General features: G+C 67.6%; 44 protein-coding genes and 1 tRNA gene (1 of these 45 running past the window's edge). 25 read left to right on the top strand and 20 right to left on the bottom strand.

What is annotated here, in order from left to right; translation table 11 throughout:
- Positions 1–51: 51 nt before the first annotated feature.
- Together AC1DEY_RS12045 and AC1DEY_RS12040 are read right to left on the bottom strand one after the other, a co-directional pair.
- Positions 52–198 carry a hypothetical protein gene (locus tag AC1DEY_RS12045; RefSeq protein ID WP_155855732.1) on the bottom strand — a complete coding sequence of 49 codons (147 nt, stop codon included), beginning with the start codon at positions 196–198 and terminating at the stop codon, positions 52–54.
- 1 nt (position 199) lies between these two features.
- Positions 200–658, bottom strand: a complete 459-nt coding sequence (locus tag AC1DEY_RS12040) for a DUF6325 family protein (RefSeq protein WP_476868125.1) — start codon at positions 656–658, stop codon at positions 200–202.
- Between the two features lie 299 nt (positions 659–957).
- On the opposite strand from AC1DEY_RS12040, the gene AC1DEY_RS12035 reads away from it, so the two are divergent.
- Both AC1DEY_RS12035 and AC1DEY_RS12030 read left to right on the top strand, forming a co-directional pair.
- Positions 958–1,215: a type B 50S ribosomal protein L31 gene (locus AC1DEY_RS12035; protein WP_028267311.1), complete on the top strand. Its 258-nt coding sequence runs from the start codon at positions 958–960 to the stop codon at positions 1,213–1,215.
- A gap of 184 nt (positions 1,216–1,399) precedes the next feature.
- Positions 1,400–2,503 (top strand): lipoate--protein ligase family protein, encoded by a 1,104-nt coding sequence (locus AC1DEY_RS12030; RefSeq protein ID WP_476868124.1) that lies wholly within the window; start codon positions 1,400–1,402, stop codon positions 2,501–2,503.
- A gap of 103 nt (positions 2,504–2,606) precedes the next feature.
- Here the strand turns inward: AC1DEY_RS12030 and pepN are convergent, their stop codons facing one another.
- Entirely contained in the window at positions 2,607–5,249 is a 2,643-nt protein-coding gene (gene pepN / locus AC1DEY_RS12025) for an aminopeptidase N (protein ID WP_476868123.1), read from the bottom strand.
- A gap of 34 nt (positions 5,250–5,283) precedes the next feature.
- Complete coding sequence (locus tag AC1DEY_RS12020) at positions 5,284–6,294, bottom strand: YeiH family protein (RefSeq protein WP_476868122.1); 1,011 nt, start codon at positions 6,292–6,294, stop codon at positions 5,284–5,286.
- 170 nt (positions 6,295–6,464) lie between these two features.
- Between AC1DEY_RS12020 and AC1DEY_RS12015 the strand changes: the two genes are divergently transcribed.
- Genes AC1DEY_RS12015 through AC1DEY_RS12005 form a run of 3 tightly spaced genes read left to right on the top strand, consistent with a single transcriptional unit; the run spans position 6,465 to position 9,827 of the window.
- The gene (locus AC1DEY_RS12015) at positions 6,465–8,060 is read left to right on the top strand and encodes a circularly permuted type 2 ATP-grasp protein (RefSeq protein WP_441408625.1); all 1,596 of its coding nucleotides are present in this window, start codon (positions 6,465–6,467) and stop codon (positions 8,058–8,060) included.
- Entirely contained in the window at positions 8,053–8,979 is a 927-nt protein-coding gene (locus AC1DEY_RS12010; RefSeq protein ID WP_476868121.1) for an alpha-E domain-containing protein, read from the top strand. The genes AC1DEY_RS12015 and AC1DEY_RS12010 overlap by 8 nt, the downstream gene beginning before the upstream one ends.
- Positions 8,976–9,827, top strand: a complete 852-nt coding sequence (locus tag AC1DEY_RS12005; RefSeq protein ID WP_441408626.1) for a transglutaminase family protein — start codon at positions 8,976–8,978, stop codon at positions 9,825–9,827. Before AC1DEY_RS12010 ends, AC1DEY_RS12005 begins: the two co-directional genes overlap by 4 nt.
- Positions 9,828–9,909: 82 nt before the next feature.
- On the opposite strand, the gene AC1DEY_RS12000 is transcribed toward AC1DEY_RS12005, so the two are convergent.
- Together AC1DEY_RS12000 and AC1DEY_RS11995 are read right to left on the bottom strand one after the other, a co-directional pair.
- Positions 9,910–11,094, bottom strand: coding sequence for an IS30 family transposase (locus AC1DEY_RS12000; RefSeq protein ID WP_476868120.1), 1,185 nt, complete (start codon positions 11,092–11,094; stop codon positions 9,910–9,912).
- A gap of 92 nt (positions 11,095–11,186) precedes the next feature.
- Positions 11,187–11,684 carry a pyridoxamine 5'-phosphate oxidase family protein gene (locus AC1DEY_RS11995; RefSeq protein WP_476868119.1) on the bottom strand — a complete coding sequence of 166 codons (498 nt, stop codon included), beginning with the start codon at positions 11,682–11,684 and terminating at the stop codon, positions 11,187–11,189.
- Positions 11,685–11,957: 273 nt separating this feature from the next.
- Between AC1DEY_RS11995 and AC1DEY_RS11990 the strand changes: the two genes are divergently transcribed.
- On the top strand, positions 11,958–13,541 hold the full coding sequence (locus AC1DEY_RS11990; protein WP_476868118.1) for a GAF domain-containing sensor histidine kinase: 1,584 nt from the start codon (positions 11,958–11,960) through the stop codon (positions 13,539–13,541).
- A gap of 49 nt (positions 13,542–13,590) precedes the next feature.
- Here the strand turns inward: AC1DEY_RS11990 and AC1DEY_RS11985 are convergent, their stop codons facing one another.
- Complete coding sequence (locus tag AC1DEY_RS11985; RefSeq protein ID WP_441408688.1) at positions 13,591–14,322, bottom strand: response regulator; 732 nt, start codon at positions 14,320–14,322, stop codon at positions 13,591–13,593.
- 292 nt (positions 14,323–14,614) lie between these two features.
- Here AC1DEY_RS11985 and AC1DEY_RS11980 point away from each other — a divergent pair, with 292 nt between their 5' ends.
- The gene (locus AC1DEY_RS11980) at positions 14,615–15,058 is read left to right on the top strand and encodes a universal stress protein (RefSeq protein ID WP_476868117.1); all 444 of its coding nucleotides are present in this window, start codon (positions 14,615–14,617) and stop codon (positions 15,056–15,058) included.
- 33 nt (positions 15,059–15,091) lie between these two features.
- Here the strand turns inward: AC1DEY_RS11980 and AC1DEY_RS11975 are convergent, their stop codons facing one another.
- From AC1DEY_RS11975 to glgC, 3 genes are all read right to left on the bottom strand, one after another.
- Entirely contained in the window at positions 15,092–15,559 is a 468-nt protein-coding gene (locus AC1DEY_RS11975) for a pyridoxamine 5'-phosphate oxidase family protein (protein ID WP_476868116.1), read from the bottom strand.
- A 92-nt stretch (positions 15,560–15,651) separates the two neighbouring features.
- Positions 15,652–17,160 carry an SDR family NAD(P)-dependent oxidoreductase gene (locus AC1DEY_RS11970; protein ID WP_476868115.1) on the bottom strand — a complete coding sequence of 503 codons (1,509 nt, stop codon included), beginning with the start codon at positions 17,158–17,160 and terminating at the stop codon, positions 15,652–15,654.
- 63 nt (positions 17,161–17,223) lie between these two features.
- Complete coding sequence (gene glgC, locus AC1DEY_RS11965; RefSeq protein WP_441408632.1) at positions 17,224–18,639, bottom strand: glucose-1-phosphate adenylyltransferase; 1,416 nt, start codon at positions 18,637–18,639, stop codon at positions 17,224–17,226.
- Positions 18,640–18,741: 102 nt separating this feature from the next.
- On the opposite strand from glgC, the gene glgA reads away from it, so the two are divergent.
- Positions 18,742–19,992, top strand: a complete 1,251-nt coding sequence (glgA, locus tag AC1DEY_RS11960; RefSeq protein WP_476868114.1) for a glycogen synthase — start codon at positions 18,742–18,744, stop codon at positions 19,990–19,992.
- A 95-nt stretch (positions 19,993–20,087) separates the two neighbouring features.
- Here glgA and AC1DEY_RS11955 read toward each other — a convergent pair whose 3' ends face one another.
- Entirely contained in the window at positions 20,088–22,259 is a 2,172-nt protein-coding gene (locus AC1DEY_RS11955) for an acyl-CoA dehydrogenase family protein (protein WP_476868113.1), read from the bottom strand.
- Positions 22,260–22,303: 44 nt separating this feature from the next.
- Positions 22,304–23,077: a TetR family transcriptional regulator gene (locus AC1DEY_RS11950; RefSeq protein WP_476868112.1), complete on the bottom strand. Its 774-nt coding sequence runs from the start codon at positions 23,075–23,077 to the stop codon at positions 22,304–22,306.
- Between the two features lie 61 nt (positions 23,078–23,138).
- On the opposite strand from AC1DEY_RS11950, the gene AC1DEY_RS11945 reads away from it, so the two are divergent.
- Genes AC1DEY_RS11945 through AC1DEY_RS11935 form a run of 3 tightly spaced genes read left to right on the top strand, consistent with a single transcriptional unit; the run spans position 23,139 to position 26,792 of the window.
- Positions 23,139–24,530, top strand: a complete 1,392-nt coding sequence (locus AC1DEY_RS11945) for an acetyl-CoA C-acetyltransferase (RefSeq protein WP_476868111.1) — start codon at positions 23,139–23,141, stop codon at positions 24,528–24,530.
- 10 nt (positions 24,531–24,540) lie between these two features.
- Positions 24,541–25,881 (top strand): 3-oxoacyl-ACP reductase, encoded by a 1,341-nt coding sequence (locus AC1DEY_RS11940; RefSeq protein ID WP_476868110.1) that lies wholly within the window; start codon positions 24,541–24,543, stop codon positions 25,879–25,881.
- Positions 25,878–26,792: a MaoC family dehydratase gene (locus tag AC1DEY_RS11935; protein WP_476868109.1), complete on the top strand. Its 915-nt coding sequence runs from the start codon at positions 25,878–25,880 to the stop codon at positions 26,790–26,792. Before AC1DEY_RS11940 ends, AC1DEY_RS11935 begins: the two co-directional genes overlap by 4 nt.
- A 93-nt stretch (positions 26,793–26,885) precedes the next feature.
- On the opposite strand, the gene AC1DEY_RS11930 is transcribed toward AC1DEY_RS11935, so the two are convergent.
- From AC1DEY_RS11930 to AC1DEY_RS11915, 4 genes are all read right to left on the bottom strand, one after another.
- Positions 26,886–27,947 (bottom strand): FUSC family protein, encoded by a 1,062-nt coding sequence (locus tag AC1DEY_RS11930; protein ID WP_476868131.1) that lies wholly within the window; start codon positions 27,945–27,947, stop codon positions 26,886–26,888.
- A gap of 184 nt (positions 27,948–28,131) precedes the next feature.
- Positions 28,132–29,199, bottom strand: a complete 1,068-nt coding sequence (locus AC1DEY_RS11925) for a glutathione S-transferase family protein (protein ID WP_476868108.1) — start codon at positions 29,197–29,199, stop codon at positions 28,132–28,134.
- A gap of 44 nt (positions 29,200–29,243) precedes the next feature.
- Complete coding sequence (locus AC1DEY_RS11920; RefSeq protein ID WP_476868107.1) at positions 29,244–30,008, bottom strand: M50 family metallopeptidase; 765 nt, start codon at positions 30,006–30,008, stop codon at positions 29,244–29,246.
- Positions 30,005–30,163, bottom strand: a complete 159-nt coding sequence (locus tag AC1DEY_RS11915; protein WP_476868106.1) for a hypothetical protein — start codon at positions 30,161–30,163, stop codon at positions 30,005–30,007. The genes AC1DEY_RS11920 and AC1DEY_RS11915 overlap by 4 nt, the downstream gene beginning before the upstream one ends.
- 167 nt (positions 30,164–30,330) lie before the next feature.
- Between AC1DEY_RS11915 and malQ the strand changes: the two genes are divergently transcribed.
- The 4 genes from malQ (at position 30,331) to AC1DEY_RS11895 (ending at position 36,693) form a co-directional block, all read left to right on the top strand.
- Positions 30,331–32,559 (top strand): 4-alpha-glucanotransferase, encoded by a 2,229-nt coding sequence (gene malQ, locus AC1DEY_RS11910; protein ID WP_476868105.1) that lies wholly within the window; start codon positions 30,331–30,333, stop codon positions 32,557–32,559.
- Positions 32,560–32,671: 112 nt separating this feature from the next.
- Positions 32,672–33,775, top strand: a complete 1,104-nt coding sequence (locus tag AC1DEY_RS11905; protein ID WP_476868104.1) for an alkaline phosphatase family protein — start codon at positions 32,672–32,674, stop codon at positions 33,773–33,775.
- A 247-nt stretch (positions 33,776–34,022) separates the two neighbouring features.
- Positions 34,023–35,543 carry a CYTH and CHAD domain-containing protein gene (locus AC1DEY_RS11900; protein ID WP_476868103.1) on the top strand — a complete coding sequence of 507 codons (1,521 nt, stop codon included), beginning with the start codon at positions 34,023–34,025 and terminating at the stop codon, positions 35,541–35,543.
- A gap of 34 nt (positions 35,544–35,577) precedes the next feature.
- A complete protein-coding gene (locus tag AC1DEY_RS11895; RefSeq protein ID WP_476868102.1) occupies positions 35,578–36,693 on the top strand; it encodes an AI-2E family transporter in 1,116 nt (371 codons plus the stop codon).
- 156 nt (positions 36,694–36,849) lie between these two features.
- Here the strand turns inward: AC1DEY_RS11895 and AC1DEY_RS11890 are convergent.
- Positions 36,850–36,932: transfer RNA gene (locus AC1DEY_RS11890), tRNA-Leu, on the bottom strand.
- Between the two features lie 164 nt (positions 36,933–37,096).
- On the opposite strand from AC1DEY_RS11890, the gene AC1DEY_RS11885 reads away from it, so the two are divergent.
- Together AC1DEY_RS11885 and AC1DEY_RS11880 are read left to right on the top strand one after the other, a co-directional pair.
- A complete protein-coding gene (locus tag AC1DEY_RS11885; RefSeq protein ID WP_441408647.1) occupies positions 37,097–38,413 on the top strand; it encodes a M20/M25/M40 family metallo-hydrolase in 1,317 nt (438 codons plus the stop codon).
- Positions 38,414–38,428: 15 nt separating this feature from the next.
- Positions 38,429–39,589: an acyl-CoA dehydrogenase family protein gene (locus tag AC1DEY_RS11880; protein WP_476868101.1), complete on the top strand. Its 1,161-nt coding sequence runs from the start codon at positions 38,429–38,431 to the stop codon at positions 39,587–39,589.
- 26 nt (positions 39,590–39,615) lie between these two features.
- Here AC1DEY_RS11880 and AC1DEY_RS11875 read toward each other — a convergent pair whose 3' ends face one another.
- Entirely contained in the window at positions 39,616–39,849 is a 234-nt protein-coding gene (locus AC1DEY_RS11875) for a DUF5703 family protein (RefSeq protein ID WP_018772920.1), read from the bottom strand.
- Between the two features lie 39 nt (positions 39,850–39,888).
- On the opposite strand from AC1DEY_RS11875, the gene AC1DEY_RS11870 reads away from it, so the two are divergent.
- Positions 39,889–40,164 carry a hypothetical protein gene (locus tag AC1DEY_RS11870; protein WP_476868100.1) on the top strand — a complete coding sequence of 92 codons (276 nt, stop codon included), beginning with the start codon at positions 39,889–39,891 and terminating at the stop codon, positions 40,162–40,164.
- A 74-nt stretch (positions 40,165–40,238) separates the two neighbouring features.
- On the opposite strand, the gene AC1DEY_RS11865 is transcribed toward AC1DEY_RS11870, so the two are convergent.
- The gene (locus tag AC1DEY_RS11865; RefSeq protein ID WP_476868099.1) at positions 40,239–41,174 is read right to left on the bottom strand and encodes an aldo/keto reductase; all 936 of its coding nucleotides are present in this window, start codon (positions 41,172–41,174) and stop codon (positions 40,239–40,241) included.
- A 51-nt stretch (positions 41,175–41,225) separates the two neighbouring features.
- Here AC1DEY_RS11865 and AC1DEY_RS11860 point away from each other — a divergent pair, with 51 nt between their 5' ends.
- The gene (locus AC1DEY_RS11860; RefSeq protein ID WP_476868098.1) at positions 41,226–42,059 is read left to right on the top strand and encodes an undecaprenyl-diphosphate phosphatase; all 834 of its coding nucleotides are present in this window, start codon (positions 41,226–41,228) and stop codon (positions 42,057–42,059) included.
- Positions 42,060–42,074: 15 nt separating this feature from the next.
- Positions 42,075–43,355 carry a cysteine--1-D-myo-inosityl 2-amino-2-deoxy-alpha-D-glucopyranoside ligase gene (gene mshC, locus AC1DEY_RS11855; RefSeq protein WP_476868097.1) on the top strand — a complete coding sequence of 427 codons (1,281 nt, stop codon included), beginning with the start codon at positions 42,075–42,077 and terminating at the stop codon, positions 43,353–43,355.
- Positions 43,356–43,386: 31 nt separating this feature from the next.
- Here mshC and AC1DEY_RS11850 read toward each other — a convergent pair whose 3' ends face one another.
- Positions 43,387–44,292, bottom strand: a complete 906-nt coding sequence (locus AC1DEY_RS11850; protein ID WP_476868096.1) for a PAC2 family protein — start codon at positions 44,290–44,292, stop codon at positions 43,387–43,389.
- 153 nt (positions 44,293–44,445) lie between these two features.
- On the opposite strand from AC1DEY_RS11850, the gene AC1DEY_RS11845 reads away from it, so the two are divergent.
- The 5 genes from AC1DEY_RS11845 to dop form a co-directional block, all read left to right on the top strand.
- Positions 44,446–45,219, top strand: coding sequence for an HAD family hydrolase (locus AC1DEY_RS11845; RefSeq protein WP_476868095.1), 774 nt, complete (start codon positions 44,446–44,448; stop codon positions 45,217–45,219).
- A complete protein-coding gene (locus tag AC1DEY_RS11840; protein WP_476868094.1) occupies positions 45,212–46,399 on the top strand; it encodes a site-2 protease family protein in 1,188 nt (395 codons plus the stop codon). Before AC1DEY_RS11845 ends, AC1DEY_RS11840 begins: the two co-directional genes overlap by 8 nt.
- Positions 46,400–46,500: 101 nt before the next feature.
- Positions 46,501–47,577, top strand: a complete 1,077-nt coding sequence (locus AC1DEY_RS11835) for a tRNA (adenine-N1)-methyltransferase (protein ID WP_476868093.1) — start codon at positions 46,501–46,503, stop codon at positions 47,575–47,577.
- An 84-nt stretch (positions 47,578–47,661) separates the two neighbouring features.
- Positions 47,662–49,473 carry a proteasome ATPase gene (gene arc, locus AC1DEY_RS11830; RefSeq protein WP_476868092.1) on the top strand — a complete coding sequence of 604 codons (1,812 nt, stop codon included), beginning with the start codon at positions 47,662–47,664 and terminating at the stop codon, positions 49,471–49,473.
- Positions 49,474–49,529: 56 nt separating this feature from the next.
- A protein-coding gene (gene dop, locus AC1DEY_RS11825; RefSeq protein ID WP_476868130.1) for a depupylase/deamidase Dop crosses the window boundary here: on the top strand, positions 49,530–49,975 show its beginning. Its footprint extends 1,165 nt past the window's final position; only the first 446 of its 1,611 coding nucleotides appear in the window; the start codon lies at positions 49,530–49,532; the stop codon falls past the right edge of the window.

Below are 49,975 nucleotides of genomic sequence, written 5' to 3'. Positions count from 1 at the left end.
ACCCAGAAGGGTCATGCGCACCCGCGTGTGCCGGGASCCGGCAYTAGGGTKTCAGTCGCGGCGGTCCTCACGGCGGTCGCCGCGGTCGTCCCGCCGGTCCTCACGGCGGTCGCCGCGACGGTTTATYCCGTGGGCGACAACAACGGCCCCGCCAACTGCGGCGGCGGTCCTGCGTCTGCGTCGTGCTGCCAGTGGCATGTCAGGCTCCTTCCTTGGCTTCTTCGGCGTCGGCCTCGAAGGCGGCGATGACGGCCTGGGTCGGGATCCGGCCGCTGGCCACGAGTTGGCCGCCGGCCTTGCGGACGGCCGCGCCGAACGGAGCCGCCCACTGGTTTTCCCAGACCAGCACCGCGGCGGAGTGGCCGGGCGCGATCGTCTCGGCCAGGTCCATGACGTCCTGCTCAGAGAGCACCATGGCCAGGTCGGCCTCGGCCATGCGCACCTCGCCGAGCTCGCTCGGGTCGAGGTCCGAGATTTCGGCCGTCTCRAGCGTGCCATCGKCGGTTTTTCTCAGGAASACCATGTCAAGCACCCTGATGAGGTCACGCTTGACCAGGTCCTCCAGGAACGGGGCGATCTGGCCCTTACCGAAGTCGGGCCCGGGGAACTCCACGACGAGCCAGTCCACCGGCCCTAGTTCATCCAGTGACTCAGCCATACTGATGACCTCCGTTTCTCAKTGGGTACAGGCAATCCGACGGACAGCCACAGTTCCATCCTGTGCCCGGGTGAGGTGCGTCGCCTCACCCTCACCGGGTGAGCTCACGRAAAWCTAMCSGGCAACAATATGAGGACCRGGGCGAAGCCCGGTTKCGCCGCGCTGACGTGCGCCAATGGTGTTCGTCAGTGCACCGGCAATCGGCTATGATTGATAGCTGGCCGTSCGGTACATTCCGTGGCCATCCCATTCATACCTGGCAACTGGCAAAATCCAGTTGTGCGAACAAAGGTCCAATTATGAAGTCTGATATTCACCCGAAGTACGAAGCTGTTGTTTTCAACGACCTGGCTTCCGGCGTCAAGTTCCTGACCAAGTCCACCGTGTCTTCGAAGAAGACCATCGAGTGGGAAGACGGAAACACCTACCCGGTTATCGACGTCGAAATCTCCTCCGAGTCCCACCCGTTCTACACGGGCAAGCAGCGCATCATGGACTCCGCAGGCCGCGTCGAGCGCTTCAACGCTCGCTTCAAGGGCTTCGGCGGCAAGAAGTAACTTTCTTCTTCCCCAAGGTCTTGCAGGAAGCCCGCACCGGCAACGGTGCGGGCTTCCTGCGTCTGCGGGCTGTTGTTGCGTCTGGGCTGATTCACCACTCGGCGGCCTTCCGGYGTCGCGGGTTCCCTKTGTCGCGGCTTCCCTGTGTCGCGGCTTGGCGGAAGCATGCGGCAGGATGGATGCCATGACATCTCATCCCGTGGCCACCGCTTCCAGTACTGACGACGACGGCGCCCGTCACCATGGCGAGTACAAGGTCCCGGGCGGCAAACTCGTCGTCGCCGACTTCGACGTCATGAACGGTGTCCTGGCGCGCGTCTCGCTGAGCGGGGATTTCTTCCTGGAACCGGACGAGGCGCTGCCGGAGATCAACCGGGCACTCACGGGGCTGCCCGTCGAGACAGGCGCCGCCGACATCGCGGCCGCCGTGACAGCTGCCCTGCCGGAGGATGCCGTGCTGTTTGGGTTTTCCGCCGACGCCGTCGCGATCACCGTCCGCCGCGCCCTCGCGAAGGCCACCGGCTGGGCGGACCACCACTGGAACATCATTGCCCCGTCCGTCCTTCCCACCCACGTCAACGTCGCCTTGGACGAGGTCCTGACCGAGGAAGTCGGCGCCGGGCGGCGCAATCCCACCCTGCGCTTTTGGGACTGGGAGGAGCCCTCCGTGGTGATCGGCAGCTTCCAGTCGGTCCGCAACGAGCTCCACCCCGACGGCGTCGCCCGGCACGGCGTCAGCGTGGTCCGGCGGATCAGCGGCGGGGGAGCGATGTTCATGGAGGCCGGCAACTGCATCACCTACTCGCTCTACCTCCCGCAGACCCTCGTCGACGGCATCAGCTTCGCCGACTCCTACCCGTTCCTCGACGCCTGGGTGATGGCGGCTTTGGAGAAGGTCGGCATCAGCGCCTTCTATGTGCCGCTCAATGACATCGCCACGGAACACGGGAAGATCGGCGGGGCCGCGCAGAAGCGGCTCGCCAACGGCGGGATGCTCCACCACGTCACCATGAGCTACGACATCGACGCCGAGAAGATGGTGGACGTGCTGCGGATCGGCAAGGAGAAGTTGTCCGACAAGGGCACCCGGAGCGCCAAGAAGCGGGTGGACCCGCTGCGCCGCCAGACCGGCCTGGCCCGAGCCGAGATCGTCGCCGCCATGATGGACGTCTTCGCCGAACGCTACGGCGCGACGCCGTCCGTGCTCACCGACGCCGAGCTTGAGGCCGCCCGCCGCCGCGTGGAAACCAAGTTCGGAACCGCGGAGTGGCTGCACCGGGTTCCTTAATAGCCTTCATTCCATCGATTGCTCCGCACCTGCCCTTTTGAACCGTCAAAAGGGCCGGTGGGTGGGGAGCAACCGATGATGTCAGGACCTACTCCGCCCGGTTCTAGGCGTTGGGGGCCTGTGCTTTTAGGGCCTGCGCCTTGAGGGCACGGTGCAACTGGCTGCGCTGTTCGATGATGATCCGGCGCAGGGCACGCGGCGCGTGGGGATGGGAGCTCAGCCAGCCGTCGGTGCGGACGATGACGGCGTGGGTGTCGGGTGTCCCGCCGTGGCCGTCCAGGTCCTGGCCGGCGGGATAGAACCCGCGGACAATCCGGCCGGCGATCTCGATGCTTCGGTCCGCCCAGATCTGTTCCAGCGACTCGAAGTACGGGTCGATGAAAGGGCTGAGCAGCGCGGCCTCACCGGTGTTGAACCCGGCGATGGTGGCGCTCAGGAGTTGGTTGGACAGCGCGGTGCCGTGGACCGCGGCGTCCCAGGCGGCGGCCTTGACGGAGGCTTCGGGGCGGGCGGCCAGGGCCGTGGCGTGCCCGGACTTGCCGGCCGCCGTGTTGTCCCGGGCGAGCTCCTGGTCGAGCTGGTCCTGTGTTGCCTGGCCGTTGGCCGCCAGCCCGTGCCAGAGGTTCCAGCGCAGTTCGGCGTCCACCGCGAGGCCATCGATCACGGTGCTGCCGTCCAGGATGCCGCGGAGCAGGTCTAGCCGGGCGGCGTCGTACCGGCTGGTCGCGGCCAGGGTCCGGGCCCAGGCCAGTTGCTGGTCGGAGCCCGGCGCCGCCGCCTGCAGCTGTTCGGCGGCGGTGGCGAGGAAGCCGCGGCGGACGGCGTCCCGCTGGCCGCGGGGCACGTAGTGTTCGACCGCCGTCGACGCGTTGCCGAGCACGTTGAGGAGGACGCCGATTCCCGGTTCGGCGGGCCCGAACCGTTCCACGGCGTCGACGTAGAGGGAGGCAGGTGTGACGGCATCGCGGGCTGAGTCCCACAGGGCAGTCCAGCACAGCGCCCGCGCCATGGGGTCGCTGAGCTTGTCCAGGGAGCCGCGCACCGTGGTCTCGGAGTCCGGGTCCAGCCGGACCTTGGCGTAGCTGAGGTCCTTGTCATTGACCAGCAGCAGGGCGGGCCGTGACTTGCCGGCGAGTTCGGCCACCTCGGTCCGGGGGCCGCTGACGTCGGTCTCGACGCTGCCCGTGCGGACCAGCGCGCCGGCGTCATCAAAGTCGTAGAGGCCGATCCGCAGCCGGTGCGGACGGGGCTCCTGCCGGCCGGTGGCGGGATCCACAGCGTCCTGCAGGATCGCGACCGAACTGAACGTGTCCCCGTGCCCGGTGATTTCACTGGACAGAATTTCACTGGACAGGGTGGAGATGCCGGAGGTCTGGAGCCATTGGCGGGCCCATTCGCCGAGGTCGCGGCCGGACGCCGCGCTCAGTGCCGCCAGCAGTTCGGCGAGGGTCGTATTGCCGTAGGCGTGGTCCCGGAAGTACTGGCGTGACCCGTCGATGAACGCCTCGAACCCGACGTAGGCCACGAGCTGCTTGAGCACCGAGGCGCCCTTGGCGTAGGTGATGCCGTCGAAGTTCTGTTTGGCCGCTTCCAGGTCCGGGATGTCGGCGACGATCGGGTGGGTGGTGGGCAGCTGGTCCTGGACGTAGGCCCAGGCCTTGCGGTTGTTGGCAAAGTTCACCCAGGCCGTGTCCCAGTCCGTGGTGCGGTCCACGCCGAGGGTGCCCATGTAGTCGGCGAACGATTCCTTGAGCCACAAGTCGTCCCACCATTTCATGGTGACGAGGTCGCCGAACCACATGTGCGCCATCTCGTGCAGGAGTGTGTTGGCGCGGGCCTGGTACTGCGAGTCGGCGGCCCGCGAGGTGAAGACGTAGCTTTCGGTGAAGGTCACCAGGCCCGGGTTTTCCATGGCACCGAGGTTGTATTCGGGCACGAATGCCTGCTCGTACTTGCCCCACGGGTAGGGGAAGTCGAAGAGCTCGTTGAAGAAGGACAGCCCGTTCCTGGTGAGGCGGAACAGGGCGTCGACGTCGAACGACGCGGCCATGGAGGCCCGGCAGTAGAGCGCCAGCGGCACGTGCAGGACCGTGCCGTCGGCCAGCGTGCCGCTCCAGGCGTCCTCGGCCTTGAAGTACGGTCCGGCGAGGACGGTGGTGATGTAGGTGGACATCGCCTTGGTGGGGGCGAAGTCCCAGCGGCTGGTGGCCGGGTCACTGGTCAGCTGGGTGCGCAGGACCTCGGCGCCGTTGGAGGACACCTGCCAGTCCGAGGGTGCCATGACGTGGAAGGTGAATTCGGCCTTCAGGTCGGGTTGCTCGAAGTTCGCGAACACGCGGCGGGCGTCGGCCGGTTCGTACTGGGTGTAGAGGTAGCACTGCCCGTCGGCGGGGTCGACGAAGCGGTGCATGCCTTCGCCGGAGGTGCTGTAGAGGGCCGTGCCGGTGATCGTGACCTGGTTTTCCCGTTGCAGGTTCTCCAGCCGGATCCGGGAACCGTCCACGACGTCCGCGACGGCGAGGCCCTTGCCGTTGAGGAAGACGCTGTGCACGCTGCCAGCGATGAAGTCCACGAAGGTCGAGGCCCCGGGTTCGCTGGCCGAGAAGTTGATGACGCTGCGGCTGGTGTAGCCGGCGACGTTCGGGTCCGTTGCCTGCCGGACGTCAAGGGAGACGTCGTAGCTGTGCGTGGTGATGAGGGCGGCGCGGGCCGCGGCCTCGTCGCGGCTCAGATTCTGATTCGACACCCAGCTATCTAATCACGGCTGCGTGTGTGCCGAATCACGCCGGCGGGAACATCAGGAAGGCGGCTGCAAGGCCCAGCACGGCGATCAGCAACCACGACGCCAGCGCGGCCAGCAGTGCGCGGGCGCCCGTGTGCAGCAGCTGGCCCACGCGGACGGCGGAGCCCAGCCCGAACAACGCCATGCCCAGCAACAGGTCCTGGAGCGCCGCGGCCGCTTCCAGGACGCCGGGGGAGAGCCAGCCGGTGGTGCGCAGGCCGGCCATGGCCACGAACCCGATCACGAACAGCGGGATCACCGGCGGGCGCTTGGCGCCGTCGGGTGCGGTGCCCATCCGGTGGTGGAGCCCGGCGGCGGCGACCATCGGCGCCAGCAGGATCACCCGGGTGAGTTTGACGACGACGGCGACGGCGAGGGCCGCGGCGCCCGCGGTCTGGGCTGTGGCGACCACCTGCCCGACGTCGTGCACCGAAGCGCCGGTCCACGCCCCGAAGACCTCCGGCCCGAGGCCCAGCGGCTGCGCGAGCAGGGGCAGCACCCCGATCGCCAGCGTTCCGCACAGCGTCACGAGGGCAACGGGCAGCACGGTTTCCTCCTGCCGGATGCGCCGCACGGCGGCCATGGCCCCGATCGCTGACGCCCCGCAGATGGCGAATCCCGTGGCCACCAGCAGCGATACCCGGGGAGGAAGCCGGAAGAGCCGGCTGATCCCGTAGGTGCCCGCGAAGGCGGCCAGGACCACGCCCGTCACCAGCAGCAGCGCAACCCAGCCCAGGCCCAGGACATCGCCGAGGCTGACCTTCAGGCCCAGCACCACGATCCCGGCCCGCATCAGGTGCTTGCCGGCGAAGTCGAGCCCGGGACGCGCCGGCCCAGCCGTCCACCCCGCCACACCCGGCAGGTTGGCCGCCAGCAGCCCGAGGACCACGGCAAGGGTCATCACCGGCAGCGCCGGGAGCACCAGATGCACTGCCGCGGCGGCGGCGACGGCGGCCGCGGCGGCGATCAGGCCCGCCGCGGCCTCGTACAAGGATCTCTTGGGGGGCACGCCCCTACCTTGCCGTACGCAGCCCCAAAAGCCGTAACCGCGGCCGTACCCCGGGGTGGCCTGCACGGACGGGTTTGCTCCAGTGGGATTGTGCTGGTGATTGTGCCGGCGGGATCGCGGCGCGGGCCGTCGAAATGATTTCGTAACGAAAAAGTGGTTGGCTAGTGACCATGTCTGACCTATTCCAGGATTACTCCGAGGCCGCCGGCCGCTCCGGCGCCTACGACGAGATGTTTGCCCCCGGCCAGCAGGCCCGGAAGTCCTACGGGCAGGTGGCCCTGGCCCTGCGCGAGCTGTCGCTGGCCGATGTCAGCGCCCGCGCCGACTCCATGGCCCGCACCTTCCTGGACCGCGGCGTGACTTTCGACTTCGCAGGCGAAGAGCGGCCCTTCCCCCTGGACATCGTCCCCCGGGTGATCCCCGCCGACGAGTGGAGCGTCCTGGAACGCGGTGTGGCCCAGCGGGTCCGTGCCCTCGAGGCATTCCTCAATGACGTCTACGACAAGATGGCCGTGGTCTCCGACGGCGTCATCCCGCGCCAGCTCGTGACCACCAGCGCGCACTTCCACCGCCAGGTGCACGGCTTCGAGCCGGCCGGCGGCGTCCGCGTCCACATTTCCGGCATCGATGTGGTCCGCGATGCCGCGGGCACCTTCCGCGTCCTGGAGGACAACGTGCGCGTTCCCTCGGGCGTCAGCTACGTCCTCGAGAACCGCCGGGCCATGGCCAAGGGCCTGCCTGAAGCCTTCGGCCAGCAGCTCATCCGCCCGGTCGAGGAGTACCCCCGCCGGCTGCTGTCGGCCCTGCGGAAGACGGCCCCCTCCGGCGTCGATGATCCCACCGTGGTGGTCCTGACCCCCGGCGTGTTCAACAGCGCCTACTTCGAGCACACCCTGCTGGCCGGCCTGATGGGTGTCGAACTCGTCGAGGGCCGCGACCTCATCTGCCGCGGCAACCGGGTCTACATGCGCACCACGGCCGGTGAGCAGCGCGTGGACGTCATCTACAAACGGATCGACGACGAGTTCCTGGACCCGCTGCAGTTCCGCGCCGACTCCATGCTCGGCTGCCCCGGCCTGGTCAACGCTGCCCGCGCCGGCGGCGTCACAATCGCCAACGCCGTGGGCAACGGCGTCGCCGACGACAAGCTGGTCTACAGCTACGTGCCCGACCTCATCCGCTACTACCTAAGCGAAGAGCCCGTGATCGCCAACGTGGACACGTTCCGGCTCGAAGAAAAGGAAGCCCGGGAGTACGTCCTGGACAACCTGGACGAGCTCGTGGTCAAGCCCGTCGACGGTTCTGGCGGCAAGGGCCTGGTAATCGGTCCGGACGCGTCCAAGGATGAACTCGACGCGCTCCGCAAGCGCGTCGTCGCCGATCCCCGCGGCTGGATCGCCCAGCCGGTCCTGCAGCTTTCCACCGTGCCCACGCTCAGCGGCGACAAGTTCGGGCCCCGGCACGTGGACCTTCGCCCGTTCGCCGTCAACGACGGCGAGGACGTCTGGGTTCTCCCCGGCGGCCTGACCCGGGTGGCCCTCAAGGAGGGCTCGCTGATCGTCAACTCGAGCCAGGGCGGCGGTTCCAAGGACACGTGGGTCCTGGCCGATTCCCCGCAGGTCCCGGTCGAAGTCATCCCGCGGCCCGCCATCGCGGTCCGTGAGCGGGTCTCCGTCTGGCCCGTGGAGAGCAACTGGCGTGACAGCCAGAAAGAGCAGCAACAGCAGCAGATTTCCCAGGCTCAGGAGGTAACCGCCAATGCTTAGCCGTATAGCCGAGTCACTGTTTTGGATCGGCCGCTACGTGGAACGGGCAGACGGCACCGCCCGGATCCTCGACGTCCACCTCGAGCGCCTCAACCATCTGCCCATGGAGGAACAGCGCAGCGTTGCGCAGGAACTCCTCGCCGTCATGGGCGCCCGTGCGCAGAATGAGGAGTTCGGCCTCCCCGAGCTGCTCAACGCCCTCGCCTACGACAAGCAGAGCGCCACGTCCATTGCCGGTTCGCTCGGCGCGGCCCGGGAAAACGCCCGCCGCGCCCGCGAGACCGTCTCCTCCGGGCTGTGGGAAAGCCTCAACACGACCTATTACGGGCTGAACCAGCACCGCAAGGACGTGGTGGGCACCTACCGCTTCTGCAACTGGGTCCTTGAACGCACGGCGATGGTCAGCGGCCTGGCCGACACTACCGTCAGCCATGACGAGAGCTGGCAGTTCCTGGTCCTGGGCCGGTCCCTGGAGCGGGCCGACATGACCGCCCGCATGCTCTCCACCCGCGATGTCCTCTCGGCCGGCATGTCCTGGGTGAACATGCTCCGCTGCGCCGGCGCGTACGAGTCCTTCCTGCGGACCCGCCGGGCGGCCTTCGGCGACCAGCACGCCGCCGAATTCCTGCTCCTGGACCGGTTGTTCCCGCGCTCCATCGTCTACGCCCTGCGCGACGCCGACGAGTGCCTGGCGAAGCTGGACCCCTCGGCCCAGCGCGTCGGGTTCATCAATGACGCACGCCGGATTGTCGGCCAGGCCCGCACGTTCCTGGAGTTCCACCGCACCGATGACCTCATGKCAGAGCTGCCCGAGCACATGGAGCGCGTGCAAAAGGCGGTCTCGCAGGCCTCGGACGCCATTTCCCGTAAGTACTTCAATCAGGCAGACGAACTGGCCTGGGTGGGAGAAGTTTCATGACCCGGCTGAACATCGTCCACAAGACGGCGTACAAGTACAACAAACGCGTCACCCTSTCCTACAACGAGGCCCGGATGACCCCGCTCACGGACCCGCAGCAGGTGGTCCTGGAATCCTCCATGAAGGTCTCGCCCTCGCAGGCGGCCCTGAGCAGCTACCGCGACTACTGGGGCACCCGCGTGACGGCCTTCGACATGCAGATGCCGCACGAGCACCTCGAAGTCCTGTCCACCACCACCGTTGAGGTGCACCGGGTCGAGAAGATCGCCGCCGAGGCCGACATCGTCGGATGGGACGTCCTGGCCGCCCCGGAGACGCTCAACCAGTTCAGCGACTGGATTCCCCAGTCCCAGCTCACGGGGCCCGGCTCCGAAGTGCTCGGCATCATTCCCGGCGTGGTCGAGGGAAAGTCCCCGCACGAGGCCGCCATGGCGGTCTTTGAGTGGATGCGCGGTGAGATGACGTACATGAAGGGCTCCACCGGCGTCACCACCAACGCCGAGCAGGCCTGGACCCAGCGGCAGGGCGTCTGCCAGGACCTGGCGCACCTCGCCATCGGCTCCCTGCGCAGCTGCGGGATCCCGGCCCGCTACGTGTCCGGCTACCTGCACCCGCGCTCGACGGCGGAGCTCGGCGAGACCGTGGCCGGCCAGTCCCATGCGTGGCTGGAGTGGTGGGACGGCGAATGGCGCAGCTGGGATCCGACCAACCACAAGCCGGCGGGGGACTTCCACGTCACCGTGGCCCGGGGCCGCGACTACCGCGACGTTCCGCCGCTCAAGGGCATCCTGTCCGGCGGCGGGGGGTCGGCCCTGACCGTCAGCGTGGAGATCACCCGCGTCGCCTGACCTGCCGGCACCCCCACGTTGCGCTGTCAGTTAGAGCTGCCATGAGGCCGGCAAAGTCAACTGGTGGGAGCAACGCCGGGGTTTAGGCTGCGTGCAGCAGCTGGTTCAGCCGGCTGGCTGGGGTTTCGAGGTTGAGGGTGGGCCGGGGCCGGCGGTTGAGTTTCGCGGCGACCAGCCGGAGGTCCTCGGGGGTGTGGACGGAGAGGTCTGAGCCTTTCTCGAACCAGAACCTGAGGAGGCGGTTGGTGTTCTCGTTGGACCCGCGTTGCCAAGGTGAGTGCGGGTCGCAGAAGTAGAGCGTGGTGTCCAGTGCGGTCTGGATCCGGGCATACTCCGCGAGTTCCGAGCCCCGGTCCCAGGTGATCGACCGTCGCAGGTGATCCGGGAGCTGGCCCATCTCCCGGATCATCGCGGCCGCAACGGTGTCGGCGGTGTGGTTCCCGGGGAGGTGGAGGAGGATCGTGAACCGGGTCGAGCGTTCAACAAGGGTGCCGATCGCTGTCCCGTCGGAGCCGATGATGAGATCACCTTCCCAGTGCCCGGGGACCGCCCGGTCCTGGGCCTCGGCGGGCCGCTCACTGATCTTGAACGCTTCCTTGTAGGGGCTGTTCTTATGCCGGTCCGCGGTGTGGGGGATGCGTTTCTTCCGTTTCAGGCTGAGCTTTTCCGCCAGGTCCGCCCGCAGACTTCCGCGGGTTTGAACGTATAGCGCCTGGTAGATCGTCTCGTGGCTCACCTGCATAGTCTGATCATCGCCGAAGTGAAACGCCAACATCGAGGAGATTAGTTTCGGGCTCCACCCGTCATCCATCCACACCCCGATCAGCCCGCAGAGCGGCTCGTTCAGGAGGAGTTTCAACGGCTTGGGCCGGCGCCTGGCTTGGTGGGCCCGCGCATGGGCCACGGAGGCGTAATACTCCCTGTCCGGGCCCGTGTTACGGTTCACCTCACGCCAGACCACGGACTTGTTGCGGCCGATCGCCTTGGCAATCCCGGCATAACTGAGCCCACTTCTCCGGCCCATCTGGATCATGCCCCGCTCCTCCGCGCTCAAGGCCCGCCCTCCCGGCCCTTCCGGGGCGGGAACCGGATCCGCGAGACCGCCGCCGGGACCCATAACTATGGTCATCTGACCAGACTCGGCCCACCAATTCGTCCCGGTGCCGCCCGACGCACCGACACGCCGGGCGGCACCCAGGATCGACATCCCTGCGCATACCAAATCGAAGAATTCAGTGCGCGCATCCAGGGAAAACACTCTGGCCATCTAACGCTCCATCAATCAGAGCGTTGCTGCGACCATATGACTCTGCCGCCCTCAGGGCAGCTCTAACTGAYAGCGCATGTTGTGTTTTGGGGTTATTCGAGGCCGGTGCGGGTGGARTCGTCCAGCGGCGTCCACCACGTCATCGGCGGCACCACCTTGAAGCGCCGGCCGGTGATGGTGTCCGGCGTGATCCGGACGAAGTGTTCCTTTTGGCCGGCCTGCCACGGAAACAGCAGCAGGCCMACGGTGTCCATGACYTCCTGGGGGTTCTGCACSGGCGCGGCCTGGCCTTTAACCACAACGCTCCAGGCGACCCCGGTGTCCGCGTCCACGCCGTCCGCTTCCAACGCCACCGGCGYGTCCCCGGTGGCCGCYTGCAGCTTGGTGCCCTCCGCGGTCCGGAAGACCAGCGAACCGTGATCCACCTTGTAGTTGAGGGGGAAGATGTCCGGATGATCGTCCACCCACACCGCCAGCCTGCCGACCGAGACGCTGCGCAATAGCTCCCAGCATTCGTGACGCTCGAGGTTTTCCACCGTRTGGGCCTGGTCCTTTGACTCGTGACCGCCCGCGTTCGAATCAGTAGTCATGCCCGAGAGCGTACGCGGACGGGCYGACGTCGGCTAGGGCAAATGGACCCACGCTCCGGGAAAAGCTGCGAAATCTGGGCCTTCCTGAGTGGTTCACGGTATTCTGGCATAGGGCCGTCAGCGTCGACATTGGCCGGAGCGATTGGGGGCAATAATATGCAGTCAACGGGTGAGAGTTCAGGCCATACCGTATCCGCGCCAAATTCTGCCGTTGAGGAACTTCTGAAGGGATTCGGCGCCCGCGCGGAAGAGCTGCTCCAATCCAAAGAACGCATGGCYGGCCTGCTGGAAGCGGTCGTCGCCCTGGCCGAGGACCTGAGCCTGGATGCCGTCCTGGAACGCGTGGTCGAATCGGCCTGCCGGYTGCTGCATGCCCGGTTTGGTGCATTGGGAGTGATCGGTGATGACCACGCCCTCAGCCACTTCATCACCGTCGGTATCGATGGCGARCTGGCCCGGCGGATCGGTCCGCTGCCGACCGGCCATGGCGTGCTCGGCCTSCTGATCACGGACCCGCGGCCGCTGCGGCTGCATGATCTTCGCCAGCACCCCGAGGCCTACGGCTTCCCGGCGCACCACCCGCCCATGCAGTCGTTCCTGGGGGTCCCGGTCCGTGTCCGCGACGTGGTGTTCGGGAACCTGTACCTGACGGAAAAAATAGGCGGCGAAGACTTCAGCGCCGAGGACGAGGCCCTGGCCGTCGCCTTGGCGGCAGCCGCCGGCGTGGCCATCGAGAATGCCAGGCTCTACGACGACGCCCGCCGCAGGGCCCGCTGGCTGGAGGCCTGCATGGACGTCTCCGGGCTGATGCTGAGCACGGACCGTGACTACASCTCCGGCGGCCTGGATCCYATCGCCGGCCGCGCGCTCCAGGAGTCCGCGTCCGACCTCGCCCTGCTGGTGGCGCCCGCCGCCAACGGCGTTGCCCACGTGGTGGTCGGTGTTGCCGGTGAGCGWGGCATCGCGTTTTCGGGACGGTCACTGCACCTGGAATCAGAACTCCTGGAAGAGGTTCTCGACGGCGGCGARCCGCTGCTGTTCGACGACGCCTCGGAGGTGGTCGGGGAGGTCGACGCCGGCGTGACCGGGCCGCTGCTGGCCGTGGCCCTTAGCACCCAGGGCGCCCACCACGGCCTGCTGTTGCTGGCACGGAACAAGGATTCGGTCCGCTACACCCGGACAGACATCGAAATGGGCGCCGTCTTCGGCTCCCACGTGGCCCTGGCCCTGGAACTKTCCCGCGTGCACCGGCTGCGMGAAGAGCTCCTGGTCTTCACGGACCGGGACAGGATCGCCCGCGACCTSCACGACCTCGTCATCCAGCGGCTGTTCGCGGCCGGACTGAGCGTGCAAAGCCTCACCCGGTTCACCMGGGAGGAGCTGGCGATGGAGCGCATCCGCAACATCACCGGCGAACTCGACGAGGCGATCCGCAGCCTGCGTGACACCATCTACTCGCTGAAGAGCAACACCGGCGTTACTGAACTGCTGAGCGGCCGGATCCGCCGGGTCACCCGGAGCTCCTCGAAATCCATGCCCTTCGCCCCGCGCCTGACCATCACAGGACCCGTCGATGCCGTGACGCCGGATAAGGCGGACAAYGTCGTGGCGGTWGTCTCCGAAGGGCTCAGCAACGCCATCCGGCACTCCGGGGCGGACACCATCTCGGTCTCGGTTGCCGTTGTCAAGGGCCGCGTGACGGTGGTGATCAGCGACAACGGCGCCGGATTTGCCCAGCCAGGAAAGCGCAACGGGCTGAGCAATCTCGAGGACCGTGCGCGGATGCTCGACGGCGAATGCACCATCACGAGCGCGCCCGACGCCGGGACCAGCCTGGAATGGTCGGTGCCGCTTTAAGTCGGTGCCGCTTTAATCGGTACCCTTGGGCGACGCCCCCGAACGGCGCCTACCTAACGCTGTGCGGCCGCGTCCCGTCGGTGGCACTCCCGGCGGAGGCCACCGGATATGCCGGGCTGGCGATGAAGACCGCTGCCTGGGTGCGGCGTTCGAATCCGAGCTTGGCCAGCAGTGAGGATACATAGTTCTTGACGGTCTTTTCCGCCAGGAACATTTCCGCGGCAATCTGCCGGTTCGTCAGTCCGCCGCCCACCAGTTCCAGTACCTTGCGTTCCTGCGGTGTGAGGGAGGCCGTACGGGGGTCAACTTCCTCGGCCTCTACCAGGCTGTCCACGACGCCAGCGGCGACGCCCTCATCGAAGAGGGACTCGCCCGCTGCTGCCCGCCGCAGGGCGCCGATCAGGTCCGTTCCGCCGATCTCCTTAAGCACATATCCGCGCGCGCCGGCCAGGACAGCGCCGCGGAGGGCCTGTTCGTCGTCGAAACTCGTCAGGATGATGCAGTTCAAGGACGGGTCCACTGACCGCACGTCGCGGCAGACTTCAATKCCGGTCCCGTCCGGAAGGCGGGCGTCCAGCACACAGACATCGGGGTGCAGGGCGGGAATCCGGCGCGTCGCCTCCACCGCGGAGCCGGAACTGCCAACCACCACGAACCCTTCGCCTTCGAGGAGTTCCTGGAGCCCGCGCCTGACGAGCTCGTGGTCATCAAGGATAAAGACGCGCATCACCGACTGCATACCCTCGGATGCAGTGAGACCTGCGTCTGCCCAGGCAATCATGATTCTCCCGTCCGGCCGCTTGGTGGACCGCTTGATCCTGTAGTTCATCGTCGTACCCCAGCCCTGCCATTCTTCTGCACGGCGGGGCCACGGACAAGGGTCATAGTGCCCAGCCGGCCGGCTCCGGCCGCCGTCCGTACCGCCTTCGCTGGCTTCCGCCTGCGCCCCGGGYCGGCGCCGGACCGATGGCTGGATGTCTTTTGGCCCTAGCCGCCTGGAGGGCCGGGCGAAATTATRGRAGCGTCGCCAAACCGGGCAGGATGTCCGGCCGGCACGAGSGTAAGGATCACCAATGAACGAAGCCAGGGACGTGCGCACGATCGTTGTAGGCGTAGACGGCTCGGAGGCTTCGGTGGAGGCGCTGCGGCAGGCCCAGGGCCTCGCMGTGCCCYTGTCSGCCAAAGTGGTCGCSTTGGCGTGCTGGGACTATCCGCCCGTGTACGACGGCTACGTCGCCGTCGGCATCGGCGACTTYGAYGTCCGGGCCGGRGAGATCCTCAACGAGGCGGTAGCRAARGCCTTCGGCCCAGAGACTCCTGGGAACGTCGAGATCCGCCTCGTCCAGGGCCACCCCCGCAACATCCTCATCGAGGAGAGCAAGTCGGCGGACATGCTCGTGCTCGGCCGCCGCGGCCGCGGCGGGTTCGGCGGCCTGCTGCTGGGTTCGGTCAGCTCCGCCTGTGTGGCGCACGCTCATTGCCCCGTGCTGGTGGTGCACGCATYGRAGAAGGCCTGACGCCCGCGCCRTGCCTGRCTCGAATGCCGTGCCTTACTCGAATGAAGMGCGCCGCGGATCGGACAGGCGCGTGKTCCACAGATCGGGCCTGTTGACCTTGAAGCGCCGACCGGTGAGCGCCTTGGGCGCCACACGTACGTAGTAGGCCTTCTCGCCCGGCTGCCAGGGCTCCAGGAGCAGGGCGTCCGCCGCRTCCTTCTCGTCCTGGCTTTCGATGAGCTCGGCTTCGCCGCGGGCCATCACGCTCCAGGCCGACTCGCCRGGGGCGTCATAGCCGTCGATCTCGAATGCCACCGGCTTGCCCGTGATGGCRCCCCACAACTTCGTCCCGCCGGAGGTGCGGAAGACAATCCTCCGCCGCTCCAGCACGAAATTCACCGGAAAGATCTCCGGATGGCTGTCCACGATCARTGCCACGCGCCCCACGACTTCGGTATCGAACAGGGCCCAGCACTGGTCCATGGTCAGCGAGTAGTCCGGCGTGGGCGAGGTGGTGTCCATGTGGAGCCACGTTACGGACCGTCCMGGACCTCGATTAGGGCCATAAGACCCGCGGTGCGCACGTGCGTGCCGTACGCCSCGCGGGCCGCCGGTCACCAGGGACTGGGCTTGTAGTCCTTCAGGAAGACGCCGTACTGGTCCTCGCCGGTCTCGCCCATCACGATGGGGTCGTAMACGCGGGCCGCGCCGTCAACCAGGTCAAGGGGTGCGTGGAAGCCCTCTTCCATGAGGCGGACCTTGGTGTAGTGYGGCCGTTCGTCCGTGATCCAGCCCGTGTCCACGGCAGTCATGAGGATGCCGTCGGCGTCGAGCATTTCCTGGGCGCTGGTGCGCGTCATCATGTTCAGCGCCGCCTTGGCCATGTTGGTGTGSGGGTGCCCGGGGCCCTTGTAGGCGCGGGAGAACTGGCCCTCCATGGCRCTGACGTTGACGATGTACTTCCGCCGGGCGGTGGAGCGCTTCATGGCCCCRCGCAACCGGCTGACCAGCAGGAACGGAGCYGTCACGTTGCACAGCTGCACTTCGAGCATCTCGAGTGGGTCCACCTCGTCCACCACCTGGGTCCAGCTGTTGATGGTGGCGAGGTCCGGCACCAGTCCGCCGGCGTCGATGGCSGTRCCGGAGGCAATGCGCTCCAGCGATGCGGAACCGGTGGACARCGCCAGKGAGGTGATCGCGTCCCCGGCGAGCACGGGGTGTTCGAGCACGGTGCTGGCCAGGGCAAGCGGGTGCTTGTCATGGGCGTGGCCGAATGTGACAAGCTCGGGTCCGCCGTTGGCGGCCTGCAGGGCGGCGGGCAGCGGCTCGTCCTCGGCGTCCACGAGGGGCTTGTAGGCGTTTCCGGAGCGGCGTACGGTCTGGGCCGCGTTGTTGATGATGATGTCCAGCGGCCCCGCGGCGTCGAGCGAATCTGTCAGGGCCATCACCTGGGACGGGTCGCGGAGGTCGATGCCCACGATCCGGAGCCGGTGCAGCCAGTCGGCGCTGTCYTCCATCGCGGCGAAGCGGCGGGCAGCGTCCTTGGGGAACCGGGTGGTGAGGGTGGTGTGGGCGCCGTCGCGCAGGAGCCGGAGCGCGATGTACATGCCGATCTTGGCCCGGCCACCGGTGAGGAGGGCCCTGCGGCCGGTCAGATCGGTCCGGGCGTCGCGCTTGGTGTGGCTGAAGGATGCGCATTCGGGGCACAGCTGGTGATAGAAGGCGTCCACCTGCGTGTAGTGCTGCTTGCAGATGTAGCACGGCCGGGACCTGATCAGGTGCCCTGCGATCTCGCCGGTTGCGGACGGGGCAAGCTTGTTGCCGCGCGTCTCGTCGTCGATCCTGTCGGGGGCTGCAGTCGCCGTCTGGGCGATCACGGCGCGGTCCGCTTCGGCGATCTCGTCGCGCTTGCTGACCCGCCGGTGGCGCTTGACGGCCTTGAACATCTTCCCGGTGGCGCGGCGCACGGAAACGTAGTCCGGGTGCTCCTCGTCGTAGGCGTGGATCGTGTTCAGGACCTTCAGGCAGGCGCGGATYTCCTCCGGGGTCAACTCGGCAGCGCCGGACCCGGCAACGCCAGGCTCGGCAGGGGGGAGATCGGAGGACAGATCGGGGGAGCTCATTGCCCTAATTTTACAGGGTGCGGGGAGCCCGGCCTGACGCCGGCGCCGGGCCCCCCCGCCGGGCTATGCCGTGGGAGTTTGCTTGCCGGAAGCGTCYGCACCTACGGCGGCGGCCTGCACATCTGCGACCTTGTCCACWGACTCCCGCATTTCTGGCCAGTTTTCCGTGGCGGAAAGAACGGCCGACGGCACCAGGCGCAGGTTGGCGGCCGAGAGCGCACGTTCCGCGTCGCTGGGATCCGGSACCAGCTGCCCCTTGGACAGGACCGTGATTCCGGAGTCGGTGACCTTGAATCCGCGGGCRCGRTCCAGYTCGGGGTCGAGGCCGATCGCGGCCCCGGCAGGSACCTTGACGTTCTTGTCGAGGATGGCACGCTTGATCACCGCGCCCTCGCCCACATTGACCTTGTCCATCAGGACRGAATCCAGGACCCGGCTGGACGTGCCGACGTAGACGTCGTTGGAGAGAACGGAGCCCTCCACGATGCCGCCGGAGACGACGACGCCGTTGGCCACGATGGAATCGAGGGCGGTGCCTACCGTGTTGGATTTGCCKCGCACGAACTTGGCCGGCGGCGAGACGCTCTGCCGGGTGTAGATCGGCCACTCGGAGTTATAGAGGTTGAACACCGGGACGGGGGAGATGAGGTCCATGTGGGCGTCGTAGAACGAGTCGATGGTGCCGACGTCGCGCCAGTAGGTGCGGTCCCGTTCGGTCGATCCGGGAATGTCGTTGAGGGTGAAGTCGTAAACGCCGGCCTCACCCTTGGTGACGAAGTAGGGGATGATGTCCCCGCCCATGTCGTGCTTGGTGTCCAGGCGCTCGGCGTCGACGTGGAGGGCTTCGACCAGGGCGTCGGCGTCGAACACGTAGTTGCCCATGGAGGCCAGGAACTGGCTCGGATCGGCCGCGAGRCCCGGCGTCGAGGACGGCTTTTCGACGAACGCGGCGATCTTGTCCGGGTTCTCCGCGTCCGTTTCGATSACGCCGAACTGGTCSGCCATGTGSAGSGGCTGGCGGACGGCGGCCACAGTTGCCTTGGCCCCGCTGGCCACGTGTTGGGCCACCATCTGGGAGAAGTCCATCCGGTAGACGTGGTCTGCGCCGACCACGACGACGATGTCGGGATTGGCGTCATGGATCAGGTTCAGGGACTGGTAGATGGCGTTGGCGCTGCCCAGGAACCAGCTCTTGCCGACGCGCTGCTGGGCCGGCACGGAGGCCACGTAGTTGCCCAATTGGGTGGACAAACGCCACGTTTCGGAAATGTGCCGGTCAAGGCTGTGCGACTTGTATTGCGTCAGCACCACAATTTGCAGATACCGGGAATTCACAAGATTGGAAAGGGCAAAGTCAATAAGCCGGTAGCTCCCGGCAAAGGGCACGCCCGGCTTGGCCCGGTCCGCCGTCAACGGCATGAGCCGGTTTCCCTCGCCACCTGCGAGGACAATKGCCAAGACTTTCTTYTGATGCGGCATRGTGATMGCTCCTGAACGCCTTCGTTRCTCCCCAAAACWGTCCGGYRTKCCCGAACSTCTTCACACTAGATCAGTTCCACCGTAACGACTACCTTGGTGCATGTGCGAATAGATATTGTGACTAAAGAATTCCCGCCGGAAATCTACGGCGGCGCCGGAGTCCATGTGGCCGAGCTCAGCAGGGTGCTGGCCCAACATGTGGACCTACAGGTGCGTGCCTTCGGYGCGCCCCGTGAGCCCGGGTATCACGGGGCGACTGTCACGTCGTACTCCGTGCCCGAAGACCTGGGTTCAGCAAACGCCGCCATCCAGACCCTCGGGGTGGACCTGAGGATCGTCCCGGACATCGCCGGGGCGGATCTCGTCCACTCCCACACCTGGTACGCCAACATGGCCGGACATATCGCGTCGCTGCTCCACGGCATCCCGCATGTCCTTAGCGCCCACAGCCTGGAGCCGCTGCGACCGTGGAAGGCCGAGCAGCTCGGTGGCGGGTACGCCGTCTCCTCCTGGGTCGAAAAGACCGCCTATGAGGCCGCCGCCGCCATCATCGCCGTCTCGGAAGGGATGCGCCAGGACATCCTGCGCAGCTACCCGGACGTTGACCCGGCCAAGGTCAGGGTGGTCCACAACGGCATCGATGTCAGCCACTGGACCCGGGACGAGGACGATGACATCATCCGTGCGCTCGGCATCGATCCGGACCGGCCCAGCGTAGTCTTCGTCGGCCGGAACACCCGGCAGAAGGGCGTTCCGTACCTGTTGCGGGCCGCCGCCAAGCTCCCGGCCGACGTCCAGCTCGTCCTGTGCCTGGGTGCCGCGGACACGCCGGAGCTGGCGGCCGAAACGGCACGCCTGATCGAGGAGCTGCAGAGCCAGCGCAGCGGCGTGATCCTGATCGAGCGGATGCTTCCCCGCAAGGAGGTCATCCAGGTGCTGAGCCACGCGACGGCGTTCGCGTGCCCGTCCATCTACGAGCCGCTGGGCATCGTGAACCTCGAGGCGATGGCGTGCGGCGCCGCCGTCGTGGCAAGCGCCACCGGAGGCATCCCCGAAGTTGTCCAGCACGGCGAGACCGGACTGCTCGTCCCGATCGAACAGGTCACCGACGGTACTGGCATCCCGCTGGACCCGGAGAAGTTCGTCACCGACTTTGCCGAGGCACTCATCGACGTGGTGTCCGATCCCGCCCGGGCGCGCGCCATGGGCGTGGCCGGCCGGCGCAGGGCCGAGGAGCACTTCTCCTGGGAGTCCATCACCGAGACCACACTCGAGGTCTACCGCTCGGTGCTAGACAAATCAGTGCTCGACAAATCGGTGCTCGACAAATCGGCGCTAAACAAGGACTCCTGACAAAGCATTCAAACAGCAGAACGACGACGGCGCCGCCCCGGCTGAGGGGGCGGCGCCGTCGTCGTAATCCGGCCGGTTCAGTTGGCGCGGATCTGTTAGCGGGTGGCCCGTGCGCCGGAGCCTTTTGTCCCGTTGGCCGCGCGGGCAAGCAGGATCTTTTCATCCAGGGGTGCCTGGCCGCTGGCGCGCTGCTTCCGGAAGTAGTCCCGGGCCTCGTCCTGGCGGGCCTTTTCCGCGCCGGTGGAGATCTCCGCGCGGAGGTGCTCCGGACCGTAGCCGAAGGCGTCCACSAGGTCGAKGGCGTGKGGRCGGATCTTSACGAGSAGGCGGTTGATGTATTCRCCCACGGTGCGGSCSCGYTGCATSGARAGCCKGCCGTTCATGAGGTACCAGGMCAGGTTYTTYTCGATGAGGGACAGGCCGAAGAGATCACGCAGCCACGTCAGGACCTTGTGCGTGCCGGGGTCGGTCACTTTTCCGAGGGCCTCGGTGAAGGCCTCCCACTGCAGCAACTCCGCGTGGGCCTGGGCGGCTTCGATGAGTTCGTGCTGGTGGGCGTTGAACAAGGCGGCGCCCTGCTCCTGCGGGAGCTTGTTCGCGCCCTTGAGGGCTGAGGCGACCTCCGCCACCATGGTCTGGACCCGGTCGGTCAGCAGGGTCCGCTGGCTGGTTTCGTCCTTGATTGCCAGGGCCGCCTTCTGCACTGATCCGGTGTCCGCCACGAACTGGGCGACGCCGCGAAGCCCGGTGCGGTGGATGGCGACGCCGGTGGCCTGGCCCACGACGTAGCGGGCCAGCACGCCGAAGTTCACGCTGCGGAATTCCTTGGCGTAGTCGGCCAGCAGGCGCTTGGCGACCAGCTGGAGCAGGACCGTGTTGTCGCCCTCGAACGTGGCGTACACGTCCAGGTCTGCGCGGAGCGAGGCGAAGCGGTTCTCGATCAGGAAGCCGGCGCCGCCGCAGGCCTCGCGGCATTCCTGCAGGGTGTCCAGGGCGTGCCAGGTGCTGAGCGGCTTGAGGGCGGCCGCGAGGGTTTCGAGGTCCTGCCGGTCCTCGTCGGTGTCGTGACGGCCCGAAAAGACGTCGTCGAACTTCTGCAGCAGCTGCTCGCTGGCGAAGCTCGCGGCGTACGTGGTGGCCAGCCGGGTGAAGAGCCGGCGCTGGTGCCGCTGGTAGTCGAGCAGGACCTCCTCGTCGGTCTGGGAGGAGGCATTGAACTGCCGGCGTTCCGTGGCGTACTGGATGGCGGTTTTCAGGGCCAGCTTCGACGCCGTCACGGCGGCGCCGTCGAGCGAGACCCGGCCCTGGACCAGCGTGCCGAGCATGGTGAAGAAGCGGCGGCCCGGGCTGGCGATGGGGGAGGTGTAGTTGCCCTCAGCGTCGACGTCGCCGTAGCGGTTCAGCAGGTTGGTGCGCGGGATCCGGACCTGGGTGAAGTGCAGCCGGCCGTTGTCGATGCCGTTCAAGCCGCCCTTGACGCCGTCGTCCTCTCCGCCGATGCCCGGCAGGAACTCCTTGGTCTCGGGGTCCCGGAGGTCCATGTAGAACGCGTGCACGCCGTGGTTGACGCCCTTTGTCACCAGCTGGGCGAACACGACGGCGGCCAGGCCATCGGAGGCGGCGTTGCCGATGTAGTCCTTCCACGCGGCCCGGAACGGCGTGTGGACTACGAACTCCCCGGCTCCGGGGTCGTAGGTGGCGGTGGTGGCGATGCTCGCGACGTCGGATCCGTGGCCGGTCTCGGTCATGGCGAAGCAGCCCGGGATCTCCAGGCTCATGATGCCCGGCAGCCACTTGGCGTGGTGGTCGGCGGTGCCGAGGTGGTTCACGGCGGAGCCGAAGAGTCCCCACTGGACGCCGGCCTTGATCTGCAGTGACGGGTCGGCGATGACCAGCTCCTGGAAGCCGGCCACGTTCCCGCCGTGATCGTCCGAGCCGCCCACGGAGACCGGGAAGGCGCGGTGGACGGCACCATTGTCGACGAGGATCTTGAGCTGTCCGAACGCGCGTTGGCGGTGCTCGGTGTGGGTCAGCCCCTCGATCTTGTGCAGTTCCGGGCGGCCGGCGAGGGCCCTGGACGTCAGGCGGATGTCGGCCCACTGGCCGAGCAGCTGTTTGCCCAGGGCCGCGACGTCGACGGCGGGCGCTTCAGCGGAGCCGGGTCGGGAGCCGGGTTGCGCGCCGGCGCGGCCGGCTGCTGTGGGTTCGGCCGGGGTCGTGTTGCGGCGTGGCGCGTTGCCGGTGGTGCGGTCGGCTAGTTCAGTCATGTCGATTTCCTTCTTTGGTTCTGACAATCTCTAGTGCTGGCAATTCAGTTCGTAGGCGTGGGACCGGCGTGTCCGGGCTGGGCCGTGTCCTCGCCCGCCGGGTCGCCCGGGTTCGATGGACCGGCCTGCGCCGGGGCCGTTGACTGCAGTTCGGGGGCGATTCCGAAGCAGAGCCAGTCCGTGATCTGCCGGGCCATGGCTTCCTGGTCCGGCTTGGCGGGGCCGGGCGGGCTGGCCAGCCACTGCTCTCCGGCGTTCCGAACCAGGCCGATCGCGGCGTTCGGCCAGTAGCCGATCACGGCTTCCTTGTCCTGGCCGCTGCCCAGGTGGCTGCGCATGGGCCGGGCAATCATGTCGCTAATGGCGGCGAAGAAGTGGCTCAACGCCCCGGCGGTGGAAACCGGCGCGCTGGCGGCATCCGCTTCGCCCGGGGCGTGGCGGGTGACGAAGGTATAGACATTCGGGCTGGTCTCGGCCATCTGCAGGTAGGCGGACACCATGGCGAACAGGCCTTCGCGGGGAGTCTGGGCGCTCTGGGCCGCCTCCTGGATGCGCCGCTGCATCTGGCTTAGGACCACCTCGCCGACGGCCTGCTGGAGCCCGGCTTTGTCGCCGAAATAGCGGTAGAAGACAGACTTCGACGTTCCCGCGGCCGCGGCGATGTCCTCCATGGACGCGTCGCTGCCAAGGGCGTGCACTGCCCGCCGGGCCGATTTGATGAGCTCCCGCCGCCGTTCCTCGCGGTGCGACTGCCAGCGGGAAGCGCGGCCGTCGACGGCGGTGTGCCCGGCGGGCGCGGTTGCGTCGGAGATGTTCACGATACCCAGCGTATCAGGTACGCTGGGTATCGGTAACCGCTTTGATTGAAGGAGACAGCCCATGTCCGTCAACGGACAGTCAGTGCCCCGCCCCCAACCAGCCGCCGAATCAGGTGCCGCACCAGCCGCAGCAGGGGAGGCGCCCGCCGCCTCGGCGCGGCTCCGCAAGGCTGTGGTGGTGGGCGGCAACCGCATCCCSTTCGCCCGSACCGGCGGCGCGTACACCAAGTCCTCTAACCAGGACATGCTGACCGCCGCCCTGGACGGACTGATCGCCCGCTTCGGCCTCCAGGATGAGCGGATCGGAGAAGTCGCTGCCGGAGCTGTCCTGAAGCACTCCCGTGATTTCAACCTCACCCGGGAGGCAGTGCTCGGCTCGGCCCTTTCCGCCGAGACACCGGCATACGACCTCCAGCAGGCCTGCGCCACCGGCCTTGAAACGGTGCTCGGCCTGGCCAACAAGATCAAGCTGGGCCAGATCGAGTCCGCAATCGCCGGCGGCGTCGACTCGGCCTCCGACGCCCCCATCGCCGTCAGCGAAGGACTCCGCGAGGTGCTCCTGGACCTCAACCGCGCCAAAACGGTGTCCCGGAAGCTGCAGGTGCTCAGCCGGCTCCGGCCCAAGGACCTGGCCCCCGATGCCCCGAACACGGGGGAGCCGCGGACCGGACTGTCCATGGGCGAGCACCAGGCGCTGACCACTGCACAGTGGAAGATCACACGCGAGGCCCAGGATGAGCWCGCCTTCAACAGCCACCGGAACCTTGCCGCAGCCTACGACGCCGGCTTCTTCGACGACCTCCTGACCCCCTACCGAGGCCTGAGCCGCGACTCGAACCTGCGGGCCGATACCAGCCTGGAGAAGCTGGCCACGCTTAAGCCCGTATTCGGCAAAAACCTCGGCGCCGAGGCGACCATGACGGCCGGCAACTCCACCCCGCTGACCGACGGCGCCTCCACCGTGCTGCTCGCCTCCGAGGAATGGGCCGACGCCCACGACCTCCCCAAGCTCGCCACCGTAGTCGACGGCGAGGCTGCCGCCGTCGACTTCGTCCACGGCAAGGACGGGCTTCTCATGGCGCCGGCGTTCGCGGTGCCGCGGCTGCTCGCACGGCACAACCTCACCCTCGAGGACATCGACTTCTTCGAGATCCACGAGGCCTTCGCCGGCACGGTGCTGAGCACCCTGGCCGCCTGGGAGGACGAGGAATTCGGCCGCACCCGCCTCGGCCTGGACGGTGCCTTCGGCAGCATCGACCGTTCCAAACTGAACGTCAACGGCTCATCGCTCGCCGCCGGACACCCCTTCGCTGCCACCGGCGGCCGGATCGTGGCGTCGCTGGCCAAGACCCTCCACGCCACCGGCCAGGTCAACGGTCGCCCTGCCCGCGGTCTTGTCTCCATCTGCGCCGCCGGCGGCCAGGGCGTCGTCGCGATCCTCGAAGCACTCTAAGGAACATCGGATGAGCGACAAATACACGCAGTTCGTCAGCCACGGACTCGGCAAGGACATCGCCAAGCGGCTCGGGCTCCCACAGCCGGTGGGCCTTCGGCGGTACCAGCCCGGCGTCCCACTCATCGAAGGTCCCGTCCTTGTCCAGGGGTCAACCAGGGGCGCCGACGACCTCGCCGCCACACTCCTGGCCTGGAACCTGGATGTCCGCCGCCACGCGATACCCAGGGAAAAGCTCGGCGCCATCATCCTGGTCCTGGACGAACTGGCCCACCCCGCCGACCTGGAGATACCGGTTCTCACCGCCGCCGGCTCCCTGCGTGATCTCGCCCGGAACAGCCGCGTCATCACCGTGTCCCGCACGGCGCATACCGCCGCGGATCCGGCGACGGCAGCGGTCCGGCAGGGCGTGGACGGTCTCCTGCGGTCCCTGGCGAAGGAACTCCGCGCCGGCGCCACCGGGAACGGCATCCTGCTCGCCGACGGCGCCGGGACCACCAGCCCCGGAACCCTCGGTGCAGTGCGGTTCTTCCTGTCGGGCCGCTCGGCCTTCGTGGACGGGCAGTTCCTGACCGTCAGCTCCGGCGCGGGACAGCTGCCAGACGCCGTCGACAAGCCGCTGGCCGGCAAGGTGGCCGTCGTGACCGGCGCCGCCCGGGGAATCGGGGCCGCTATCGCCCGCACCCTGCACCGCGACGGCGCCACGCTGATCCTCGTCGACATCCCGGCGGCCGGGGACCACCTTGCGGAGGTGGCCAACGAGGTCCGCGGGACCGCGCTGCAGCTGGACATCAGCCGCGAGGACGCCGGGGAGCGGATTATCGAGCACGCTGCGGCACGCCACGGCCGGCTGGACATCATGATCCACAACGCCGGAATCACCCGTGACAAGCTGCTGGCCAACATGGACGCGGGCCGCTGGAACTCCGTGATCGGCGTCAACATCGCCGCGCAGCTGCGGATCAACGAGGCACTCCTGGCCTCGGAGCACCTCGGCGAATCGCCCCGCATAGTGTCCGTGGCCTCCACGAGCGGCATCGCCGGAAACCGCGGCCAGACCAACTATGCCGCGTCCAAGGCTGGCGTAATCGGTATGGTGCGCGCCACGGCTCCGCTGATCGGTGAGCGCGGCGGGTCCATCAACGCCGTGGCCCCGGGATTCATCGAAACCGAGATGACCGCCAGGATCCCCTTCGCCACCCGCGAAGTGGCCCGGCGGCTCAATTCCCTCCAGCAGGGCGGGCAGCCGGGCGACGTCGCCGAGGCCATCGCGTTCCTGGCCAGTGACGACGCGGGCGGAATCTCCGGGGAGGTGCTGCGGGTCTGCGGGCAAAACCTGGTCGGCGCATGAGCGGTTCCCAGACCGTCATCCTGGGCGAGATGCCTGCCCTGTCCAAGCTCTACGTCAACGCGGCGGCCGCTGCGGCACGTCGCCGCGTGTTGGGCACCCACGGTGGCACCGAACTGCCGGCCTACACTCACGAGGTCCGTGGCGTAAAGGCGGACGTAGCCAACCTGACCGCCTATCAGCACCTAATCGGCGAGAGCGCGAGCGACGTGCTCCCCGCCGGCTTTATCCATGCCCTGGCGTTTCCGCTGGCCATGAGCGTCATGAACCGGGACGATTTCCCGCTGCCGCTGCTCGGCATGATCCACCTGAACAACAAGGTGGTGCAGTCCGCGCCGGTTCTGTTCAGCCAGGCCCTGGACATCCGGGCCCGGGTGGAGAACCTGCGCGGGCACCGGGCCGGCACGCAGCTCGATCTCGTGGCGGAGGTCCGTGCCGCAGGGCAGGAGGACCTCAGCTGGCGCGGGGTCTCGACCTATCTGGCCAAGGGCGTGTTCCTTCCCGGGATCGACAAGCCCTCGGTGCCCGTGACGCCGCCGCCGTTCTCGGTGCCGGATCCGACGGCCCTGTGGCAGCTGGGCGTCGACACCGGTCGCGCCTACGCGGCCGTGTCAGGCGATTTCAACCCCATCCATCTCAGCGTCCTGACCGCCAAGGCGCTGGGGCTCCGCCGTTCCCTTGCCCACGGCATGTACCTGGCGTCGCGGGCGCTGGCCGACGTCGGCGCCGTCAGGGGGGATTCGTTCAGCTGGGATGTGGCGTTCGAGGCGCCGGTGTTCCTGCCGGCCCGGGTGGCGCTGGACATCAGTAGCATGCAGGCCGACGGCGGCGCCTGGCGGCGCTCTGACTACGTGGCGTGGAACGCACTCTCCGGGCGCCGGCACTTCAGCGGTTCCGTCGCGGCGCTGCCGTAGCCGCCGTCGTTCCTGCCGGTCGCCTTCCCGGCTGGCGGTGCGCTCCGTTGCCTGGCCTGCGGGCGGGTTGGCCTGTTGTGACCTATGCCCGACCTATGCCGCCGGTTGGGCCCCGGGTTGTGCCTCTGGCCTGCCGGGCGTGGCCACCTTCAGCATCCGGTGCAGGCTCAGGAGGATGGATTCCACCGCGCTCGGGGCATCCTTGCTGTGCTCTTCGGAGCCCAGCCGGGCGGTGAGTTCGTTGATCCCCGCATCGGCGGTGACGGCCAGCTCGGCCTGGCGTTCGGGCTGTTCTTCCTCCATGGCACGGAGGACGTCGCCGACGGAGGACAGGGCGTCCGCGAGGGGCGCCGCGTAGGCGTCCGGAATCACGAACGGGGTGTCCTCGTCCCAGATGACCTCGGAGAGCACCTGGGTCACGTCCTGGACGTGGAACGTCAGCCGCTCGAGGTCCCGCAGGCTCCGGTAATCGAGGTCCAAGTCGTGCGGATGCAGGTGGCGGCGGGGATTGGCCTGACGGCTGGCGTCGGCCTTCTCCACGGCGAGGCGCACGGACCGGGCGTGTGCCGCGAGCGCTTCCGAGCGGCGCGACCAGTTTTGATGTTCCGGCGGCCAGCTTTCCTTCAGGGCCTTGCCCATGTCCCAGAGTTGCTGGGCGAGGGCCTGGCGCAATTCCGCGATGCTCAGGGCGGCGGCCCGGAAATGCAGCGGCGGGAAGACCAGCAGGTTCACGATGATGCCCACCGTGACGCCGACGCCCATCTGGAAGAGGTACCCGAAGGAGAACGTGTCCGGATTATGTCCGCCGACCAGCAGCACCAGGAGCGCCGCCGTCGGGATCCAGTCCCGGCCCGAGCCGATCTTCGGCAGCCCGGCCAGGATTACGCCCAGGGCCATGACCAGGGCGACCGTGAGCGGAGTGGGCGAACCGAGGCTGAAGAGCATGAACGCGAGGCCGACGCCGATCGCCAGGCCGACGAGCGTCTGGAGGCCCTGGCGCATGGAACCGGCAACGTTCTCGTACATGGCCACCAGGGCGCCGAGCGGGGCGTAGTACGGATACTCCGCAGCGGAGCCGGGCATGAAGGGAGCGATCGCGAAGGCGATGCCCGCGGCCAGTCCCGCCTTCAGGGCCAGCTGGAGCCGGGGCCACAGAATTGCCGCGGAGACGGCATGGGAAAGGTTGCGGGACCATCGGCGCGGCGCGGAGGGTGGGCTGCCGGCTGTCTTTTCTGGGGTGACCATCCCGGCTCACCCTAGGGCCGGAAGCGTGCTGCGACAAGTGGACTAACCAGCCGTGGCTGGGGTCACTTCAGTGACGGACCGGCCGGGGGACCGCTCAGGCGGCGCCGTGTCCGGGGGTGACCTCTTCGCCGGCGCGGACCGGTCCCGGCGGTGTGCCGGTGCCGAACGGCCGGCCGCCCAGCGCTTCGCGGCCGTGTTCCGAGAGCCAGTTGCCCAGTTCGGGGCCGCGGGGGACCACTCCGGTGGGATTGATGTCCTCATGGACGATGTAGTAGTGCTGCTTGATCTGGACGAAGTCGGTGGTGTCGCCGAATCCGGGCGTCTGGAACAGATCGCGGGCGTAAGCCCACAGGACCGGCATTTCGCTGAGCTTTTGCCGGTTGCACTTGAAGTGGCCGTGGTAGACGGCGTCGAAGCGGGCCAGTGTGGTGAACAGGCGGACATCTGCCTCGGTGATGGTGTCGCCCACAAGGTACCGCTGCCCTGCCAGCCGTTCTTCGAGCCAGTCCAGGGCCGTCCAGAGCCGGTCGTAGGCGGCGTCGTACGTCTTCTGGGAACCGGCAAAGCCACACCGGTAGACGCCGTTGTTCACCTCGGTGAAGACGCGCCTGTTGACGGCGTCGATCTCATCCCTCAGGTGCTCCGGGTACAGCTGCGGCGCCCCGGCCCGGTGGAACTGTGCCCATTCCGTGGAAAAGTCGAGCGTGATCTGGGCAAAGTCGTTCGTAACTACCTGTCCGCTCGGAACGTCCACGATCGCCGGGACGGTGATCCCGCGGGGGTAGTCGGGGAAGCGGCGGAAGTAGGCGTCCTGGATGCGCTCGATCCCCAGGACGGGGTCCGTGCCGTCCGGGTCCAGGTCAAACGTCCAGGACCGGACGTCGTGGGTGGGGCCGGGCTGGCCGAGCGAGATGACGTCCTCCAGGCCGAGCAACCGCCTCACGATCACTGTGCGGTTGGCCCATGGGCACGCGCGCGCCGCGATGAGGCGGTATCGTTCCGGCTCCACCGGCCAGCCCGGCTCTCCGTTGCTCCCCGGTGCGCCGTCCCGGGTGATCCGGTCCTCAATGTARTTGGTGTCCCGGGTGAATTCCGCGCCGCCGGTCACRTAGGCGCCTTTGGTGCTGAATCCGGGATCGTCGGTGTGGGTAGTCTGGCTCATGGTCCCAGCCTAAGGCCGGGAATTAGATGGCCCGAACTCCGTTGCTACAGTGCCGTGAACACCGGCGCCATCGGCTGCCAGGCAAACCACCAGGCACCGGCCACTACCGCGGCGAAGAGGGTAATCCACATCACGGCGGGAACAGAGGTAGCCCGGGCCAGGAGATAGGCGTCCGACGTCGGCAGCCTCTCACGGTGCCGCAGATGGACGTTGGCGAGTTTGCCGAGGTCCCGGACGGCAGCGACCAGGAGCGCGAGTCCGAGCACGATCAGGACGTGTCCGTTGAACGCCGGCGGCACGAACAGCACCAGCAGCGCGGCGGCCAGCACCGCTGCGGCGGTGATGAGGAGCCCGACGCCGTTGCGGAGGAAGAGGAATGAGGCCAGCAGGATCAGCGTGCCCACTGACATCGCGGCCGGGCCCCAGCCGTTGAAACCGCACCACACCATCAGGGCGCCGACGACGGCGGGGACCGGGTAGCCCCAAAAGGTCGACCAGGCGGCCGAGAGCCGGCTCCTGCTGTACGTCGTGGTGGTGCCGGAGTGGTCCAGGCCCAGCCGGATGCCGCCGAGCCGCTGGCCGGTGGTCAGGGCGGCAAACGCGTGGCCGAGTTCGTGGGTCACGGTGCCAAGCAGGCCAAAGTAGCGCCACGTCAGGCGGGGTAAGGACAGTGCGACGGCCAGCACGATCACGACGACGAGCTCGGTGCTGGTCACGTGCGGACTGGGAGCGTGCGAGAAACCTGCAACGATCCGCTCCCACCATGTCACGGCGAGGTTCGGTTCCGCGGGCAGGCCGAGCCCGGTCATGCCCGGCCCGGGGCGTGCCCGATGCAATGCGGGGCCCAGGGCGCGGCCTCCAGCCGGCCCTCCGGAATCGGGGCGCCATGAAGGGTGGGCAGGAGGGCAAGCTTCCGGTCACGTTCCTCGTGCAGCAGGACCCGGAACCGTTCGACGTCAACCATAGAATGCAAGGCTAGCGCGGACGCCGTGGCGGCGCCTAAACGGACCGACGGGCCGGGCCGCGCGCCTGTGTAAGGGAATGGCTCCAAGGAACACCTCGAAACTGGTAGATAAATCCCATCTCCTCGGAGGGGGCGCGGGGTGTGGGGGCAGCGTCTAGAGTGGGCGCATGGCGGACCGCACCTTCCTCGAGAACCCCGACGACTCCGACGACGTAGAAGTCCCAGTGAACCCCGGGAGCCCCGGGAACATAGATGCGGCGGATGGGCTCCTGCGCGAACTCGCCGCGGCCCACGGTGTGGACACGAGCTACTGGGGCTGGGACGGCATGGAACGGTCCGTGGCGCCCGGCACGCTCCGTGCCGTGCTGGCGGCCCTGGGCGTCCCCGCCGACGGGCCCGGCGAGCAGCAACGTTCCCTGTCGGCGTCCCGGCTGGCGCCCTGGCGGCGCATCCTCCCCCCGGTTCTGGTGCTAAGGGAGGGACGGGAGACCCCCGTGGACGTCCATGTACCGCACGGGGCCGGAGTCCGGGTCTGGATCGGCGCCGAAGACGGCAGCAGGCATGAGGCCACCCAGCAGGAGAACTGGGACCAGCCGGTCGACGTCGACGGCGTCCTCACCGGTCGTGCCACGTTCACCATTCCCGGCGACCTCGGCCTCGGCTGGCACACCCTGCACGCCGATGCCGACGGCACGCTGGCGCAGTGTCCGCTGGTGGTCACACCCGGCCAACTCCGAACTCCTGCCCCGATTGCGGGGCGCCGCACCTGGGGGCTGACGGCCCAGCTGTACTCTGTGCGGTCCTCCCGGTCGTGGGGGATTGGCGACTTTGCCGATCTCAGCGACCTCGCGACCGTTGCAGGTGGGCAGGGGGCCGGCTTTGTGCTGGTCAACCCGCTACATGCCGCCGAACCTGTGCCGCCGGTCGAGGACTCGCCGTACCTGCCCACCACACGGCGCTTTTTCAACCCGCTCTACCTTCGGGTGGAGGAAATCCCCGAATACGGTTACCTCGACGCCGCCGGCCGGGCCGAGGTCGCGGGCCTGGCCGAAAGCCTGCAGGCAGCCAACCGGTCCCGGGACCTGCTGGACCGCAACKCCAGTTACGCGGCGAAGCTCGCGGCCCTGGAACGCGTGTTTGCGGTGCGCCGCGGACCGGCCCGCACCCGGGACTTCGCGGACTTCCGCGCCGATCAGGGCAAGGGGCTCGAAGACTTTGCGCTGTGGTGTGCACTCGCCGAAGAGCTGCCGCCGACGGCGTCGGAGTGGGCCGGTGCGGCGGCAACCCCGGAATCCCCGTATTGGGTCGAGCAGCGGCCGCGGCTCGCGGGCCGGATCGAATTCCACTGCTGGCTCCAGTGGCTCTGCGACCAGCAACTCGAGGCGGCACAGCGCTCGGCGCACCACGCGGGCATGGGGATCGGCGTCGTGCATGACCTCGCCGTCGGGGTAAATCCTGGCGGTGCCGATGCCTGGACCCTGGCCGGCGTCCTGGCCCGCGGCGTCACCGTGGGCGCACCCCCGGACATGTTCAACCAGCTGGGCCAGAACTGGTCGCAGCCGCCGTGGCATCCGGGCCGGCTCGCCGAATCCGGCTATGCCGCATACCGGGACATGCTCCGGACTGTGCTGCGGCACGCCGGCGGCATCCGCGTGGACCATATCCTTGGCTTGTTCCGGTTGTGGTGGATCCCTGCGGGGGCCGGCCCGGAGAGCGGCACGTACGTCCATTACGACTACGAAGCCCTGATCGGCATCTTGGCACTTGAGGCGCAACGGGCGGGGGCGATCGTGATCGGCGAGGACCTGGGCGTGTTCGAGCCATGGGTCCGCGACTACTTGGCCGAGCGGGGGATATTCGGCACATCGATTCTCTGGTTCGAGCACGACGCCGAGGGCCCGATTCCGCCGGAGCACTACCGCCGTCAGTGCCTGACCAGCGTCAACACCCACGATCTGCCCCCGACAGCCGGTTACCTTGCCGGCGAACATGTCACTTTGCGGGAGTCTCTGGGGCTGTTGCGGCGCCCCGTGGAGGACGAACGCGCGGAGGCGGCAGCGGAGCAGGAAGCCGTGCTGGCCCAGGTCCGGGCCCGCGGTCTGTTGATGGACACTCAGGACCCCTCGGACATGCAGGGCCCGGATGTCAGGACCACGGTGGAGGCGCTCTACGCGTACACGGCGCTGGCCCCGTCCGCGCTGCTGGGCGTGGCGCTCGTGGACGCCGTGGGGGAGACCCGGACCCAGAACCAGCCGGGCACCAGCACCGAGTACCCGAACTGGCGGATCCCGCTGGCCGCTCCCGAGGGCGTGGTGCTGATCGATGACCTGCCCGGGAACGAGCGGTTCCTGTCCCTGCTGGGCACTGTCCGGGAAGCGCTGCATCAAGCGGACTGACGCGGGTACTTCAGCTGGGCCCTAAACGATCACCTCAGCGACCTGAGCGATTCCTGAGACCTGAACTGCGGGCAGCGTTGGCTGCACCGATGCCGGCCGCTAGCATGGTCCGATGACGCGGATCGGCCGAGGTTTTTTGGCCGGCGGGTGGGCGCTGGCGATGATGCTGGCGGGGTGCACCGCGGTGCACCCCTTCCAGGCCGGCCCGCCTGCGCCCCCCGAAGCGCCGTCCTCCGGAGCGCCCTTCTCCGAAGCGCCGTCCTCCGAAGCCCCGCCTCCTGAGGCCACAGCCACGGACTCGCCGCCGGCGACAGCCCCGCCTGCCGAGCAGGCGCCGCCGGGCCAAGGCACCCCTCCCGCCGCGAGCCCGCCACCGTCCCCGTATTTCGCGCAGCCGGCGCCGCACCCGGCGCCGGGACCGCAGGGCGGCGGCATCCGGCACATTGTGGTGATCGTGCAGGAAAACAAGGCGGCCTCGGAGATCATGGGCGCCAGCGAGGCAGGCTACTTCAACATGCTCGCGGCAGAGTTCTCGGTGGCTRACAACTACCGGGCGATCATGCACCCGAGTCTTCCCAATTACCTCGTCCTGACCAGCGGGACCAACGCGGGAATTACCAGCAACTGCAAACCGAAGTCCTGCACGGCCAATGTGCGCTCCATCGCCGATGAGATCCAGCAATCCGGGCGCACCTGGAAAATGTACGCCGAAGGCATGCCCGCGCCCTGCTCCGCGCAGGACTCCCGGCGGTATGCGGTGAGGCACAATCCGTTCATGTATTACCCCGCCGTGACGGGCGACTTGGCCTCGTGCTCGGACCATGTTGTGCCGTTTTCCCGGCTGGACCAGGACCTGCAATCGGCGGCGACCCTGCCGGACTACTCCTTCATCACCCCTGACTTGTGCAACGACACCCACGACTGTCCCATCGGCACCGGGGACGGCTGGCTCTCCCGCGAGGTACCGAAAATCCTGGGGTCGCCGGCCTTCACGACGCAGAATTCCCTGCTGGTGGTCACCTGGGATGAGGGCAGCAAGGACGACAACCGGGTGGCCACAGTCTTTGCCGGCCCGGCCGCACGCAGAGGCTTCACGTCCAATGCGGCCTACTCTCACTACTCCCTGCTGCACACCGTCGAGGACCTGTGGGGGCTTCAGCCCCTGACCGACAACGTCCGCAACGCGCCCCTCATGAGCGACATGCTCAACCAATAGCGCTGCTGCCCGGGCAGCGTGCCCGGGTTGTGCGCGGCAATTCACAGCCACCGGCGACGGCGCCCGCCGCTTCCCGGCGAACACACAGCAAACACTGCCCATAATGGTCCCGAAGCTCCGGTCAACCGCTATTTGGTCGGAGCTTCGCCACGTCCACCCTTGCCGGCGAAATCTGTGCACCCGGGTGCTGCGACAAAAAGGGCTTTGGACACGTGCCGGAAGTGCATGCCAGTTCCTAGAATGGATCATGGCTGGTTCCGAAGTGATTGAGGTGGAACACAAATACAGCCCTTCCGAATCCGACGCCCTGCCGAGGCTGGCATCAATACAGGGCGTAGATCGCGTGGGGGAACCCGTAAGCGAACAGTTGGACGCGGTCTACTTTGACACCCAAGCACTGGCGCTGGCCGCACGGCGGATCACCCTGCGCCGCCGCTCCGGTGGCCCGGATGCGGGCTGGCACCTCAAACTCCCGGTCGCCGCGGGGGAGCGGCGGGAGATCACGGAGCCGCTCGGAGCCGATCAGGACGCCGTGCCGGAGCGTCTGCGCCAGTTGGTGCTGGTTCACACCCGCAACCACGTGCTGGTGCCTGTGGCGCGTATCAGGACCAGCCGGAGCTCGACCCCTTTGTACGCTGCCGATGCCGCACTCCTGGCCCGGTTCAGCGATGACCGGGTCGAGGCACAATTCCTGTTGCCGCCGGCGGAACCGTCGCGGTGGCGGGAATGGGAAATTGAACTCGCCGACGGCCCCAGGGCGCTGCTCCAGGACGCTGACGAAGTGCTGGCCGCAGAGGACGTCCCGGTCTCCGCCCTGCCCTCCAAGCTCGCCAGGGCGCTGGGCGCCAGGTATCCCGGGGAACCGGCACCGGCGCCAAAACCACGACGGCGCGGGCCGGCGTCGGATGTCATGCTGGCTTACATCTTCCAACAAGTTCGGGCCTTGAAGGTCCATGACCCCGGAGTCCGCGTCGATGCGCCCGATGCCGTGCACCAGCTCAGGGTGGCCGCGCGCAGGTTGCGGTCGGCGCTGGCGACCTTCCGGTCGCTGACGGATAGGTCGTCGTCCACGTTCCTGCGGGCCGAACTCCAATGGCTCGCCGGCACCGTGGGCCAGGCGCGGGACACCGAGGTCATCCGCGCCAGGCTGAAGGACATGCTCGATGCCGAGCCTCCGGAGTTGCTGATCGGTCCGGTGGCCCGGCAAATCGAGGAGCAGCTCGGCACCATCCAGCTTCAGGGCCGCGCCGCAGGTTTGGAGGCACTGGACAGTGACCGCTACTTCCGTCTCCTCGATTCCCTCGATGCTTTCCTGGCCGCACCTCCGCTTTCCGGTACTGCCCGGAATGAAGCGCTGGGAACGATTGGCCGGCTGGTCTCGGCCGACCGCAAACGCCTGAAGGCAGCGGTCCGGTCCCTGAACGGCGGCACCGACGGGACGTCGCAGGATGCCGCACYCCACGATGTTCGCAAGAGCGCAAAGCGGCTGCGGTACGCGGCCGAAGCGGCTTCGCCGATTTTCGACAAGCAAGCAACCACCCTGGCCCGGGCCGCGGAGGAAATCCAGGAAGTACTCGGAGATTTCCAGGACAGCGTGGTCACCAGGGAAACCCTGCTGATGCTGGCCGCGCAGGCAGCTGCCGACGCGGGCAGCGGATTCACTTACGGGAGACTGCACGCCCTGGAGCAACAGCGCGGCAATGAAGCGCGCGTGCGCTTCCTGGACTCCTGGCAAAATTCCAGGCCGGAACCCCTGCACTGGGAGTAACCGCGACGACGCAGCGCTGCGAAAGAGGGCACCAATGACCGAACTCCGCACCGGTTTAGCGGCCATATGGTCGGACGGACTCGGCCGCGCCAGCATCCGTTCCGTCCAGGCCCTTTCTGTGGCCGCCCTCGCGTGGGCGATCATCTGGTCCGCGACGCGCGTTTCGCTCGTCGTGATTCCGGTCCTGATTGCCGTCATCCTGGCCGCGGCCATTTCCCCCCTGGTCCGCTGGCTCACCGGGCGCGCATGGCCGCGCGCCCTCGCCGTCGTCGCCGCGTTCGTGGCCATCGTCGCCGTTGTTGGCGGCGTCATCGCCGGTATCGTGATCCTGGTCTCCCGCCAGTGGGCGGAGCTCTCGGCCCGTGCCACTGCCGGGGTTGACCAGCTGCACTCCTTCCTCAATACCGGACCTGTCCCCGTCAGCGACCAACAGATCACCGCCGCGATCAACTCCGTGCGGGAGTTCTTCACGTCCAGCTCCTTCGGTGCAGAGGCAATCACGGGAGCCCGTACCGCGGGAGAAATATTCGCCGGCTCGGTATTGATGGTCGTGACGCTGTTCTTCTTCCTCAAGGACGGGCCCGAGATCCGGACGTTCCTCATCGGTTTCCTGCCCGCCGACCAGCGCGCCAAGGCACGCCTGGCCGCAGACCGCAGCACTGTCGTCCTGGGCGGGTACGTGCGCGGCACCGCCATTGTCGCCGCGATCGACGGTCTCGTCGTCGGGATCACCCTCGCCATCATGGGCGTACCCCTTGCGCTTCCGCTGGGTGTGTTCGTCTTCATGGGCGGCTTCATCCCGATCGTCGGCGCCACCGTGGCGGGCACCCTCGCCGTCGCCGTCGCCCTGGTCTCCAACGGCCTGATCCAGGCGCTTATCGTCCTCGCCGTCGTCATCGGGGTCAACCAACTCGAACACCACTTCCTGCAGCCGGTCCTGATGGGCAAAGTGCTCAGCATCCACGGACTGGCCATCCTGCTGGTCCTGGCCGCCGGCACTTTGCTCGCCGGCATCGTTGGAGCGTTGCTGGCCGTGCCGATCACGGCCGTCGCCTGGACTGTCCTCAAGACGTGGACCGGCCGCGATCCTCTGCCCGAGCCCCAGCTGACGGAACCTGGGTTGCCCGAACCAGAGCTGCCGGCTGGTTAACCTGCCCAGTAGTCTCAGCTCAGAGTCAGCGGAGGGATCCCATGTGCTTGAAATCACTCAGGACATCGAGGAAGTCCCCGGCAGTGGGCTGGCCCCCGCCTGGGTGAAGACAGAAAAAAACCCCTGGAATCCTTAGATTCCAGGGGTTTTCCCTTGTGCGCGGAGGGGGACTTGAACCCCCACCCCCTTTCGAGGACTAGCACCTCAAGCTAGCGCGTCTGCCATTCCGCCACCCGCGCAGGTGGTAATTCCGAGTTCGTTTCGCCTCTCAGCGTTTTGCTTTTCTCGGAAGCAGCGAGAAAGACTCTAGCACGACTTTTCCGGAAACAAATAATCGGGGTCCGCGGGGGTGGTGTGGGTAGGCTGAAGCCAGCAATTGAGCCACCCGCTAAGAGGAGCCGCAATGACTGACAACCGGACTGAACCCAGGCCCGAGGACGAGGTCGTCAGGATCTGCCAAGAGCTGATCCGGATCGACACATCCAACTACGGAGACGGCTCCGGCCCCGGTGAACGTGCGGCCGCCGAGTACACCGCCGGGCTCATGGCTGAAGTCGGGCTGGAAGCCGAAATCTTCGAAGCCGCCCCCGGCCGCGCCAGCGTCGTGACCCGGCTGGCGGGGGAGGACCCCTCGGCCAGCGCGCTCGTGGTCCACGGCCACCTGGATGTTGTCCCGGCCCTCCGCGAGCAGTGGTCGGTGGACCCCTTCGGCGCCGAGCTGAAGGACGGCCTGATTTGGGGACGCGGTGCCGTGGACATGAAGGACATGGACGCCATGATCCTGTCCGTGCTGCGCAACTTCGCCCGCACCGGCCGGAAACCCAAGCGCGACCTCATCTTCGCGTTCTTCGCCGACGAGGAAGCCGGCGGCACCTACGGGGCCCGCTACGCCGTCGACAAGCGGCCGGAGCTCTTTGAGGGGGCCACGGAGGCGATCTCCGAGGTTGGCGGTTTTTCCGCCACGATCGGCGGCCAGCGCACCTATCTGCTCCAGACCGCGGAAAAGGGCCTCTCCTGGCTCCGCCTTGTCGCCCACGGCCGGGCAGGCCACGGTTCCCAGATCAACACCGACAACGCCGTGACCCGGCTCGCCGGAGCTGTCTCCCGGATCGGCGCCTACAACTGGCCCATCGAGCTCACGCCGACCACCCGGCAGTTCCTCGACGGCGTCACCGAACTCACCGGCGTCGAATTCGATCCCGACGACCCGGACAAGATCCTCAAGGAACTCGGCACAGTGGCCCGTTTTGTCGGCGCCACGCTGCAGAACACCACCAACCCCACCCTCCTCAAGGGCGGCTACAAGCACAACGTCATCCCGGAATCCGCCGAGGCCCTCATCGACTGCCGCACGCTGCCCGGACAGGAAGAACAGGTGCTGGAGATCGTCCGGGAACTCGCAGGGACCGGCGTGGACATCAGCTACGTGCACAACGATGTCTCACTGGAGGTGCCGTTCGCCGGGAACCTCGTCGATTCGATGATCGACGCCCTGCATTCGGAGGATCCGGGCGCCAAGGTGCTGCCGTACACGCTGTCCGGCGGAACGGACAACAAGTCCCTGAGCCGGCTTGGCATCACAGGCTACGGGTTCGCCCCCCTGATGCTTCCGGACGAGCTCGACTTCACCGGCATGTTCCACGGTGTGGACGAGCGTGTCCCGGCGGATTCCCTGAAGTTCGGTGCGCGGGTGCTGGACACCCTGCTCACCAACTACTGATCGGGCGCCCCGGCCATGACGCCCGAGGACATCCTCACCGCGCCGCTGCTGGAACGGATCCGCGGCCGCGCCGCCGGCTACGACCGCGACAATGCCTTCTTCCATGAGGACCTTGCGGACCTGGCGGCGGCCGGCTACCTGAAGATCTTTGTCCCCGTGGCCGACGGCGGTCTGGGACTCGGGCTGGCGGACGCGGCGCAGCTGCAGCGCCGGCTGGCGACGGCGGCGCCGGCCACGGCGCTGGCCGTCAACATGCACCTCGTGTGGACCGGCGTCGCCCACGTGCTCGGAGCCCGGGGGGACTCCTCCCTGGACTTCATCCTCCAGGAAGCCGCCCAGGGGGAGATCTTTGCCTTCGGCAATTCGGAGGCCGGCAACGACTCGGTGCTGTTCGATTCCCGCACCGAGGCCGTCCCCGTGCCCGGCGGAGGCTACAGCTTCACCGGGCGCAAGATTTTCACGAGCCTCTCACCGGCGTGGACCCGGCTGGGGATCTTCGGGAAGGACTCCTCGGCGGCCGACGGCGCCGGGGAGCTGGTCCATGGCTTCATCACCCGGGATACGCCCGGGTACCAGATCCTGCCGGACTGGGACACCCTGGGCATGCGGGCCAGCCAGTCCAACACGACAGTCCTGGACGGCGCCGTCGTGCCGGCGGAACGGATCTTCCGGAAACTTCCGGTGGGCCCGAACGCGGACCCGCTCATTTTCGCGATCTTTGCCTGCTTCGAGACCCTGCTGGCTGCTGTTTACACGGGAATCGGCGAACGGGCCCTCACACTCGGGGTGGAAGCCGTACAGCGCCGCACGTCGTTCAAGAACGGCGGCCGCAGCTACGCCCAGGACCCGGACATCCGCTGGAAGGTGGCGGAGGCAGCGATGGCCATGGATGCGCTGTACCCTCAGCTCTCCCGCGTTGCCGCCGACGTCGATGAACTGGCTGAGCACGGCAGCCAGTGGTTTCCCCGGCTGGTGGGCCTCAAGGTCCGGGCCACGGAAACGGCGCGCACTGTCGTGGACCTCGCGATCCGGGTGTCGGGCGGATCAAGCTACTTCCGCGGCTCTGAACTGGAGCGGCTCTACCGGGACGTGCTGGCCGGCATGTTCCACCCGTCCGACGACGAATCGGCGCACAACACCGTGGCGAACGCCTGGCTGGGCCCGCTGGAGCCCTAGGGGCGGCCCTGGGGCCCGGGGGAGTCCTATACGGTGCGCTGGACCTGGATGACTTTCCGGCGCAACCAGAACCGCCGCCCGCCGCCTACGTAGAGGCGGCTGCGTTCCAGTTCCCATTTGCCGTACTCGGAGTGCTCCACCAGCCGGCGGCGGGCCTCGGGCAGGGAATCCTCAGGGCCGACCGTCAGGACGAGGTACTCGTACTGCTTCACATAGTCCCGTTCCCGCCGGACCGAGCTGCTCAGAAAATGTTCTTTCATTGCTCTCCATTTTCGTCTTTTTCCGACTAACGTGAAGTCATGAGCATCGATCCGCGTGTCGCGCTTCAGTCACTGACCTCTGCACTCGAAGAGCACCTGGCGGCGGCCTCCGCCCGCAGAAGCGACGGGGATCCCGCGGTCGAAGCGGCGTTCTTCGCCGTCGCCGATGCCTTTGAAGTTTACGACGACGCTCTCTATGAAGCCTATGGGGAAGTGACGCCCCTGGAAGTGATCGACGGCGACGAGGACGACGATGACGTGGACGATGTCGACGACGAAGAAGACCTCGAGATCCTGCAGAACTCAGAGAACTGAGCCGCCAGGAAACTGAGTAGCCGGAAACCAGGCCGCCCGAGAACTAGGCTGGCCTGCGACTTCTTTGGACGGACCTAGGCCGGGTCGGAAACGTCTTCGAGCGCCTGGGCGATCTCCGGCGGCAGCGGCGCCAGGGCCGAATCCAGGATCTCCTTGAGCTGCACCGGCGTCCGCGCGCCGACGACGGCAGTTGCCACGCCCTGCTGGGACAGCAGCCAGCTCAGCGACACATCCAGGGCCGTCCGGCCGAGACCCTTCGCCGCCATGGCGACCGCCTCCACCACGCTCGACGCGGGTGCCTCAAGATACGGCTCCACATAGGTGGCGAGCCGCTGGTTGGCGGCACGGGAATCCGCCGGGATGTGCCCGCGGTACTTTCCGCTCAGGACGCCGCGTCCCATCGGTCCCCAGGCCATCAGGCCGAGCCCGGCGTCCTCGATTGCCGGAATCAGCTCGATCTCCGCGTTGCGCTGCAGGAGCGAGTATTCGGACTGGTTGGCCACGAGGGGAAAACCGGCGATCGCGGCGGCCTTGGCCGTCTGCCAGCCGTTGAAATTGGAGACGCCGGCGTACCGCGCCCGGCCGGATCGCACGGCGAAGTCCAGCGCGGACAGGGTTTCTTCCAGCGGCACATTTGGATCCCAGGCGTGCGCGAACCAGAGATCCACGTAGTCGGTTCCCAGCCGGGCCAGGCTCGCGTCAAGGCCGGAGAGCATGCCGTTGCGGGAGGTGTCGACGCTGCGGCGGCCGTCCGACGTCGTCAGGCCGGCCTTGGTGGAGATCACCACTTCGGAACGGGCGACGACGTCGCCGAGCATTCCGCCGAGCATCGCCTCGGCCTGACCGTCGGCGTAGGACGCCGCGGTGTCAATCAGGGTTCCGCCGGCATCGACGAAGGACCGCACCAGGGCGGCGGCATCCTGTTCCTCGGTTTCCCGGGCCCAGGACATGGTGCCAAGGGATAGGGCGGACACGCGCAACCCACTGTTGCCGACATAACGCTGCTGCATGCCAGCAAGCTTACGGGAGTCGCCGTGCTTCATAACGTAGGGTCTATAAACGTGAACTGGATGCAAGCGGCCCTGCTGGGCCTGGTACAAGGCCTGACCGAGTTCCTCCCGATTTCCTCAAGCGCCCATTTACGGATCGTCGGCGCCTTCCTGCCCGATGCGTCCGACCCCGGCGCGGCCTTTACGGCCATCACCCAGCTGGGCACCGAGACGGCGGTGATTGTCTATTTCTGGCGCGATATCCTGCGGATCATCCGCGCGTGGTCCGGTTCGCTGACCGGCAAAGTGTCACGGCAGGACCCGGATGCGCGGMTGGGTTGGCTGGTGATCCTGGGCAGCATCCCGATCATCGTCCTCGGCCTGCTGTTCCAGGACCAGATCGAATCCGTGCTCCGCAGCCTCTGGGGCGTCGCCACCATGCTGATCGTGTTCGGCATGGTCCTCGCGGTGGCAGACACGGTTGGCAAGCAGAACCGCGAACTGACGCAACTGACCTACAAGCACGGCCTCTATTACGGACTCGCGCAGGCCCTGGCCCTGTTCCCGGGCGTGTCCCGCTCCGGCGGCACCATCAGCGCCGGCCTCCTGATGGGCTACACCCGGGAGGCGGCAGCCCGCTACTCGTTCCTGCTGGCCATCCCTGCCGTGTTCGGCAGCGGCTTGTACCAGTTGTACAAAGTGGTCTCCAAGGAAGGCATCACCGGACCGTACGGGCTCCCGGAGACGGCCCTGGCCACCGTGATCGCCTTCATCGTGGGCTACGTCATCATCGGCTGGTTCCTCAAGTACGTCTCCACCCGCGGCTACCGGCTCTTCGTCTGGTACCGGATCATCCTGGGAATGTCACTGTTCCTGCTGCTCGGTTTCAATGTCATCAGCGCCTAGCACTAGGCTTGGGCTGTGAAATCCTGGATCTCCCGCCCCGTTGCCCAGCTCCCCGGCAGCATGCCCGCCCTGCGCCTTTTCGACACCGCCAAGGGCGGAATCGTCACCCTGGAGGCCACGGGTGAGCAGTCCATGTATGTCTGCGGCATCACCCCGTATGACGCCACGCACATGGGCCACGCGGCCAGCTATGTCGCCTTCGACCTGTTGAACCGTGCCTGGCGGGACGGCGGCCAGCAGGTCGCCTACGTCCAGAACGTCACCGACGTCGACGATCCCCTCCTGGAGCGCGCGACGGCCACCGGCGTGGACTGGCGGGACCTCGCCGCGAGCCAGATCGAGCTGTTCCAGACCGACATGGAAGCCTTGAACGTCCTCGCCCCGGACCACTACGTCGGTGCCGTCGAGTCCGTTCCGCTGATCGTTCCGGCCATCGAGCGCCTCCTGCACAACGGACTCGCGTACCGCGTGCCCGGCAGCGCCGGGGAGCCCGACGGCGACGTGTACTACGACGTCGAGGCCGCCGGTAAACATTCGACGGACGACGCCGACGCCTGGACCCTGGGATCCATTTCCGGACTCTCCGACGCCGAAATGCTCGARCTSTTCGCCGAGCGCGGYGGCGACCCCGGCCGSGCCGGGAAGCGCCAGGCGCTGGACCCGCTGCTGTGGCGGGTTGCCCGCGACGGCGAGCCCAGCTGGCCCGGCGGCGAACTGGGGGAGGGGCGGCCCGGCTGGCACGTCGAGTGCACCGTGATCGCCCAGGAATACCTGCCCAAGCCCTTCACCGTCCAGGGCGGCGGCTCGGACCTCATCTTCCCGCACCACGAAATGGGCGCCGGCCACGCGTACTCCCTGGCCGGTGTGCCGCTGGCCCGCCACTTCGCGCACGCCGGCATGGTGGGCCTCGACGGGGAAAAGATGAGCAAGTCCAAGGGCAATCTCGTCCTGGTGTCAAAGCTCCGCGGTGACGGCGAAGAGCCGGCCGCGATCCGCCTGGCCATCCTGGCCCACCACTACCGTACGGACTGGTCCTGGACCGCCGAGGGGTTCGCCGAGGCCAAGGACCGGCTGCGCACCTGGCGCGAGGCCCTCGCCGTGGCGCCCCAGGGCTCCGCCGCGGGGCTCATCGGCCGGATGCGGACCGAGCTCGCCAATGACCTCAACGCGCCCGGCGCCCTCGCCGCCGTCGACGCCTGGGCGAAGGCAGCCCTGGAAACCCCGGAGACGCCCTCCGCCACGGACGCCGCACTGGTGAGCGACGCCGTCAACGCGCTCCTCGGCGTCGAACTCTAACCCGCCACCCTCTACGCTCGGCAAACCCCTGCTAGGGCTTGTCCTTGCCCCGGCGCTTGAGATAGCGCTCGAATTCGCGGGCGATGGATTCACCGCTGGCCTCCGGGAGGTCGGCGGTGTCCTTCGCCTCCTCCAGCTGGCGCACATACGCCGCAATCTCGGGATCCTCGGTGGCGAGCTCGTCCACGCCCCGCTCCCACGCGTCGGCCTCCTCCACGAGTTCCGTGGTGTCCAGCGGGACCTGGAGCAGCTCCTCAATCCGGTGCAGGAGCGCAAGCTGGGCCTTGGGCGAGGGCGCCTGGGCGACATAGTGCGGCACGGCGGCCCACAGCGACACGGTGGGAAGCCCGGCCAGCATGGCCACCTCGGCCAGCACGCCGACTATCCCCACCGGGCCCTCGTACTGGGAGGCCTCGAGGTCCATCCGTTCGCGCAGGGCGGCGTCGTCCGTGGACGCGCTCACCGGAATCGGCCGGCTGTGCGGCACATCGGCGAGCAGCGCCCCGACCAGGATCACATAGTCCACGTGGAGGGCCTCGGCATGGACCAGCAGCTCTGCCGTGTAGGCACGCCACTTATAGGACGGCTCGGTGCCCTGGACAAAGATCACGTCCACGTTCGAGTCGGGGACACTGGCCTTGAAGATCCGTGTTGACGGCCACTTGATCTTCCGTTCGCCGGCCGCCGTCCGGCGGATCGTGGGCCGGGTGAACTGGAAGTCGTAGTACTCGTCGGCGTCGATCGCCGCGGCCTTCTTGCCGCCCCAGAGCTTGTTCAGATAGCGCAGGGCATCGCTGGCAGCCTCGCCGGCGTCGTTCCAGCCCTCAAAGGCAGCCAGCATGACGGTGATACGCCGACCCTCGGGGACGGGCAGCAGCAGCCGCTCCGGCTCGGAGACGGCGCCTGGTTCGGTGGGGTCTGCCTCGAAGCTGTTCATGCCATCACCCTACGTCCAAGACCCGGCCCCGCGCAGGCAATTGGGCGCTCAGCGTGCCCAATTACCGCCCCGAATCCCGCGGCGCGGCGGCCGGAATTCGCCGTAGGCGTAGCGCGGGCTCCGGTCCGCGGGCTTCCCCGTAGACTGGAGGGCATGCGATCCTCAGCTTCCCGGCCCCTTCTAAAAGCAGCGCTCTGGGACATGGATGGCACCATTGTCGACACCGAGCCCTACTGGATCGAAGCCGAGCGCGCCCTCGTTGAAGCCCACGGCGGGCAATGGTCCCAGGACCAGGCCATGCAGCTCGTCGGGCAGGCCCTGACGTTCTCCGCGGGCATCCTGCAGGCAGCCGGCGTGAAGATGGAACAGCGCGAGATCATCGACACGCTCACCGGCCATGTCATCAGCCAGGTCCGGAACTCCGTTCCCTGGCGGCCGGGGGCCCGCGAACTGCTCGACGAGCTTTACAACGCCGGCGTCCGGTGCGCCCTCGTGACCATGTCCGAGGGCCCGCTGGCCCGGGAGATCGTCGCGAGCCTGCCGGAGCCCTACTTCGAGTTCCTCGTCACCGGGGACACCGTCACGCAGGGGAAGCCGCACCCGGAGGCCTACCTGACGGCCGTGGAACTCCTGCAGCAGCAGGATCCCGAACTGGGACTGCACCACTGCGTGGCCCTGGAGGATTCCGTGCCGGGTGTCGCAGCTGCCATCGCCTCCGGCGTCGTCACGGTCGCCATCCCGCACATCCTGCCCCTCCCGCACGACCCCCGCCGGGCCACCTGGGACACCCTCGAAGGCCGGACCGTTGCCGACCTTGAGGAGCTGGTGGCCCTGCGGCAGGAATTCCCGGACGCCACGTTCGGCGGGGCGGCCGATTCAGGCCTGCGCCCAACCGTTGCCCCAGCAGGGAGCCAGCACCGTGGCTGACACCGGCAGCCGGGGGCAATCCGGCAAGAGCACGGCTTCCCGCCGCGAGGGGATCCCGCTGGGCCGCATTGCCGGCATCCCGGTATTTCTGGCGTATTCCTGGTTCATCATCGCCGCCTTCACCGTGATCGCGTACGGCCCGGTCCTGCAGAGCAACAATCCGCGTCTCGGCGTCACCGCGTTCTTCGTCGCCTTCGCCTACGCGCTGCTGCTCCTGATTTCCGTGCTGGCGCACGAACTCGCCCACGCGCTGACCGCGAAGATCTTCCACTGGCCCACGGAAAAGATTGTCCTGAACCTTTGGGGCGGGCACACGCAGTTCCAAAGCTTCACGGCCTCACCTGGCCGCTCCGTCCTGGTGGCGATGGCCGGACCGGCCGCGAACTTCGTCCTGGCCGGCGCAGGCTGGCTCCTGCTTTCGTTCGGTGACCTGCGGGGTGTTGGCGACATCCTGGCCAACATCTTCGTCTGGGCCAACCTGCTGATCGGCATCTTCAACGTCCTTCCCGGCCTCCCCCTGGACGGCGGCCGGCTGGTGGAATCCGCCGTCTGGAAAGTCACCGGCAGCCAGGAAAAGGGCACCATTGCCGCGGGCTGGGCGGGCCGGATCATCGTGGTCGCCCTGGCACTGTGGTTCATCGTCCTGCCCCTGGTCAGCGGCCAGCGGCCGGACATTACCTTCACCCTTATCACCGCCCTCGTAGGCAGCTTCCTGTGGATGGGCGCATCAGCGTCGATCCAGCAGGCCCGCCTGCGCGGCAGGCTGTACCTTGTCGACGCCGCGGCCCTCGCCGAGCCGGCCCTCGGCCTACCGGAAACCGCCACAGTGGCCGACTTCCTGGACCGGGCGCCGGCAGGAAAGCCCGCCGTGGTGCTGTGCGACCGGGACGGCCGCCCCGTCGGCATCGTCGACGCCGGAGCCGCAGCCACCGTGCCCGCCGCGCTGGCCGCCGCGACCGCCCTCACCGCTGTCTCCTACCCCCTTGGCGCCGGCGCCTATGTCCCCGAATGGTCCAAGGGCCAGGAACTCGTCCAGTACCTGGCCCAGCTCGAAGGCCAGGAGTACGCCGTCGTGGACCGCGACGGCGCCGTCACCGGGCTGCTGCGCCAGTCCGCTGTGCTCAAGGCCATCACGGGCAAGTACCGGAACGAGCGCCAGAACCAGGGGCAGAGCCGGTAGAGTTACTGGGCGGTCGTGAATTTCCGGCCCCCACGCGCAAGGACCGGTGACCGCCGGCATGTCCGCGGCCACACAGCTTTACAGGAGCGAGGAACATCTTCATGAGCAGCGACACCGCCGCAGGCACTAACACCGTCACCACCCCCGCCGCAGGCGACACGACTGCCGCCGCCCCCGTCAACGGCGCGACCGGCGCGGCGCGCCGCCGCGGACCGTTCCGCGAAGGCGAGCGGGTCCAGCTCACGGACGAGCGGGGCCGCATGAACACGATCACGCTCGAAGTCGGCGGGGCCTTCCACACCCACCGGGGATTCCTGAACCATGACGAGATCATCGGCCAGCCAGACGGCTCCGTGGTGGTCAACAACGTCGGACAGCAGTACCAGACCCTGCGCCCGCTGCTCTCGGACTTCGTGCTCTCCATGCCGCGCGGCGCAGCCGTGGTCTACCCCAAGGACGCCGGCCAGATCGTCACCATGGCGGACATCTTCCCCGGCGCCCGCGTGGTCGAAGCCGGCGTCGGCTCGGGCGCCCTGTCCATCTCGCTGCTGCGCGCGGTGGGGGACAACGGCTACCTGCACTCATTTGAGCGCCGCCAGGAATTCGCGGACATCGCCCGCGGCAACGTCGAGACCATCTTCGGCGGCCCGCACCCCGCCTGGAAGATCTCGCTCGGCGACTTCCAGGAGGAAGTCGTCCGCACCGAGGAACCCGGCTCCGTGGACCGCGTGGTCCTGGACATGCTCGCCCCGTGGGAATGCCTCGACGCCGTCGCCACCGTCCTCGCACCGGGCGGAGTGTGGATCAATTATGTCGCGACTGTGACGCAGCTTTCGCGGACAGCCGAAGCCATCCGCGCCGACGGCCGGTTCACCGAACCTGACGCTTGGGAATCCATGGTCCGCGGCTGGCACCTCGAGGGCCTGGCCGTACGACCGGATCACCGGATGGTCGCCCACACCGGATTCCTGCTCGTAACCCGCCGGCTGGCCGACGGCGTCACGGGAATCTCGGTGAAGCGCCGTCCCTCCAAGACTGACTTTAACGAAGAAGACGTCAATGCCTGGACCCCGGGCGCGGTGGGCGAGCGGGCCGTTTCGGACAAGAAACTGCGCCGCGCCGCCCGCGACGCAATCGCCGGAACAAACGTCGTGGACGCCCCGGAGATAACGAACTAGGCAGCATATTTAGGATGTCTCCAGCGGCACCAGCCTTCTTAGGACTATGGTCTTAACAGAAGAGCAGGAAGGGGCTGATACACGATGGAGACTCCGAACACTGACCCGGGCCGCACACCGGCTGAGGACGCAGCGGATGCCACCGCACGCTCGGATGCGGCTCGGGCCGCATCCGGCGAGGGCGAGCGGTACCCCGCCAGTGAACTGTCCGTCGCAGAACGGCAGGTCAATATCCTCAGGGATAAGCTCCGCCACATTGACCGCCAGCTTGCTGCCGCGACGCAGAACAATTCCAAGCTCGTCAGCATGCTGGAAACGGCCAAAGCCGAAATCCTGCGGCTCAAGAACGCCCTCGACCAGGAGGGACAGCCGCCGTACAGCTTCGGCACCATCCTTCAGCTGAACCCCAAGCGGCTGCCGACCGCCGGGAACAGCGGCCAGGCGGCCACCGAAGAATCCGTGGACATCTTCAACGCCGGCCGCAAAATGCGTGTGGGGATCAGCCCGCTGGTCAACCTCAACCAGCTGGCCGTGGGGCAGGAAGTCCTGCTCAATGAGGCCCTCATGGTGGTCGCCGGGCTCGGCTACGAGCGCGCCGGGGACCTCGTCACGCTCAAGGAAATGCTCGGGCCGGACCGCGCCCTGGTGGTCGGCCGCGCCGACGAGGAGCGGGTGATCCGGCTCTCCGGTGCCCTGCTCGCCCAGCGGCTGCGGGTCGGTGACGCGCTCTCGATCGATTCACGCACCGGCTACGCACTGGAAAAAATCCCGCGCTCCGAGGTGGAGAACCTCGTTCTCGAAGAAGTTCCGGACATCACGTACCAGGACATCGGCGGCCTGGGCCCGCAGATCGAACAGATCCGCGACGCCGTCGAACTGCCGTTCCTGCACCCTGACCTGTACCGCGAGCACGGTCTGAAAGCGCCCAAGGGCATCCTGCTGTACGGCCCGCCGGGCTGCGGCAAGACCCTGATCGCCAAGGCCGTGGCCAACTCGCTGGCCGCGCGGGCCGCCGAGCGCGCCGGCAAGACGGACATGAAGAGCTATTTCCTGAACATCAAGGGACCCGAGCTGCTGGACAAGTACGTCGGCGAGACGGAACGGCACATCCGCCTGATCTTCGCGCGGGCCCGGGAAAAGGCCTCGGAGGGCAGCCCGGTGGTGGTGTTCTTCGACGAAATGGATTCCCTGTTCCGCACCCGCGGCACCGGCATTTCCTCCGACGTCGAAACGACCATTGTCCCGCAGCTGCTCAGCGAGATCGACGGCGTCGAACGGCTGGACAACGTGATCGTGATCGGCGCGTCCAACCGGGAGGACATGATCGATCCGGCCATCCTGCGGCCGGGCCGCCTGGACGTCAAGGTGAAGATCCAGCGTCCCGACGCTGAGGCCGCCGCGGACATCTTCAACAAGTACATCACCACGGACCTGCCCTTCCACGAGTCCGACCTCGCCGAGCACAGCGGCGACGTCCAGGCGACCGTGGACGCTATGGTCCAGCGGACCGTCGAGGCGATGTACTCCACCGAGAAGTCCAACGAATACCTCGAGGTGACCTACGCCAACGGCGACACCGAGATGCTCTACTTCAAGGACTTCAATTCCGGCGCCGTCGTGCAGAACGTCGTGGACCGGGCCAAGAAGTACGCCATCAAGGACCTGCTGACCATCGGGCAGAAGGGCCTGCGGATCGACCACCTGCTCCGGGCGGTCGTGGACGAGTTCCGTGAACACGAGGACATGCCCAACACCACCAACCCGGATGACTGGGCACGGATCTCCGGCAAGAAGGGCGAGCGCATCACCTACATCCGCACCATCGTGCAGGGCAAGGCCGGCCAGGAGCCCGGGAAGTCCATCGAGACGATGCCCAGCACAGGGCAGTACCTGTGACGGCTGTTGTCCCCGGCAAACCGGCCGACTCGGGCGGGCTGCCGGTCGGCGGTGCGATGCGGGTGATGGGTTCAGAGACCGAATACGGCATCCACGCGCCCTCGGCCCCGGGAGCCAACGCCACCATGATGTCCGCCCGGGTCATCCAGGCGTACGCCCAGGTGACGCGGCAGCGCGCCGCCGGCGGCGCCGAAACACGGTGGGACTACACCGACGAGGAACCGCTGCACGACGCCCGCGGCTGGACCCTGGAGCGCAGCAGCGCTGACCCGGAACAGCTCACGGACCAGCCTCCCGTCCTCGACGCCGAGGCGATCGCCCTCGCCTACGGACGGCAGGAATTGGAGGCCGACGGCGAGGACGAATCCGGCACGCTGCTCATGAACATGGTGCTGGGCAACGGCGCACGGTTGTACGTCGACCACGCCCACCCGGAGTACTCCAGCCCCGAGGTGACCAACCCGCGCGCCGCCGTGACGTGGGACGCCGCCGGCGACCTCGT

It is taken from the genome of Arthrobacter sp. 05T47 (genome assembly GCF_056395825.1).
Note: the sequence above shows the minus strand (reverse complement) of the source record. Positions and strands in the feature narration are given on the sequence as shown.

What these genes read in the sequence shown, in the direction of transcription:
- AC1DEY_RS12035 (WP_028267311.1), top strand. Translation starts at nt 958, where the DNA reads ATGAAGTCTGATATTCACCCGAAGTACGAAGCTGTTGTTTTCAACGAC.
- AC1DEY_RS12030 (WP_476868124.1), top strand. Translation starts at nt 1,400, where the DNA reads ATGACATCTCATCCCGTGGCCACCGCTTCCAGTACTGACGACGACGGC.
- AC1DEY_RS12015 (WP_441408625.1), top strand. Translation starts at nt 6,465, where the DNA reads ATGTCTGACCTATTCCAGGATTACTCCGAGGCCGCCGGCCGCTCCGGC.
- AC1DEY_RS12000 (WP_476868120.1), bottom strand. Translation starts at nt 11,094, where the DNA reads ATGGCCAGAGTGTTTTCCCTGGATGCGCGCACTGAATTCTTCGATTTG.
- AC1DEY_RS11940 (WP_476868110.1), top strand. Translation starts at nt 24,541, where the DNA reads ATGAGCGACAAATACACGCAGTTCGTCAGCCACGGACTCGGCAAGGAC.
- AC1DEY_RS11935 (WP_476868109.1), top strand. Translation starts at nt 25,878, where the DNA reads ATGAGCGGTTCCCAGACCGTCATCCTGGGCGAGATGCCTGCCCTGTCC.
- AC1DEY_RS11920 (WP_476868107.1), bottom strand. Translation starts at nt 30,008, where the DNA reads ATGACCGGGCTCGGCCTGCCCGCGGAACCGAACCTCGCCGTGACATGG.
- AC1DEY_RS11915 (WP_476868106.1), bottom strand. Translation starts at nt 30,163, where the DNA reads ATGGTTGACGTCGAACGGTTCCGGGTCCTGCTGCACGAGGAACGTGAC.
- AC1DEY_RS11895 (WP_476868102.1), top strand. Translation starts at nt 35,578, where the DNA reads ATGACCGAACTCCGCACCGGTTTAGCGGCCATATGGTCGGACGGACTC.
- AC1DEY_RS11885 (WP_441408647.1), top strand. Translation starts at nt 37,097, where the DNA reads ATGACTGACAACCGGACTGAACCCAGGCCCGAGGACGAGGTCGTCAGG.
- AC1DEY_RS11880 (WP_476868101.1), top strand. Translation starts at nt 38,429, where the DNA reads ATGACGCCCGAGGACATCCTCACCGCGCCGCTGCTGGAACGGATCCGC.
- AC1DEY_RS11875 (WP_018772920.1), bottom strand. Translation starts at nt 39,849, where the DNA reads ATGAAAGAACATTTTCTGAGCAGCTCGGTCCGGCGGGAACGGGACTAT.
- AC1DEY_RS11870 (WP_476868100.1), top strand. Translation starts at nt 39,889, where the DNA reads ATGAGCATCGATCCGCGTGTCGCGCTTCAGTCACTGACCTCTGCACTC.
- AC1DEY_RS11865 (WP_476868099.1), bottom strand. Translation starts at nt 41,174, where the DNA reads ATGCAGCAGCGTTATGTCGGCAACAGTGGGTTGCGCGTGTCCGCCCTA.
- AC1DEY_RS11850 (WP_476868096.1), bottom strand. Translation starts at nt 44,292, where the DNA reads ATGAACAGCTTCGAGGCAGACCCCACCGAACCAGGCGCCGTCTCCGAG.
- AC1DEY_RS11845 (WP_476868095.1), top strand. Translation starts at nt 44,446, where the DNA reads ATGCGATCCTCAGCTTCCCGGCCCCTTCTAAAAGCAGCGCTCTGGGAC.
- AC1DEY_RS11835 (WP_476868093.1), top strand. Translation starts at nt 46,501, where the DNA reads ATGAGCAGCGACACCGCCGCAGGCACTAACACCGTCACCACCCCCGCC.
- arc (WP_476868092.1), top strand. Translation starts at nt 47,662, where the DNA reads ATGGAGACTCCGAACACTGACCCGGGCCGCACACCGGCTGAGGACGCA.